Below are 40,891 nucleotides of genomic sequence, written 5' to 3' on the forward strand. Positions count from 1 at the left end.
CCTATATCTTTCTCCAAGTGTTAAAATCATTAAAAAGCTTGGAGGTGATTCTTATTAGTAACAACAATCCTGTAGATGAAATAAGAACTAAATATATCCAAAATCCACCTGAAGGAATGACGGCATCTGACATCAAAGCTATGAGCGATGATGATTTATTAGATATGCACTATTTCCTTGAAGATGATGATTTTGATTCAGAAGATGAAGTAGGTGCAGAAGGTTTTTATATCTTCTAAGTAATACTTCTTGTTTTCATGCCCGCCTCCGCGCGGGCCTTTTTAGTTCAAGATTTCTCCGAAGGAGAAATTTCCTATAAAGTAAAAAAGGACACCTTCCATTTGAGAAAGTGTCCCACATAAATCTTATTCTGTTTTTTAATAATACTCAACATCCACCACTAGTCCGTCAACATCTGGATTTAACTGTTTTACAAGACTTTCTATCGTCGATGTTGCTGATTTTTCAGCACTTTTTAAGAAAGATTCATTTGATAAAAATTCTTTCCGAATAAGCTCCTCCCCTTCTTTCAGTTGCGTTCTAGCTAATGATTCTCCTTCTGAATATGAACCATTTTTCAATAAGGAATCATCTTTAAACAAAAGAATTTCTACATTACTATAATCAATACTTACTCTGCCGAGCACTGGTTCAGGGAGCCTCACTATTACATGGGCTCTCTCATTGTCAATAATATATTCTCCTGCTCGTAAATCAACTGTAAATGTGCCTTCTGCAGGTACCTCTAACCATGCTATTGTTTCAGCATCTCCATACTCCTCATCTATAACATATTCGATATCATTCACCTTTAACACTTCAAGCTTTTGCTCTTCTTTTAACTCGCCAATATATATAGCCACATTATTGCTAACATGATATTTCTTTTCTGCCGAATCAACATATGAATTATATTTCAAATCATATGTTACATCCCTAGCAGTTTTAAAATTATCTTCATAACTACTAGCAAATGTAGAAACACCTGCACTAACAATTCCATTAAATAAATATATTATAACTGCAACCATAATAATCGAAACTGATATACATAAAACTGCCTTTTTATCTTTATTTAGAGCCTTTTTGGGCATTTTGAATTTTTTTATAAACAACCGTTCTTTAGCGACTGCGTCATTGGAATTATCAAACATAATTTATTCCTCCAAAAAATCTACGACAACCTCTTTATCTTTATTTGTTATAAGAGAAGTAGCCAATTGACCTACTTGATTTTTAGCGGCTTCTTCGGCGCTTGAGACCAATGAAGAATAATTAACTATTTCTTCTGGTGATTTTTCATACATAGATTTCATTGAATTAATATGATCTATATATCCAGCCTCAGTCGTTCCATTAAAGAACTTTTTTTGCCATTCTGCTATTTTTTCAGTCTCACTTGGATTAATACTAAAATCCATGTTAGGTTTTGGTATTTTAATTGTTATAGTACTTTCATTTTCATCAACTTTAACCTTGTTTAAATCAACAGAAAAAACCACTTCACCTCTGAGCAAGTACAACGCAGCATATCCTTCGCCAATTTTATTAACATCTTTTAGTTTTACGGTAGCAACCATTACATCTAAATCACCAACTTCTTTGATTTCAGAAGCAATATCTACAGTGATATCATTTGCACTTAACCCTTTCTCTTTTCCTTCAGCATATGCCTCCTGATAATCAGTTAATGCATCAAACGAACCAACTAATTTGCCAACTTTATCACCAGTTTGCCCTCCAAGGGTTGTTGCCATTGTATCAGCGTTAAGCCTTAAAAGTATTACATACACAAAAATACAAGAAATAATAATAAATGGAATAATGTATTTTCCTGACTTTGGAATTTTTGGTAGTTTTATTTTTTTCTTTTGCATATCTACTCTCCTTTCAGTTTAATCCCAAAATCTTTCTTTGTTATTTTCTTACCGTCATAATCCATAGTTATTTCAATTTTTGAAGATGTCTTTTTATCTGAGGCACCAATACCAAAAACGCCCCCAGATGCTTCAGCTAAAGTATGTTTCTTATCTGTTATTTCGTACTCTAATGAAAGCTTTTTCCCAGTTTTTAATGCTACATTTCCTGAAACTGTTTGTCCGTCATATTTATATGTGTACTTTGCAAAATTATCAGATGAATCCAAGGTAATATTGCAGTATTTTTTTGCTCCGTGTTTTTTCAATATATCTGATATTTCCTTTTTATATTTAGAGTACTTTACTGTATCTTTATATTGTGTATTATCCTTATCATTTGCATCCTCGATATAATATCCATCAACCGGGATAATTGTGTATGTTATCTTTGTTTCTGGCTCAATTAAATCTCCAACTGTCATTTTTTTACCATACTCATCTTTGGCAACAATCGATGCATTATCCACTTTTTTAGGACATTCATATTTATCTATATCTACAATACCTATAGAAATCTGTATAGATTCAAATACTCTTGTATCGTTGGCAATATCATTATCGTAAAACGATATTTTATCTATTGAATCAGAAATATCATTAATGTAAAAGTTTTCTATCGTCTCTTTTTTTTGCCCCTTTATTTTTTTTGTGACATTAACTTTTATCGCTTTACCTGATTCAATTGAATAGTTCTTAAAGTCTACAGTTATTGGGTCTTGCGTTCCTATTTTTTTCTCTTCAATCAGGTATTTATCTTTACTAACAATATCTATTCCTACCTTAGAATATTCTTTTTCTTTATCATAATTAAACTCATAATCATCAGCAGTTTTGATTGATATTCCAATATTTTGCCAATCTTCATTTTCCAGAATTACAGTCAAGCTAGGCTTATGATTATCCTGCTCCTTAAATATTTTACTTACTGATTTTCCACAATATGTTGCCGCTTTATTGTCATTTTTAGTAACTTGGTAGGTAACTTCTGTTTCACCATCTAAAGTCCATCCGTTCCATGGTACCATCTTCATATATATAGTTTCACCTATATATAAATCAACAGCATCATCATTTAATCTATTGCCTTCACTATCTTTGTATATAATACTTCCACCCGCTTCTGGTTGGTTTAAAAGAACTGTAACAGTTTCTTTCTTCACGAAACCAATACTATTTAACTCTGACATAGTCGAAGCTTCATCTGAAACTGTAATTAATTCATTTGAATCTGGAAGCCAATAGCCCTCTTCTACACTATTCTTATCAGCTTTATATGAAATCTTTTGACCTTTATATAATTCAATTGGTTTTGTTACTTCACGTCCTGATACTGTATAAACTATTTTTCCATGTTCATCTTGATATTCTGCTGGATCAAAATAGAAGCTGGCATTTTTATCAATAACACGCAATTTATACTCGTACTTATAATCACCATCAGTTAATTCAGAACTATCCTCCAATTCTAACATTCCTGTATCAGCGATATCTGACTTCAAATCCCATTCTTTATCTGTATAAATGCTTATTAAATCTCCATACTTTAAAGACGATAATTCTAGATCATGACCTGCCTTTACGACTATTTTTGCATTATTATTTATTCTCACATCTCTCTTCTCGTCAGATGCTATTTTTAAAGAGAAACATTTTTTTAGCTCTACATTAAAAGGTACTGTTACATCAGTTGCTTCACGTTGCTTGAAAATAACTTCTCCATCTATACCATTGAAATAATAGCACTCTGGATCAGAAGCAACGAAAAAATACTCGTCAGGATTATACTTATAGCTGATAATATAAGATTCTGTTGGATTGATTTCCGCTACTTTAGAATTATCAACAGTTTTCCCATTTACATACCACTGTCCTCCTACAGAAATATGATTATTATTTTCATCTAAATAATAATCTGATACTGATATTTGTCTTTTATTAAAATTTCCAACTGGATTTATAGATATTTCATCACCATTAAAATCCTCTGGAATCATAATTGCATATTTATCCTGTAAAAGTTCAACCTTCAAATTGTCTGCTAAAGTGCAATTCCCAATATGATCGTAATCGTAAATGATAAAATGATCGAAATAGTATTCAGAGCTAGAAATATTATTCGAAGATTTTGGCACCGCATAAATTGTATCTCCAGGCTCCAAGTAACAGTTATTTGTATCAATAGAAACAGAGCATTCCTGATCCTCATAATAATTTACTCTAAGATTATTATTTGTCGAAAATGTCACATGTATTTTTCCTGCTGGTTCATTTTCTTCCATTTCTTTATAGTAACCTTCAGAATCTACGGTTCCATTCTCTTCCTTATTGACATAATTAACATAGTTTTCATCCTGGTTCAGGCCAGATTTCTCTACTAATTTACTTTCAATGTAATCATTAACCGTACCACATCCTGAAAATATAATAGTTATAGCTACTGAAATAAGAAACATTCTCCTTTTCATATAAATACCCCATCCAACTATTTTTTTCTTCCCACTCTATATACTTGTTGTCATCAACTTAAATCTACATAATGTTGAGTATTATTATACTCAGCATAATTGTTTTTATTGTGAATCACATTTATAACAAAAAAATAAGACTGCACACAACGTGCAGTCAAATAATTTGAACATATTATCATAAAATAGCAGCCACCATTAAACGATTAGATAATACAATGATTTACAGCTTATTTTCTCGTCTTCAGGATTAACCCAAGCTTATCCCTCAGAAATCACACTACCACACTGATTACAGAACTTCGCCCCCTTATTAAGCTTTGCTCCGCACTCAGGACATATTCCGGGCTTTATCATTTTGGATACTTTGCTAGCTGTCTCTGAGGATACTTTGCTAGCTGTCTCTGATACGCTCTTGCCCACCTTGCCTGAAAGTTCTTTTACGTTCTTAGTAAGCTCACTATCTTCTACAACAGCTACTTCCTTCTCTGGAAGCCTTTCATTAATAAGTCCATCACTCACATTACGCTCCAAAACACCTAGCAAAAAGTAATGGGGGCAGGCACCAATGTGTGAATGTTTCTTATTTTGCTATAGCATTATTAACAAATGGAAACTTAATTATAAGATCCTTATCTATTTCCATCATGCTCAAAAGTCTACTTGCAGCACCCGAAGGATGATTTGTACCAGCTTCCCACGCTTCAACCGTCTTATCTGATACCCCCATGTAGCTAGCAAATATCTTCTGTGACATTCCTGTCGAAGTTCGTATTTTTTTGACTTCATCAGCCTCAAATACCTTTACTGGTTCAATAGTAACTTTATTTCTTTTGAGTACAGGCTTCTCACTTTGCGCATCTTCTAATGCTTTATTTAAGCCAACCATAATGCTTTCATACACACTACTTTTACCCATCTCAATCAACTCCAAGACTTTTCTTTAGAGCTTCTATAAGCTTTTTGATTTCATTGCGTTCATCTTTTGATAAATTATCTTTTTCATTCTTAGGATATACTGTAATCAAATATACCGTTTCCGCAAACACAAAATCAACGTAGCAAACTCTAGCTCCACCGCTTTTTCCTTTATTATTGTCTAGTGCAATCCTTGCCTTTCTAAGCCCTCCTGTTAACCTTAATATACACCCTATTCAATAGGGTATCAATATTGATTAATATTCAACAATGTAATCTAATTATAATTTTCTCACTACATTGGTGCCCCCTGTATTTGTTTAAGACAGAGGGATACAAGATAATTGCCAATGAAGTTTATAATGTGGTGAAATAAAGAGTTTTCACTTGTAGGAAAATACAGACTACATACTATTGCAGATGTTTGCTGCAATAGTATGTAGTTTTTTTGATATTTATAAGTGCTTAAGGTAGTGAACTACATATATTCTTTGGGCTAATAGAAAAAATATGTAGAAAATACATGGTGTGGCAGAATCCTTGCATGGACTGGGGTTGAAAACTACATATTATCGATGGCTAAATGCTAATAGCATGTAGGATTGGATTGTGCGCAACTCATTTGGTGCCAAAATACTACATATTATTAGTGGTCACAGAATAAATGTATGTGGTATGTAATGGGGGGGGCAGACCAATGTGGTCAACTTAAGCTGAAAGCCAGTAAAGTCATGGTTTTTCAGCTTATTTTTTATTATAAAATCTCTGCATTTTTTTGCAAAAATCCCTTGACATAGCCTCCAAACATAACTGTTTAAATGCTGCCTTTTACATCACATATTTACTTGATTAAAATCGTGCCATCTTTATTCTTCAGAAATCACACTACCACACTGATTACAGAACTTCGCCCCCTTATTAAGCTTTGCTCCGCACTCAGGACATATTCCCGGCTTTATAATTTTGGATACTTTGCTAGCTGTCTCTGATACGCTCTTAACCACCTTGCCTGAAAGTTCTTTTACGTTCTTAGTAAGCTCACTATCTTCTACAACAGCTACTTCCTTCTCTGGAAGCCTTTCATTAATAAGTCCATCACTCACATTACGCTCCAAAACACCTAGCATATCTTTCTTGATAAGCTTATCAGATTTCAGGAAATCATGAGCTGCTTCAAGCTTTTCGTTTAAGCAATTAGCATTCACCTGATTATAATTTTCATCCTTCTTTTCAACCAGCTTAACCTTTAGCATGTCATAAAGAATTCCTACCAATAAAACAGTATTTTTATAAGCCAACTTATCGGTATCAGTAAACCGCCTGTAATCGACTGTCCCCTCTACTTCAACAGTGTATTGCAATCTGGCAAAATGCTTATCATAAATTGTTTTAACTACAGCCAAAGCATTCTTATAGTTTTCTGCTGCTCTATACAGTTCTTGTAAATATAGACAAACTTCATCTACCTCTGTAGTCTCTTTTTCAACATTCTCCTTTGCTTCTTCCATCTTCTGCTTTAACGTATTTCCGGATATATTGAAAACAACACCACCAATCATCAAACCGATACCCAGCGTAGCTGCTCCAAGCACAGTTGAACCAAGCGCTATTCCACCACCGCCAGCAGCAATTGTGCCACCTCCTAGCGCAGCTAAAGTAGCGTTTGTAGCTGCAACTCCAGACAAAGACGCTATTGCAGTTCCTGTTGATGCTGTTCCAACTGCCATCACTGCAGCTGTCGTTGCTCCAGCTGCTGCAAACCCACCAAATGTCCCTAAGGCAGCTCCACCAATTCCACTTACTAAAGCAATTGCGCCTACAGCTGCATTTTGAATATCTTCTTTAGTGTATTCTGGAAGCTTAAAATCTTTATCATTAATTTCACCGAATTTAGGACGGTTTTCTATCTTCTCAATTACATCTGCAAAATCCTTAAATTCAGACATAATCATCATTTCAAACTCACCTAGCTCGTCCATAGCCTTAGTGGTCACCTCAAATGTCTTCTCATAAAACTGAGTATTAACAGCATGCTGTGCCTCAATCATCTTCTTATCTTTATTGGATGCATACATCTTTTGGGCACCTTTCACTCCATTTGCAGCGCCTGCTGTACCAGCTGCTGCAGCCCCCATCAACATTATTATTGGTAATGGCATTTTTTGTCCCCCTATTCAAAAACCAATCTACTGTTTGGATCACTCCAATGTTCTTCAACTGTTTTGTTTCCCCAAGGTAAAGGCTTGCCTGTCTTTTCATAATACTTCATTAGGTAGTCATTAAGTGCTTCCGGCGAATCAATAGCTGACAGTTCTTCTGTCATAGCACTATAGCCATCTATTTCGGTTTTTAATTTTTCGTAATCATACTTTCCTAGTTCAGCTGCAACTTTCTCAAATCTTTCAGCCGATTCCTTTAGTTGTCTAATCTCATATGTAAGGGTTGGAATTTCATTAAATCTTTCTATTAGCTCCTGCAACAGAGGATTATGATCCAAAGAAACCAGGCACGCACAGCATATTGTTGTGCTGACAAGCGCCGGCAACATCGTTACGATTTCATCACCGTACTTTGCTCTCAATTCTTCCAAATCATCTGCAATTGATGACATAATCTTATCACCAACAAGAATACTGCTTCCCGCCATAAAATACCGTAATGCAGAAGCTAGTCTTTCTCCAAATGGTAGATATTCTGGATTGCATATTAAAACTTCAGCACCTTTTACAATGGAAGCATATGTTGTTTTGACCAGGGTGTTCTCATCATATTCCATTTCATTAAAAGTAGTTTTCATTCCACTTAATATATTCATGAATAAATGATTACCTTCTGCATCAACAAGATTATCCCCCTTGGTGAAATCATCGACAGCTTTCACAAATGAATCTACCAATATTCGCAGAGATTCATCTACCAATTTAGACCTATCGAAGTCCTTATCTTCAAGGGCAGCTAATATACCTTGTTTAACCTCAACCCATACATTCGCTATCATCAATCCACATACCTGAGACGTATCCGGCATGCCTTCATGTATTAAATTATTAGTATCTATATCATGGATGTAGTTTAAGAAATTAATATATGAGCCCACTCCTTGTGCTGAATCTGGTTGTGAGTCCACGTTATAGAATTCTAGGCATTTTAAATTTCCAAATACAGTTTCCCAAGTTACATCTTCAAATGGATATAACAGCTCGTCATCTATTCTACCTTCGCTCATCAGCTGCTCGGTCATTTTAGTAAGCTCAAATCCACCAACCAGTTTTCTAGAAATATACTCTTCTGTAATGAATAGCATATTGCCCAATATGCTTCCATTTGGATTAATCATGAAGCGATTATCCTGGTATTCTGAATCTAATCTACTCATAACTCTCTAAAAATCCCCTCGCGCTCTCCTTGACCTTGTCCACCACATCCGCTGGCCCCGTGACCTTCACATCATTCCCTAGGCTGAATATCCACCCAAAGAACTGCATGCTCACCGCCACATCCACGGCTATCATGCTTCTGTCCTCTCCCGCCTTTCTAATCGTGATGTCCTTACCAAATCTATCGATGAAAATCCCCACCTTCTCATTAGGAAATTCAATATGAACACGTCTGATTTCCCCGCCAAACATGGAAAAGTTCTCTAGCGCATAAGTCGTCATATCAAAATTCTTGAAATGCTCCTCGCCTTCGCGTCTATCCTCTGATATAGAAAGCTTCATCATCTTGTCCACACGATAATGCTTTACCTTGCCGGCGGCAGAATCGTATGCTACCAAATAATAGTTCTCATCTGCCCAAGTCAATGCCCATGGACTCACCTTATACTTCTGCCCATTCTTCCTTGGTTCCAATTTCTTATCCAAAGTCCATGAACAATACAGAAACTCTATCTGCTTGTTACTTGAAATTGCAGTATGAATCGCATCCACAGAATAATAGATACTCTCATTCATGGTCTTAATTCTGTCATTGACATATACCTGCCTTTTCAGCTGCTTCGCCTGATGCTCGCTTACAAAGGTATTCATCTTTTTAATCAGCTCATCTGATTTGCTCTTGGAAATAAATTTTGAAGACTGAATCGCATCAATCAGTAGCTTCACTTCAGCAAGTTCAAACGCCCGGCTGCCCACATGATAGAAAGTCTCTCTGCCTATCTGTTCCTTTATCACCTCGATGCCAAGGTTATCTTCCATGCATTTGAAATCATCATACAGGCTCTTTCGCTCTGCAGTGATATCGTATGCCTGCAATTCCTTTATTATCTGCGCCAGTGTCAGGCTATGCTCATCATCGGTTTTCTCCTGCATGATTTTGCATAGGATACTCAGTTTTAGTTTTTGATTAGACCCCTTAGACATAAAAATACCCCCTGAGAATATACTCAATCTAATGTAAGTATATCACAGGAGGGGTATTTATAGGACAGTGTTCATTACAATCCCTTCTCGTTCTAACTTATTTTCCAATACTAATCTACCTTAACAACTCTTGCTCCAAATGGTGCTATAGCAAGCTTCGCTATTTTAAAAAACTGCTTTCCAAATGGGAAGCCAATAATTGTAATGCAAAGTAATATCCCTATTATCGCATTTCCAATGGCCAGCTCCAGTCCAGATACGAAAAACCAAATAATATTTAGTAAACACGATACTGCTCCACCCTCATTTACCACATCTTTTCCAAACGGATTCAATGAAATCGATGAAAGCTTAAAGCACTGCAAACCAACAGGTATTCCAATGATTGTGATACACCACAATACTCCTGCTAACCACCAGCCAATTGCACTGATTAGACCTCCACATATTATCCAAATAAGATTACCTAAAAATTTCATATCTTTTGTCCCTCTATCGTTACTATATACCTAATTCTTTACAGAGTTTTTCGTATCGCCTCTGCTCTTTTCTCTTCATGACATATTACAAAATCTGTGCGTCTATCTTTTTTTTGCTTCATCGGTAAGATATGCTTTCCATAGAATAATTTCCTCTTTCGCTACATTCTTATAAAATGGCAGCATCTTCCTACCTTTTCACCTGACAAAGTACCATTAATAAGCATTCTACAGATATTACCAGAATCTTTACCAGTTAAATTGGAAAATTCATTTACAATATAATAACTTACCATTATCGTCGCCTCTATATTGACTATAGTGCGTTAGCGTTTAATTGTCAAAATCTTGCTGCCATAATACTGAATCAACTGTATTTCAGTCATACAGCCTCTCTAAATCATTTGCTTTTAAACACGTGATAACTGATAACCACATTTGCATTAACACAGATTTTATCTGATTTCTTAAAATCTGTTCTTCCATTAATGGTTATTGCTTCTACTGAATCCTCTTTAACAATCCATCCTTTTTTCAAATCTGGTATTGCCAGCTTTTCAACATTCTCAAAACCTGCAGAAGTGAATTCCCACATTACATCGTCAATATCTCTTCGCTTTGCGCTCTTAGAAGTGATTGGTGGCTTAATTCTTTTTAGAGTATGATACACAATATCTATTTGAGCGTTATACGGAAACTTTGTCTCTTCATCAAACATATCTGTTCCATTAAATGAGATGCTCTTAACCATTCCTTCTTTAACACTTGTTGATGAAACTAAATCCTCAACAGCTCTTGTATTAAAGTTATAAAACTCTTGTTTCCTAAGGTAATCTATAACTTCATCACATCTCATCTTGCAACACCGATTTGAAGAGATTCCTACATTTTGTTTTTTCCCCGTTAGTGTACGCCAAATTCTTTGTCTATGCATTTTTCGTTGTTCCTCTTCTCTTCTTAAGCGTTCCTCATTTACGCTGACTCCAGCCTCTGCTATTCGTCTAGCCATTTCTTTCTGATGATGATTGTACTCTTCGTCATCGTCGTAAGTAAATGAATCAGACTTGATAGACTGATAGTCATCCTCAGACTCATAAATATCATTTTCAGATATTTGATTCTCATACCCACATTCAATACATGTCCATTTGCCATATAAATCATTAAATCCATCCTGCTTATTCAAAAATGCCCCGCATCCGTCACAAAACCAGCCGACACCATCAAATTGTGCGTCAGAATTCACGTCTTCTGGATTAGTCAAAAACTGACCGCATTCAGAGCAAGTCCAACCCCCTGCATCGGGGGCAAATCCAGGTTGATTTTCCAAATCTGCCCCGCAATTTGGACAATAATATTCACTCATAAGAAGCCCTCACAAAAACTTAATTATCAATCTCTGTTATATCTTTGCATCCTTCATCTTTGAATGTATTTACCACTATTACGATTTCAGCATCATATCGAAACACGTCTTTTGCATCAAAATCTTCATTTCCATTTATTCTAATACTCTTGATGGAACCTTCTTCTGTTATCCATCCATTGAGCAAATTGTTAGCTCTAAGCAATTTGATATTAGTGAAGCCTTGAGCCTTAAGTGATGACACTGTATCTGCATACTGGCTGCCTTCAATATCTGAAGCAGAATTTTCAATTTTTATAGTAAGAAAGTAGTACTTTATTTTTATTGAGGCTCCTGTTTGAACAAAGCAATCCCCAGCAACAAACTCATCGTTATTTATTGTCATCTTTGACACAAGAAGATTTTGGGATTTATCTATTGTTGCCACTCCAGAAGTCGTAATATTATTAAATCCTTTTTCCTTCAATGCACTCTGAAGCTTATCATATTTCTGTGTCTGCAAGTCCTCAACTATTGCTGTAATATCTTTTCTATCATCGCTACTGTATTTAACTACTATTTTCACATTCGGATCAAATATTTCATTGCTGCTATAAGTATCTACATTATTAACCGTAACCCCAACGACACTCTTGCCTTTTGCCCATCCTGTAGTGATTTTTTCAGTTCGAACATTAGTGAATCCACTTTCTTTTAAAGAATCTACCACCACCTCACAATCCTGCCCGATGAACTGAGTACTTTCATTACCAATTCCAATCTTAAATGCATAGTATGTAATGTTTATTGGTGCATTTGTAGGTAAATAGCAGTGTTCATTAGTATAAACCTCATTATTCAAGGATATTTTAGCAACTAAATCAGCCTTTTCTTTTTTTGATGTAGCTACTTCTTCAAAAGTGATATTTGTAAAGCCTTCCTCTTCAAGTAATTGCAGCACTGTCTCATAATCTGTATTTTTCCAGTCCTCAAGAATATTAGTAACATACTTTCTTCCTTGGCTACTAATAGTTATGACAACACTAACCTCTGGTTCTACATATTTACCTTTCCTATAACTGTCAGAATTATCGATGGATACACTAATAACTTTTCCACTTTCCAACCATCCGCAACTATCCTGCCTTTCCGTTATATTCGTAAATCCAGCATTTTGAAGTTCATTCTTAATATCCTTCAAGTCCTCTCCAGCAATATAAGTGGAATCAAATGGTATTTGCACCTTACTTTCCCTATATTTCAAAACTCCGAAAACTGAAATGATCAAAATACAAAATGCCGCTATTCCTGCTATGATAAAACGATTTTTCCATTTCTTTGCATTATCTTTTTTACGCTTTTCTACATGAACTGCATTCAGTAATTCTTCTGGGTCTTGAATAGTAAACAGCGGCATCCCCCAACCATTTTTTTTACAAACATCGAAGTTTTCCTTCTGCTTAGTACAATTCGCATAAAAATTCTTATACTGCTTGTTTGTTGAAAGAGAATCACGCTCTGTTGCAAGTGCTTCATCTATTTTTTTCATCTCAATATAATGAGAATACTTCGCAGCTATATCGTCAGGTGATCCACATCTTAGGGTTGGCAATGACCAATTATTCCGCCGGCATTCATTCAATAACTCTTCTATTCTTCTACAAATATCAAGAACCATTAACCACTGCTCTTGAGACGCTACATTATTAGAAATCGTGTTGTAGAGCTTTCCATCTATTTCAAAGAGATTGCGGTGCAATAATTCCTTTTTCTCTGCATTAGCTTTGATATCTTCTAATTTTTTCCTTACTTTTTTAAGATCCTTGTTTTCAGTCTTTTTTACTTTTACTTTCTTTGATTTAGCTAATTCAAGATCCTTTTCTAATGAATCTATCTCTAAGTATGCTAATTCACATAATTTTACACTTAACTCCTCCTGCGCCTGTTTAATCAGTTTGGTAATTTGGTGATCCTCATCAATAATTCTATCTACTAAAGAAGCTGAATCCTGCCTCTTGTGTAATTCATCCATGCAACTTTCGATATTTGTATTAGCAATCTCGGAGAGATTCCATCCCTTGTTATGAAACTTATCGATAAGTTCTTTTTGTCTTGCACACAGAGAAATTGCACGCTCATAATCGTCATAGGATGCACTTACATTTGCAAGTACCTCAGAAATTTTCGCATCTATATGCTTTAAAGAAACTTCATAAACCAGCAATTCGGAATCTTTAAGATTACCAATATTACCGATATTATTAGATAACTCTGCAGAGAAAGCCTCTATAATAGAAGTCTTTTCTTCATCACTAACACTTGTAGATGAAACAATCTCCAAGATTTTCTGCGTACCCTTTTCAAGATATTCACCAAAACTATAATCCATATGATTAACTCCAATCTATAAATTGGGATATTACAGTATTATGTCCTGAGCTCCCACAGTTTTAAACTTTTCGTTTTCGTAAACAACTGCCAGACCATGCTCCATATCAAATTTGTAATTACAGAAAACCGCAAAAACTCTATTATCTTTCTCACGTGTGATTACAAAGCTTTTAGGCATCACATATTTGAATATGTTATCAATAACTGCCCCTTCAATCTCACTACCGTTATACTTCATTATGTATTGCTTAAGTTCTGGCAAAGACTCTGAATAATCCACAGAAGGAATAGCATCCAACGTAAGCTCCTGATTTTCGGTCACTTCTTCATCTGGGAAGTTATCAAAGCTGACATTCAGTTCAAATTCTCTTCCCCAAATATTAGCTTTTACTTTATTCATCAAAATCACCTCCGACATTCTCTTCATCTCTTACTCTGCACTCAGAACATCCGCCGCTATGCTTAAAATAACCATTTATCTCTGAGCGAACAAGAACCATGGTTTCTGTATCACACTTCTCATGCCATGTAAGACCATGTTTCTTTCTATATTCTTCCACTTCTCTGCCTGTCCAATCAGTCCTATTATCGCGTTTTTCTGCATTCCACTTCTTGGCGCACTCGATATCAGCTTGCTTAAAATTACCCAACTTAGGAATATTATTTTTATCAGAATAATTTTCGCGATTGCTTGTCATACCGCTTATCTTTACTACAGCTTCTGAACAAACCTCAAAGTCAGGTTCAGCATTTCGATATTCAATACCATCCAGATTATACTCTTTCAGAATCTCAATAATCTTTATTCCCTCAACAGACCTTCCAGCCGGAATATACTTCGACTCTCCTCTTTCTCCAACATAACTCCCCAAAATAGGATTAACATCAGATGATGTTCTTTCTAGTCTCACATCATAAGGATTATATTTTCCACCAAATGACTTATTGTCGTATGAACAAATCCTGTTATGAGAATCAAATTTTATATTATGCTTTGCTATCTCTTCCGCAGTAATCGTCTTTATCGCATTGTCCCGGTCACCTTCTGAAATATTTTTGTTAATAGTAATATTGATATTAACCACAGCGCCAGTGCCTGATGCCGGTTGATTTACTACAGCTGCATTATCATATTCCATTTTTATTCTTAAATACGCAGCTACAATTTCTTCAATCCTTTTCAGCTTTTCAATGGCATTCATGCCATTCTTAGAGTTAGATGATTTTACTTCTGATAATTCTTCTCTTAGCTTATGGCAACTGTTCTTCTTTTCGTTTAACGCATATATTACACTGTTAAGTTTATCAATCTGTGTCTCAATTTGAGCATCTACAGCATTAGCTCTATTAAGTCTTTCCTGATATGGTGCTTTTTCTGCCTCAACTCCTGCGATTTCTGCTTCAACGGCAACGATTTCCGCTTGCAGAGCCACGTATGCAGGATTAGGTATATCGTTGCTTTCTCCCTCTTCATTGGTGATGGATATCGTTGTTGGAAGACCACTAAGTTCGCTTTCAAGTGATGACAATTTACTCTCAAGCTCATTGATTCTCTCATTGAGCTTAGCTATGACAGTTTCCAATTCCTTTATCTTGACCTGAAGTTTATCCTGAGATTGCTTTAAACGGTTACAACTTTCACGAACCGCAGCAATCTGCTCTGTAATAAACTGAGAAAGTGCATCCAGACAGGAAATCCCTCTTTCAAATTTTGGAGAATAGTCTTTAGCTGCTGACACACCTTGTTCAAAAGTCTTAACAGCAGCAAGACTGACTTTTGCATTTCTTATCATATCGAATCAGCCTCCCTGCATAATCTATCCGAAGCAGTTATCATCTCATTAATTCTTAAACCATCCAGTTCTTTTTCCAATGTCTCAGCCTTACATCTGACAACATGAACTCTACGAGCGTAATCTTGCACCTGCTTCACATATCTTAGAAACGAATCATGCACCTTATCATCCCAAGCGCATTTATAATTCTTCTCTGCAGCTTCAATAGTTTTCCCATATTCAATATCATTATCCTTGAGCGGAGTTAAATCATATTGTTTCATTAGGCCTCTCCATCATAGGAACATCTTCCATATTCATCCATTGTATTTTTCAGCTTCTCTAAATATTCCATAGCATGTTGTATATTATTGCCCGTCCTACTTGAAATCTGCAAACACGCTGCTGTTGTATTTTTAGCTTTCTCAAACTGATTACCAGCCAGGAAATCTTGACTTGAGTTAATAGCCTTAACCATCTGTTCAGTAGAGTTCGATAAATCATACTGAATCTTTTTAAGTTTTTCTTGGACTTCACAAAGAGTGTCATAATCCACACACATATCAAATCCTGTGCTCATACTACTCACCCCCTAAGTTCCCTAACTCTCTGGTCATAAGTTCTAAGATAATCGCCTTCCAATGTAAGTGCCTGCTGAAGATCTTTTGCAAGTTCTGTCATATTCGCTTGAAATGCTTGCATCTGATTATCCTTCCAATCTCCCGGATTTTTTAACACATCAAGTAACGCTCTGGTTTCTTTCTGCATTCCAGAACAGTACTTGTCCATCTGTTGAATGAGTTTTTCAGCTGCTGCCGCATCAAACTTAATCTCCATCTTTTACCCAAGCTCCTTAATCTTATCTTCCAAAACTATAACGTACTCTTCATATACCTTTATAGCTTCTACTACACTGTTAGTAACGTCATCAATAAACGCTGCAAAGTCATCATACTGTGTATCCAGCCAAACACTTGCTATTGCATTTTTCTTTTGATTTATAGTCTTTATATGATGAAATACCATCTCGCTGTAATTTCTCAATGTTGCTGCCAGATCTATCATATCTGACCTATTAAACTGCACTGCAGATGTATCAACACTGACCTGTCTTTTCGTAACCAAATAAGGATTAGGTGTAGGTGCACTTTCTGACATATCCTCATAGCGATAAATCTTATTCTGATATGCAACTATCTGATTCTGCATTTCATTCAACGCTACCGAAGCATCAAACATATCATCTCTAAGCTGTAAAGACGTCTTTACAACCTTTTCATACTGTGCACCCTTATTTGAAGAACTATATTTCGCTAAATAACCAGTCAATTCTTCCGTCTTATCAGCAATATTCTGCAGCGAAATGTCAATTGTACGAACAACCTCTGACAACTCACCGACTCCACCCTTAATATGTATATCTTCAATATTTTGATACAACTTCTTCATTAGCGGACTCCTTTAATAAGCTTTTTAAGTGCGTCTTCCTCATCAGACCGATTCAGCTTGTAAATAATAGGTCTTATCTTGCTAAACTGTCTGCGTCTGGTCCAAACTGCCATTGTTTCATCTTTACCATCATTAGAAATGTTCTTTAACATCTCTTTAAGATAGTAGGAATTATCAACCTGATCTGCATACTCAGTATCGTTAAACATAACTACATTGTTAATCTCAGATGCCATCCTCATACCTCGCCATGCAGAAGGATCACCTTTGATTGCAAGTATAAGATGCATATTATATCTGTATCCATTTTTCAAAAGAGCAGACATTAGCGTTTGTATGCTTTCCCGGAAGTCACCCACCTCTACATCATTCTTTGACTCTTTTGATCCAAAAATATTGTAATCAAAGCTAAAGCCTCGTTTCTTTACCGGCTCCTGACTCACTTCTTCTGGATCATTTTCAATAATGTCATTGCTTACAAAGCTCTCAATGCCAAACAAATCATTTATCAACAGGAATATTGGTTCAAATATCGGATCTACAGCATCAGCCTTCTGTACCATTTCCTGTCTCTTAAGATACTCAGTATATAAATCCTTCAAGACAACCTTTAATTCATCCAGTCTGTGATTTTCTACTAAACCGCTTCTCGTTTCCAAATTCTGGCAGACATACATAAATGGATGTTGTACAGATTCACCGTCTTCCTGAATCTTAGTCCTGTCACCATTAAACATGTGAACTTTAACCTTTTGTCTTGCCAATGATAATGCTGTAGATGCACACAATGAAGAAGCTATACGTTTATCACTTCCCAGAAACAATACCGATGAGTTCTCATCTTGTGAAAACTGTATTCTTAGAGGGCTCATACGATATACATCTTCTCCAATAACAGCATTGTATCCGCTCTTTACATTTTCGATATCATTTACGACATCAAAATAATTACCTGTAATTCCCTGTCTTGACGCATTGATAGAAAGTCGCTTCTTGGCGCCGATTACCAAAGGTCTCAGATTTGCGTATTCAGGATAATTCTTGCAAATATCCGCAAAATACTTATCACTCATTTCCTCTGAGGATGCAAAAGCCATCTTGACCTTCTTTATAGTATCTTTTCCATAACTAACGTATGCTTCTCCAGTTTTTAGTTCTGTGATTTCCTGTCTTCTATCAAAGAAATCATCTTCAAATCCAGAATCTCTTGGAATATCCTGGGCAACTCTAAAGCATATTCTTCCCGTTGCACTAGGAAGAAAGGCTTCCTTCAACATATACGCTTTTCCTTCGCACAGATTCTGTGCTACCATTATAAAATGCATTCCCATAGAACGCATTCTTGAAGCTATAGATGAAATCTGATCTTTTATTACTGCAGCATTATCATCTCTAAATATTTCCTGAATCTCATCAATCGCAATAATAATACGAGGAAAATACTCCAAACCTTCTTCCTTAGCTTTGCGATTGTATTCTACAATGTCATTTGTAAACTGCTTATTAAACGCTTTGCTTCTACGATCCATCTCTTCCAAAACCATTTGGAATAAGCACAAAGCATCATCAATTTTATTATTCTCAGCTATTATCCTGATATGCGGTATTCCACTCTTACTGTATTTAGATGAAGCTCCACCATTTTTGAAATCCAAAAGCCAAAATTGCAGATCCTTTGGAGAGTACTTCATACAGCCGTTCAAAACAACGCTATGGAAGAATGATGATTTACCAGAACCACTCTGTCCAATAGCCATGTAGCCTACACATTGTCCTGCTACAGTTCCATCTTCATCCTTACAACTGAATGGAAGTTCTACTGTTTTCCCAGCTGACTTTCCGACAGGAATATACATGATGTTTCCAACATTCTCATCAACTGATTCTGCAGATACTTCCTCAAGCGAAATATAGCTTTTCTCCAAACCTGTAAGCAGATCTGTAATAGCCTTTGTGCGTTTTTGGATAAACATATCAAGCTCTTCGTTTATGCGAAGAACTTCTGCCTCTCTACCATTTATTGCAAATCTATTATTTTGATAGTCCAGTCTTAACTCACAGTTCTTTTGTATCTGCTCAATTAAATGCTTATTTGCAGGCATAAGGCTCTTCTCAAATGAGCTGCTATTATCAACTACCAGGAATCTCAAACCGCATGTATGACCTGTATCATTTGATTGAGTAAGAGAATTGATGGCATCCAGAGTTTCCGCCTGCGCATAGCCACTTCCATCTACCAAGCCATCCCTGATGATAATCAGGTTAAATGTATCTGATCTATCACTCTCATAAATCGAATATAAATCCGGCTTATCAACAGATGTCTTTTTAAATATGTCATCACATATTACATCTCTAAAGTTGGCAAGTTCACTGATAGACGAATGAAGCTGAATAATTCCTTTTGATAGCTCACCAAAATCCTCTGATTGGAAGCAGTTATTCAATCTTTTGTATAAATAGTTTGTGTTCTGATCAAAAATATGTACGTGAACACTTCCAAGTGGAAACGTCTCAATAAATCTGAGGATGTATGCAACAACAAATCCATCAATCTCCTTATCATCTACATGCTCAAAGCTTGTATTGATTACAACATTTCCATTTTTTCTCAAATCAGTTATTACATTTTTATAATTGCTTCTAACGCCAAGATCTCTTAGTAATTGCTGAGATACTTCCTGTCCTGGTATTCTTGCAACCAACATTTCCTTTGGTAGTTCTTCGTTAGTATGTATAGGGTCCGATAACTTAAGGTCTATGGTATATTCTTTGTTTAATATCTCTCTAGCCTCACCCTTTATTTCCTCTATACTCTTATCTTCGATTGATATTGCATCACGCACCGCTTGTGGAAGAATTTTATTAAGCGATTCAGGCGATTCAACAGTATAATGGTACTTTGCATCAAAGGAATCCTTAGTGCTGCTGAACACTTTCTGCGCAGCTTCCAATTTTGCAATCTCGTTCTGTATGGAGCCACTTTTCAAAGCACTTGTATACTTGCTAATGGCAATCCAGCATTCTTCCAGCTGTTCTCCAACCACTAATGTATCTTCTAAAAGCCCGTAGTTCTCACAGTCTATCTCCTTTTTTAGGTTCTTGAGAAGTCCTAAAGAATCTGAAGCCTTCTCTTTTTCAGTAAGCCCAACACTATTTTGCTCACTCTCAACTTTTCCCAAGTATGTTCTGAGAGTGCCAATGCTATTAAGCTTTCCGACGTATTGCTCATTTAAACTATCAATTGTGCTCATAAGTGTTGAACCTTCCTTTATGCCTTATTCTATTTTTTCTATAACACGTAATATTACACTTCCATTATTCCGCCAATAATTGCCACAAGACCTACAAAAATAAGAATTGGAATTGCCAGATAAATCATTCCTACCATTACCAATCCAATAAGAAAAAATGGCAACAAAAGAACTGTACAAAGTATCTTCGTTAATCCCCATGCCGCCTTTATTCCCAGCACAAGCATTTTCCACGAAACCCAAATCATAGCTACGATAAAAACTAATGTCAGCATAAAAACACCACCTTTCACTGAATCAGTTGTACATCGTCTCCTTGACTTCTTATCCACATATCTATGCCAGAGCCAAATACTTCTGCACTTACCACGTAAGCTCCATTTTCGTCATCCAATATTTGTGCCGTTGGTAATCGATCTAAAATAGCATCGATGTCGGTACCTGTATATCGGAATTTTACTCTCTGTAGTTTACCGCCGTACATAAACTGGATACGTTTTCTAAACTCGCCTTCTTCAAACCTGCTGCTATAAGGAATATGAAATCTCTTATCTAAAACCTGCAACGATTTGATTCTGTCTATGCGATATATAGTCGGAAACGAATCATTCAAAACATCAAAATCCTTTTTTACTTCCTCATCCTCTATGAATGCAGTTAAGTAAAAGTAATACTCAGAAAACATAAGGGCTACAGGTTGAAGTTTCCTATGAACAGTCTTTTTATCCTTTGTTCGGTAGTAATCAATTTCAATGTATCTTGCTTCATTAATAGCCTGGCCTAAATCCCACATGGTATTGATGAATTTTGTCTTATGCCTTGGTTCAACATAATGAAATTCTTCATTACGGATTAAATCTTTAACCCGCTGCTGGTTAATCTTTGGTACACAGCAAGTAATAAGTTTATCCAGCATTTCAACCATTTCATCTTTTGTAAACGCCCTGCTATCTAACAGGATTTTACATAGAGCCAGGACCTCGCTATTTTGTAGCCATATCTTATACAACGTTTCAAGCTTATATCCCTTTGCCATTCTGTCATACACAATTGAATTTACAATTCCAGTACGCTCAGAATCTTCATCAAGGAAGTTGCGGATATGATCTATATCACGCTGTATGCTTCTTTCATTTACTCCGTATCTGGCTGCCTCCTCAGCCTTGTTCACAACATAACCATCGGACAGTTTTGCGTAAAGCTGTAAAACTCTACTAATCTGATCGTTCTTCAAATCTTCATTCATAGCCGCCTCCTATGTTATGAACTAATGATACCAAATTACAAAGACATATTATGTCATTCTATTGTTCTTTAGGATAATTATTCTATTTTTTTTAACGGGAAATAGGAATAGGTGAACACCTATCCCTGAACCCCCAACACTATTTTAATTATATCAAATTTATATTACATTTTTTTCTTTTTATAGATTATTCACGATTTAAAAACTCAGAAGAACTTTCTTTCCTTCTGATGTAAAACCAATTCCAATGTTGACATCGGTTGTCTCTACGTCTTCATGAAGATAATGCCTGCCCCATTACAGAAAATGACATAGCGTATGCGCTCCTTTACATTTATAACAATATTTTAGCCATGCTCAGGTATAGGGTCAAATTATAGCCATTAAAAAATGTCACCAAACCATTTCTGATTTGATGACATTAATTTACAAAACTCTCGTTTCCATTATTTTACAAGAAGCATACTATCTACATTCTTCTTGTACAAATCAAAATCTTTAGGATTAATTTTAAGTAATCTCATTACTTCCTCAATTCCTTGTCCGGTAGTATCCATAAGGTCAATCCTCTCCCCATAGCAAAGTATTTATCGCAACCTCAATGAAAATAGCTGGATGACAGACTTGTTGCGATAAAAAAATGAAGATTTTCACTAGATTTTATCACATGAAGACTCGGAAGCCCCAGGCTGTCGTTGGTTTGCGATAAAAATATCAAAATTTCAACGAATTTATATCGCAAGAAGGTCCGGCCCCCGCATTTCTTCGTTCGCTTGCGATAGGACCTAGTAAAAAAAGCCCCTCTATCTCTTATGTTATAGAGGGGGCGATTCATAAATGGATATCAACTATTGTCAAGTCAATTATTTCGCTATGATAAACATCTATAATAATGAGCATTCTACCAACTCCGTTTTTCAAGCCTCAAACGCTCATGCTCGATTTCTGACATCAGCGCTTTTGCCGGAACTGGCGCTGTGTTTTCGTCATATAGCAAATCAATAAGCTGATTTTGTTTCTCTATCAAATTGCTTTTTATTAAGCTTGTTGGTTCTAATGTCTCCCTTAACTGCTCTTTTCCAGCTTTAATACTAGCGCCCAATTCAGCCTTATTCTTTTCATACTGTTGATTCAACTCATCTAGACGTTTTTCAGCCTCTATGCGAAACTTCTCTGTTTCCAAACGGATTTCTTCCATTCGGGCTTTAACCTTTTCAGTACGATAGATTACGTCAGGATATGCATTGGCAAATCTTCGATAAAAAATAGATTTGTTACTTAATAATAATTTAACATCCTTACTTATAGCTTCTGTATTATCAGCATCACTGGATTCAACTCCAATTTTCACAAGCTTTAATACGAAATGAGAAACGCTATAGTCAGCCACAAAAATAACAGAAAGGAAACTAGCAATAATCTCCCTACTTACTATACTTAGATTTTCAAAAACTCCATATAAAAGTGGATTAACAATATGTATAATTGCCACTCCACCTATCCCAAATAAAATCAGGTTTCCAATCCACACTCTGCCATTTAAATTCATTGGCTTTTGACTATAGTCCCACCATCTGGCATGAAATCTTTTCTCCATAAAATAGCTGGCCATGTACTCAATCAGTCCACATACGATCAGAGATATAGCAAATGTTGTTCCTATACCTTTCTCCATTGGTGTGAGTCCTGCCACCATAAGAGTTATTAGTGTGGCTCCTGCTCCATAAATTGGAAGCCATGGTCCAATTAGAAAACCTCGATTTATAAAACGACCAAACTGACGATATTTCAGCGTTACCTCAATACACCATCCCACAAAAGAAAATACGAAGAATACCAATATCAGATTTATAGCGAAATCCATATATCTCCTCCCAAAGTCAATTTTAGATAAAAAAATAGCGGGTGTCTTTCCCGCTCTTTGGTGGACCTGAATCTTTCGACCAGCCCTGAAGCATTACCGCTTCTTCTTGTTAAGATGTTAACATCAAAAAACTACAATTTCAACATCTTCGTAGCCATGAAGTTAACCACCTGGCTAGAAATGTTTCTTCTGTATTTCTAATCTCATCTCACTCATAAGGTCAATCCTAGCCCCATAGCAAGGTATTTATCGCAACCCCAACGAAAATGGCTAGATGACAGACTTGTTGCGATAAAAAAATGAAGATTTTCACTAGATTTTATCACATGAAGACTCGGAAGCCCCAGGCTGTCGTTGGTTTGCGATAAAAATATCAAAATTTCAACGAATTTATATCGCAAGAAGGCCCGGCCCCCGCATTTCTTCGTTCGCTTGCGATAAGGCACCGCCGTTTTCTGAAATATAAATGCCATAGGCTGCTGTAGAGCTTGCCACAATGCGTATTTCTGAATCTATATTAATGCGTAACCATATAGCGGACAATGGCCGCGCAATTCTTGGCAGATTTTTCTTTAAACTCTTCATAGTTCATCTCTTCGGATTCATTTGCCTTGTCAGAGATTGCGCGGATAATGACATACGGAGTTTCATTCAGATAGCAAGCCTGTGCTATCGCGCCACCCTCCATCTCGCAGCACATGCCTCCGAAATCGGAGATGATCCTATCCCGTTCTTCTTTAGAGGAAATAAACTGGTCCCCCGAACATACCCTGCCTTCAAATACATTTACCCCCGTAGCACATGCGCTAGCAGCCTCTAAAGCTTCTTTACGCATAGCTTCGTCCGCCGGGAAGGCATATAGGCCGGTATATGGAATCTCACCCTTTGCGAAGCCTATGGCTTCCACGGTAAAGTCGTGCTGCACAGCATCTGTCGAAATAACGATATCTCCGATGTCAATCTGATTGTCGAGTGAACCTGCAACACCCGTATTGATGATTTTTGTACAACCGAAATTATTGATAAGCGTATTTGCACAAATCCCAGCATTCACTTTACCCATGCCGCACTGTACAACAACAACATTTTCGCCCTCAAGTTTTCCTTCAATAAAATCCATACCAGCTATGGTAGTTGTTTTTGAATCCGTGAGTGCTTCTTTGAGGGAAGTGACTTCCTCTTCCATAGCACCAATAATACCAACTTTTTCAGATGTGGTTTCTCCAGCGTTTGAACATCCGCCAATTACAAGCACTACAAGCATAGCAGCCATTATCAAACAAATCTTTTTTTTCATTGTGTTCCCTCCTTGTGACATCCTGTTTGATTCGAACTTTCTATATATTAAAAAATCAAGGACATTACCATTATTCTTTTCAAAAGTAGACTTTATAAAACACGGTTTTATTGTCTGAATTTTCTGATATATAAATTGATTCTAAAACTTCAATTTCAAAATGTCTACTTATCAACTCAACGGTCACACTTATTTCACAATATTTTTATTTCTTACATATGTGCCTCCTTTATAAATAAAAAACGCCTAACCATAATGATTAGACGCTACTTAACAACTCTATGGCAATTGAATCTTTTCTATTTCAATTGACTTATCACATTTTTCAATTGTAGTATACTTTTCATCCAAGTACCCCTTGCTTAAAACTGCATATATCTTCTTTTGCGGTTTAGATGATACAGCTCTAAGATGGCACACCGTAAACAAACAATACCTTCTGATCTTCTAAATTTTCATGATAGCATTTTGCTGCTTTAGTAATTATAGAAATAACTCTCTTTTTGTCCATAACACCTATTACCCTTAACATTTAAAATGGGAATGTATATGCCGTAGCAATGTACATTCCCATTTAGTGGTTGATTTTTCCGTTGTCTGCCAACCTCCAGCACCTACGTCTGGAAAATATCAGGTTTTTCCGTTGCCTGCCAACCTCCAGCACCTACGTCTGGAAAACATATCAGATTTTAGGTGTCAACCCACCAAGGCACACGCCTTTCTTACTTACATAATATATCGGATTCCTTCAAAAAAACAATATACATCTTCTACAAAAATATGATAAAGGATTGAAATAAACACTGTCTTCTGTTGGTGCCTTCAGAATCTAGTAAAACTATTATAATATTCTTTTATGTTTTGCAACGCCTAACATCATAGACTCATATCTCTATCTCTTTTCTTCTGCCACTGCCCCCTTTACATTTTTATTACATCCAAATAATTCTGTAATGGGGGCAGGCACCTGTTTTCGCATATGTTGAACGATAGTCACATTTGTGACCCCTGTATTTGCTAATGAAGGATGGCGCTAGATTATTCGCCCCAGTAATCTTCAGATTCTGATGTATGTGAATGTATTCCAAATAGCTGGTACATAAAATCTTCGCGCTCATTGAACATTTCCGCTATGTATACAGTATCATCTTCAATATAATAAAAAATATAGTTTGGAGATACTAAAAAATACTTATAGTCTGTGTCAATGTCAAAGATAGATGAAAGATCCACACCTTTGTTTGGGAATTTCTGTAGTCCTCTAGCCGCATCAGTAATCTTTTTGATTGCTGTCTTAGAAACATCTTCGCCATATTCAGCTTTAAGATAAGCACGTAGAGATTTTAGCTTCCTGCGAACGATTTGAGAATATTCCAATTGATAATTTGCCATTCTTATAGTCCTAGCTCCTTCTCTAAATCGTCAGCTGAAATTGTGCCTTCATCTTTTATTGATATTTTCGCTTCATTTAATTTAGTTAGAAGCTGAAGTTTTGCTTTGAGATTATCCAATTCATCAAGTTCTTTCATATCAACTAGAGCACATGTTCCATGTCCGTTTTTAGTGAAGTAGATTCTGTTACCATAAGATAATTCGTTGACAATACTTGTATAATTTTTCATTTCTGAAATTGGTTTAATGTTTGGCATATAAACACCTTCCTTTATATGGATGAACAATATATTCCTGTTTATATTATACTAGCTTTTAGGGAACAGGACAATATTTAGGGATAAATATAACCCCAAATTTATCACAAGGATAAATAATAATTAGACAAAATAATTGTTCTGCGTTGAACGATAGTCACATTTGTGACCCCTGTATTTGTTTAAGACAGATGGGTACAAGATAATTGCCAATGAAGTTTATAATGTGGTGAAATAGTTGGGTCCGCCTATAGAAAAAATACAAACTACATACTATTGCAGATGTTTGCTGCAATAGTATGTAGTTTGTTTGATATTTTTAAGTGCTTAATGTAGTGAACTACATATATTCTTTGAGCTAATAGAAAAAATATGTAGAAAATACATGGTGTAGCAGAATCCTTGCATGGACTGGGGTTGAAAACTACATATTATCGATGGCTAAATGCTAATAGTATGTAGAATTGGATTGCACGCAACTCATTTGCCGCCAAAAACTACATATTATTGGTGGTCACAGAATAAATGTATGTGGTATGTAATGGGGCAGACACCTGTTTTTTTATATCACCTTAATACTAAGGCTATTCTTTACTATTTTCTTAAGCATAATATGTCCAACCAAGGCTGTTAAAACCTCAGCAATCATAAATGTAAACCAGATGATAGATTTTGAAGCATTCCCAGCAATTACCATATTTGAAAAGACATATGCTACAGGTATTACTAAAACAAACTGCCTTAAAAGAGAAATCACAAACGACTGAGGACCAGCATTAAGAGCCTGATATATTCCTTGGAAAGAAATGTTAAACCCGGCAAATAAAAAACTGATAGACACTATTCTCATGGCCACAACACATATTGCCTCAGTTTCTCCAGACAGCCCAAACATGTTAGCAAATGGGCTTGCGAATACTTCTAAAATTAATGTTCCAAACAACATGATTACTGAAGTGTAAAGTATTCCCCATTTCATTCCTTCTTTAATTCGCTTTTCATCCTTCATTCCATGTGCAAAGGAAATGATAGGCGTAATTGTATCTCTCATACCAAAGGCAGCAAAAAGTATAAACTGCTGAATCTTATAGTAAAGACCATATGCTGTAACCACATTCTCTCCAATACGAACGAAAATTATATTTAATAAATAAGTCATTACAGACATAAGAGCCTGTGCTACGATAGCTGGAAACCCGATTGAATATATTTCTTTAACCATAGAAACACTAATTTTTAAATATTTTCTATCATTTAAAATCTCATTATCGTATTTACGATGAAAATACCATCCTAATCCCATTGATACAAACTGGCCGATTACTGTAGCCAGTGCAGCACCTACTACTTCCATTCTAGGAAGTCCCAATAAACCATATATTAAAATAGGATCTAGTACAATATTCGTGAGTGCTCCAGCGATCTGTGCAATTGTTGAATATTTTGAGCGGCCATGTGCCTGAAGAAGCTTCTCATAAACCGTAAAATATACATTGCCTAGAGAGAACATGCAACATATTCTTAAGTAAACCATGGCCATTTCTGAAATTGTTTGATTTGTTGTTTGGGTTCCTATATAGAACTTAACGCCCAATATACCAAACAGGAAAAACATTACAAAAATAATAAATGCTAACACTTTTGTTGTTCCTGCAGCTCTTGATGCCTTTTCATAATCTTGCTGCCCTAAGCTCCTAGCAACTACCACATTCATACCTACGCCGGTTCCTATTCCTAGCGCAATTAACAGCACCTGCACCGGAAAGGCCAATGTAAGCGCATTAAGTGCCATCTCACCATTTGCGCCCATATTGGATACAAATGCAGAATCTACAATATTATAAAGTGCCTGCATCATCATAGATAAAATAATAGGTGTCCCCATTTTAAGCATCAGTGAATTTACTGGTGCTTCTTTCATAGGATTGTTCATGTCATACCTCCAATAAAAAAAGCGTATGTAACAACCGCTGCCAGACGCTGGACTTACGCTTTCGCTACACACGCTCTATAATCTAGAAGCTAAATTATCAAAAATACTTTTCCTTGTCCAAGGTAATTTTTACCAAAAATTCTATAATTCTTCTCTAAATAAGCTTGCAAATATCATCTTCTACATTTGTGATTCCTGCTATACCAAAATTCTGTACAAGCGCATTGGCAACATTTGGTGAAAGAAATGCAGGAAGTGTTGGGCCTAAGTGTATATTTTTTACCCCAAGATATAATAGAGCAAGTAATACGATTACAGCCTTCTGTTCATACCATGAAATGTTGTAGACAATTGGAAGATCATTCACATCATCAAGCTTAAATACTTCTTTAAGCTTTAATGCAATAAGTGCAAGTGAATATGAGTCATTACACTGTCCTGCATCCAAAACTCTTGGTATTCCATTGATATCACCAAGGTTTAGCTTATTGTATTTGTACTTTGCGCAGCCTGCTGTAAGAATCACTGTATCTTTTGGAAGAGCCTGAGCAAACTCAGTATAGTAACTTCTACTTTTTGCTCTTCCATCGCAACCAGCCATGACAACAAACTTTTTGATTGCTCCAGTTTTAACTGCATCTACTACACTATCTGCAAGAGCAAATACCTGCTCATGAGCAAATCCACCAATGATTTCGCCGCGTTCTATCTCAGTAGGTGCATCACATTTCTTCGCCATTTCAATGATTTCAGAGAAATCCTTTGTTTCACCATATGGCGCATCAATATGCTTACATCCGGGATATCCTGCCGCACCTGTTGTAAACATTCTATCTTTGTAAGAATCTGCCGGTGGTACAATACAATTTGTTGTCATCAGAATTGGGCCATTGAAGCTTGCAAATTCTTCCTTCTGCTTCCACCATGCATTACCATAGTTTCCAGCAAAATTATCATATTTCTTAAAAAATGGATAGTAATGAGCTGGTAACATTTCTGAGTGAGTATATACATCTACTCCTGTGCCCTTAGTCTGCTCTAAAAGCATCTCCAAATCATTCAGGTCATGGCCTGAAATAAGAATACCAGGGTTATTCCTAACGCCTATATCTACTTTTGTGATTTCAGGATTACCATAAGCTGATGTATTGGCTTCATCAAGAAGTGCCATGCCATCCACTCCATATTTGCCTGTCTCAAGAGTTAACGCAACCAAATCATCTACTGAAAGACTATCATCTAAAGTAGCTGCCAGCGCTTTTTGAAGAAATGCATCAACATCCTCATTATCCTTTAAAAGAGCATTTGCATGCTTCGAATAAGCAGCAAGCCCCTTAAGACCATATGTTATCAACTCTCTCAATGAACGAATATCTTCATTTTCTGTTGAAAGAACACCTACAGTCTTTGCCTTCTCATCATACTGTGTTTTATCACCATTCCAGATGACAGCATCTGGAAGATTGCTCTTATCTGTAAGCTTTTCTAATAACTGTTCTTTTACGTTAATAGTATCTTCGATCTTCTGCGCTATTGAATCATAATCAAAATTTGCATTTGTAATCGTTGTAAAAAGATTTACCGAAATCATATGATTAATGTCTTCCGATACCTCTTTGCCCTCTGCTCTAAGCTTTGTTGTTACAAATGAAATTCCCTTGGTAACATATACCAATAAATCCTGAAGATTAGCTACCTCTGGCTTCTTTCCACAAACACCTGACATTGTACAACCAGTGCAGCCTGCTGTTTCCTGACACTGATAACAAAACATCTTATTTTCCATTGTTTACCTCCATTTTCTAACCGGATTTCTTTGATGCTCATAATATACAGCTAGAACGAGAGTCAGTTTGTTGCAATTGCAACAGTTTGATTCTATAATGTGCTTATGAAAGAAATAGATTACAATGATATTCCTCTATTTGAGGGAATTCACCCAGACAATTTGAATAAACTACTGATTTGCATCAACTCCTTTAAAAAAGATTTTGAAAAAGGGGAAACTATCATTATGGAAAAGGACAAAGTCCCTTATATCGGAATTGTTCTTTTTGGAAATGTGCACCTTCTGAAAGAAGATATATGGGGAAACTCATCACTTCTATCCTATGTTGGACCTGGAGAATTATTTGGAGAAAATTTCGCTGTCAGCGTTGAGCAGGAATCTTCTGTTACTTTTGTTGCCGTAGAAAAAACAAGAGTATTATTTCTTGCTGCTTCAAAAATCATCCACACATGTGAAAACGCTTGTAGCTTCCATGCCAGAATTGCAGAAAACATGTTTCATCTGTTAGGACAAAAAAGTATCTCCTATATGAATAAACTGGAAATCATGTCGAAAGAATCCATCCGCGGAAAACTTATGGCATACATTTCAACCATTGCTCAACAACAAAAATCAAAATATATAAAAGCTCCCCTGTCAAGAACACAGCTGGCTGATTACTTATCCATCAACCGTAGCGCCATGACAAGAGAGCTTGGTAAAATGCGTGACGAAGGAATTATCGACTTCGATAGAAATACCTTTGTCATCAAATAATTTTATTTTTCAAAATGCTTTTTTGCTTCATCCATTTTTTGAACGCATTCCATTGTGCCGATATATTGTCCATTGTCATCTCGAACTGCAATGTACTCTACAAGCACTGGGTTGCCTTCTTTTTCCATCCAAACTGACACTTTATCCCTGGTGCCAGATTTGAAGTCCCCAATTATAGACCTAACCATCATCTCAATCTTTGGTGGATGACAACTATACACATCACGTCCTATGGCCATGCCAGCACGTTTAAATAGCTTTGGACCTTCGTTAAAGAAACAGTTAATATCATTTTCATCTATAAATGATATTTCTACTGGAAGAGTATTGAGTACTGCTCTAAGTTGAGCAGGTGTGAAATGTCCACCTGGAAGATTGATTATATCCTCCGCAACCTTACTATTAGCTTTCTTTTTTGACAATACTTCTTCTGCCTCAGGCCATTTTATGAAATCCACCAAACAAGGTGCATAATCCTTTGAATCCTGATAAATCTGGTACCATTCTTCATTAGTGAAAAACCTAGTGCAAATAGGGAATAGAATATTCTGCTCCTTATAAATCATTTCCTCCATTCGGGTAATGGCATGTTCTAATCTATTCACATATTCGATTTTTCTAAAGTCAGAATCTGCTATGAATTTAAGCTCATCCCTAATCTCATCGTCAACCGACCACATGACATCGGAAGGACCTGAAATCTCGTATTTAGCCTTCATGTGAGGGTAAAGCAAATCACCTTTCTTAGCATAGTGGATAGCTACTTTTCTGAGATTATCTATAATTGCGTTTATTCTTCTACTGTTAGCTTCAGATGGTTCGGTTTCCATCTTTATTATCAAGCTCTTCGCATTCTCTATTTCCTCATTCAGAGCTTCATTTTCCTTAGTGAAAAGATGTAGTGGATGACCTACTATTTCAGCCTGCTTTTTTGCAGCTTCTCTTTTTTCTATAGTGATATTGGATGCTGTTACTCTTGCTGCTGATGCTTCAACTTCTTTTTCTGCATTAGCTATTTTTTCTTCCATGGCTAACCTCCAATTCAAACAATCTAAACCTCACACATACAATATATCAATTGTTTATGTTTATAGTTGTTGCAATTGCAACAGGTTAAACATAGGCTGCCTTTTGATTTTCTTCACAGCCCCACATAAATTAACTATGGCCTGCAGTTACCACAAGCCTTATAGCCTTGATTAATCAAGTCATCTCTCGAGCCTTGATAATACTGTTTATTACTTTCTTTCATATCGCTTACAGACTGACAATCAGGATAATGAAATCTCTTAGTATTTGTATTTAAAACATAATCGGCCGCCTGGCTTACTTCACTTGTAGTATCTGTAATTACCTGCTGTTCTTGAACTGAAACAGCATCAGCAGCTAACTCACTTTCTCCAGTTGCATAATCTATTACAATATTTGGCTGCACATTGTAGCAATAGACATTAAACATCACACCTTTGCCTTGGTCTTCTACTGAATAAGCTTACATAAGAACTCCAGAAGCCACAAGATTGTTACCCTCAAATACTGGAGTAACTCTATATAAAACATGATTTCCAGTGCTATCTACATAGTCATCCACTTCATTCTCAAAAGGAAGCATCCCTACAACATTCAAGTATCTTGTGCCAGTAATGAGATTTTTCTCATTATTATTTTCTCCACTAAGTTGATATCCAATCAGATGACATCTGTTGTATAGATAGTTTCCATCTACATATTCATGATAATTAGCTGTATGCCAGCCACTAGGCCTTACGTTTCCTATCTCACCACGTTCTTCTGTTGGCATAAGTTCCTTACAGATATTTGCATAAGCAACTCCACATCTTCCTAGAGAATCAAGATTACTAAATGTCTCAAAAGCATCAGTACGTACCTTATCTGCGCCTGTAAAAAAAGGCACATTATTATTGATTGCTATATATGGTTTGCCAGAATAGGTTCCTACCTGATCAATGGAAAAAGTCGCTGATTCTGTTTCTGCTGCTGTTCCTGATGTTGGTACCTCTTCTGTTTCTTCTATTCGTATTGTCTTTTGTTCAGCTCCTGTGCTGGTTGTGCCATAAAAACAATATCCACCCATAGAAATGACACATGCAGCCAAACAAATTAATAATCTCTTTTTCATTCTAGTCCTCCTTTGATGTCGCTTAAACCTATATAAATATCATACCACGAATTTCATGTTTAAAAGCCATTCAAAACCTTCTAACTATCGGTGTGACTCTATAAAGCTCCATATTTTACCGGTTAAGTTTTCTTTCGCAGTTCCTGTCCACCCCAAGAATATCTCTTCGTGCCAATCATTATAGATAAACCTGACCTTATGCTCGCAATCATCTATTGTCAATCCACAATCAGTTGCATTACGCACAAAATCATATAGTTCAGCAAAGAATTCCTTCATCTCATCCTTTTCTACTGATTCACTATACTTATCAACATGTTTTTTACTTCCTGCAAATGTTCTATATGTTTTGATTCCATCAAGCGACAATTCAATATGGTCAGATCTTATACATTTAAAGTCTGGAAATCGATAAAGGCGCTCTGTCATAACTACTTTTTGAATCTTATTTATTGATTTCATATTGCTACCTCCTCGTCTCGTTCTTTCTAAATATAATGTTTAGTCTTTTCTATAATTACTTTGATGATATTATCCTAGCATCCATTCATGACAATATATAGGACACCTCGATAGTAAGCGGTAAAGAGTAAGCGGTAAATATAAAGCCCTCTACTTGTCGCTTACAAATGAAGTACAAAAAGAAAAGACTCAAATTTGTGACCCCTGTATTTGTTTAAGACAGATGGGGACAAGATAATTGCCAATGAAGTTTATAATGTGGTGAAATAGTTGGGTCCGCCTATAGAAAAAATACAAACTACATACTATTGCAGATGTTTGCTGCAATAGTATGTAGTTTTTTTGATATTTATAAGTGCTTAATGTAGTGAACTACATATTTTCTTTGAGCTAATAGAAAAAATATGTAGAAAATACATGGTGTGGCAGAATCCTTGCATGGACTGGGGTTGAAAACTACATATTATCGATGGCTAAATGCTAATAGCATGCAGAATTGGATTGCACACAACTCATTTGGCACCAAAATACTACATATTATTAGTGGTCACAGAATAAATGTATGTAGTATAAGAATTTACGGTCTTGATTTTTTAACAATAAGATTAATCATAGTTGCTTTCGCTCTTTAGCCTTTTCGATAAGCTCTTTTGCTTCCTCAAATGCTTCTGGCAAAGTATCTGCATACCATTCTTTGCCTTCTTTTTCCTGTTTCTTTATTTCTTCCCAGGCAGCATGCTGTTCTTCCTTTGAATTATATTTTACTCCAGCAAAGACATGAGGATGTCGACGTATCATCTTTTCAGATACAGTCTTTGCTACATCATCAAATGTGAACAGGCCTTCCTCTTCTGCTATTACCGAATGCAACATTACTTGAAGTAAAAGATCACCAAGCTCTTCCTTAAGGTTTTCTGCATCACCTGTCTTGGTGTAATTATTTATTCCATTAATTACTTCAGCAGCTTCTTCTATACATTCAGGCTTTAAGCTTTCATGAGTCTGTACCCTATCCCAAGGACAACCATTTTCACCTCTTAGGGTTTCAACTATTTCTTTTAATCTATCGATTTCTGCCATAGCATCGTCCTCCATTTACAACTTATCGTATTTATCAGCCTTTCCCCTAGCCTTTTCCACCGGATACTTTGCTTCATTCTTATCCATCTTTTTATTTATAATTTCATCAGTGTCTACGCCAAGCTTATCTGCTAAGTTCTGACAGTAGACCATAACATCAGCAAGCTCTTCCTTAACATGCTCCAAGTCATACTTATCATCGTCCCACTGGAAGCACTCAAGCAACTCTGCCGCTTCTATTACAATCGATTTTGCCAAATGTACAGGTGCGTGAAACTGGTCCCAGTCACGGTCTTCTGTAAACTTTCTAATTCTAGCAAGCGTTTGTTCTGTCATTATTCTCAATCCTCCATTAATTCTCTGGCCAGGTGTCACCTATATTTAATCCATTATTTGTAAGCCATTCATCTTCAACTGTTACGTAAGACTCATTACCAGCTTCATCCGTAAGCGTCACTGATACAGTGGGCTTTTGGCTACCTGTTTCTTCACAGCCAAAGTCACCATCAAAAATGTGTTTAATTATTTTCATGATGTCTCCTTAACCTGTTTATTCATTTTTATTTTTAAAATCATAATATCACAAAAAAGCAGACCTTATCACTTACACGGATAAAGATCTGCTTTTTAATTATGGCCTTTTGTATTTAAATCTTCATCGCTGGCCCTAGCTTATCATTCTTAGCCTCTACCTGTTACGATCTGATAAGTGATTACAGTATCATCAACGCAAGTGAAGTAGATGCCAAAACCATCATCATAGATATAATTCATGAAGTGCTCATCGCCCTCATCATATTCACAGTTAGCTTCGCCATATGCAGCTACTACATCATCTACTGAAGAACCAACTGTAATTCCTTTGCTAGTCTTATATCTATCAGATACGCACTTAAACTCTACAAGCTCTTTTCCACCATCCACATCACTGTATGTTACATCGATATCGTCAAATGTAACTGTATGGAATGTGTCATTATCTTCTACATTTGTAGGGTCTCCAAATTCCTCTGTAAGTCTATCAATTACTGTGTCTCCATCATCAAATATCGAAATCTGAATATCGTACACATCGCTTTCAATAGTAGTCTCAGTCTTAGGGTCATCAGCCTTTAAGCCTGTTTCATCTCCCTCTTCATATTCAACACCGCAGCCACTAGTAGTATTGTAAAAATCGTCATTTTTCTTGCCGCAAGCTATCACAGATAGCCCCATAATCATTGTCATCATTACTACTAAAAGTTTCTTTTTCATAATTAAATCTCCTATTATAACTGTATCATTTGTTGTAATACAGTTATAACAGTTTACTATGAGATTGTCAACAAAACTTTATCTAAAATTTCCTTTTCATCAGCCCCATCGATATCAAGCCCCGTTGCTTTAACCAGCTCTACATCTTTTATTCCATAAAAATTCTGCGCAAGAGACTGTATATAACCGAAGCCGAATTCTTCTGGAACATAGGTGCCACCAGCTGTCATGACATAATAAAGCTTCTCCGCTCTACACAATCCTTTTGGGAAACCTTCTTTCGTGTATTCAAAAGTAATCCCCACCACATTGATATGCTCTACATACTGCTTTAGCGCAGCTGGAAACGACAAATCCCAATATGGCGCAGCAATGACAATCGTATCTGCCTTTGCAAACTGGCGAGCCAATTCAAACATCGGATCATCAAAGCTACGAGAAGCAATCAGAGAATCTCTCTTTTTTAGGAATGATTCATCGGTCTTTGGAAAATCAATATCCTCAAGCTTTAGTTCTTCATATTCCCCTAGTTTGGAAAGCAAAGCCTTGGCCAGCTTTTTTGTACGGGATTCTTCTCTTACACATGCATTAATAAATAAAATCATACTCTACCCCCTTATCATATGATGTTCCTAATTCAATCTTTATATTTAACCTCGCAATAGTCAAGATATTTTTCTATCTAGCCTTGTAGCAAACATCTCCCTTAGAAAAAAGACCTCACCTTTGTTTCAAACATCAGTGAGGTCTCTCCTATTCAATTAGAAAATCTGTCCTGGCAGCTTCAGCTTCTCCTTTGGCGGAAATGCTTTATCAAACGCTTCCACATCCTCGTCACTGACATAGTATCCCTGAGGCGTCTGGTATACGCCGGTGATACCATCCAAATAACCCGGGATTAGCTCCTTACAAAGAAAGAATGATGCATCAGCCCCCTCCGGTAAATCATGATATCTGATACCAAATTTGCAGGCATAATCAAAACCACTTTTCCCATAGAAATCGATGTTGCCTTCAAACAAAACTGCTCCAAAACCCATCTTTGTAGCCTTCTCAAGCGAATAATCTAAAATAGCCTTGCCATATCCTTTTCGCTTCAGCTCTGGAGTGATACCAATTGGCCCCATAGTGAGAACATCAACCACTCTGCCATCATCTGCTTCAATGATGGTTTTCATGAACATATTCTGCCCAATCAATACACCATCTTTTTCCATGACAAAATCAAGCTCTGGAATGAACGCCTCATCATCTCTGAGCGTATGAATCACATAATGCTCGCTACACCCTGGACGATACACATTCCAAAATGATTCTCTTACCAGGTTCTCTACTTCTCTGTAATCTTTCTTCTCTTCTAATCGAATGATATAGTCTTTTTTATTCATTTTTTTACCTCCTGAAAACTCATGACCAAAAGTTGCTTTTCAGCGGGAGGTTTGTGTGATTATCTGCAAACCTCCCGGTTAGTCGACAATCTCTCGTGTGTTGTACTTTGTCAAACAGCACTTCTCCTTTAAAATAAAATTTTATAATCAAGCCTTTGCGGCTTAATTTCCAGTTAATCGTCCTATACTAATAATACTATAACAGATTACAGCCTAAAATAAAAAAACATTCTCACTTTTGACGCCCCATGGGAACTATCCATCCAGGCGTCACTAATATCCAAATTCACTGACGCCCCACTGGGAACTATCTATCGCAACCATACGAAAGATAGCGGGCTGCCAGACTTGCTGCGATAAAAAAATGAAGATTTTCACTAAATTCTATCGCATACGCGCTTGGAAGCCGCATGCTGTCGTTGGTTTGCGATAAAAATATGAGAATTTCAACGAATTTATATCGCAAGAAGGCCCGGAACCCGCATGTCTTCGTTCGCTTGTGATAAATCCTAATTCAAATCAGCCAAAATTTATCACAGCCCAACGGAAGTTAGCAGGCTTATAGACATCTTGTGATAAAACAAAAGTGCCGCAGCCTTTGCCGCGACACTTAGCATCACCTAAATCTCTATTTTTCGCTAATCTTATTCCACTCATAAGGTGTGTTCTGGTACACGTAATAACAGCGGACTCTGCATTCTCAAGCCCGCATAAACACTGGCTTTGTGCGGTGGTATAATGACAATTACTCCCTAGTTACCACCGCTAAATGACTGATATTTTATTTCCCGCGGTGGTACACTAATACAACTTTATAGCTTCTAGTTATTTCAATGTTTTATTTTCCATTTCTGGATGCTGCATGTAAAAAATTTCCTTTTGCGCTTCTATTTCTGCGCGCAATTGTTCTTCTGTTGGCAAACAGAGTCGATACTTGCTTGCAAAAAGTTGTTCATTCCCATGTAACACAGAATATCTTGCAATATCTTCATCAGTCTCGGAACACAAAACAATACCAAGTGTAGGATTATCATCAGGTCGTTTTCTTAAATCATCATACATACGTACATACATATCCATCTGGCCTACATCCTGATGCGATATCTTTCCAATTTTCAAATCTATTAAAACAAAACATTTCAAGATGAAATTGTAAAAGACTAAATCTATATAATAGTCTTCCTTTTCAGTATGTATTCGCTGCTGTCGTTCAACAAAAGCAAATCCTTTTCCGAGCTCCATCATAAACTTTTCTAGGTTCTTAATAATATTTTTTTCTAATTCAGATTCAAGATAATCTCTATTTTCTTCCATTCCAAGGAAATCCGCTATAATAGGATTCCTTAAAAATTCATATTTTTTCTGATATGGATTTGTCTTTTCCTTCATTTCCGTCTCAACAGAGCTTTTGTCACTCGATAATAACATTCGATCATAGTACTGAGTACTAATATTACGTCGCAGTGTTCTGACAGACCATGACTGTTCTATTGCCTCTTTCTCGTACCAATTTCTTACGGCTGGGTCCGAAACCTGAAGCAATCGTTCATAGTGAGACCATGTTAGAATTTTTCTATTCTTATCTATTGTTGCGTATTCGCCAGATTGTGGGGTTGCTGTCCCCACAATCTCAGTTTTTAAACTACTATCAGATTGTGGGGTCACCGTCCCCACAATCTCTGGATATGTTTGATAAAATTGTACATAACGATAAAGTGAACGCTTATCAAAACCTTTTCCATACTTACGAGTTAATTCTTCAGATAATTCAGGAATAATATGCTCACCATATCGTTCAGCTCTAGTCCCATCCATGTTTTCAGTTGAAATACGCATGCCAAGAAGCCAGTTTCGAAGAACCAACACAGTATTTACAGTTGCTATCGCAGATTGCTGCGCATTTTCAATGATACAATGTAAATCCTTCTGCAAATCATCTGACATATTATATTCAATTAGTTCATTCATAGCTAGTCTCCTTATCCATCACCCCATTATCATTCAGCACTTCCAAATCAATATCCTCATATAGATTATGCCCAGGTAAACTCTTTTTGTATTTCCAACACTTGATTGCATCATCCAAGCTTCTGCCCTGATTTGCTTCAAAAAAATCTCGAATATAAGTGTTATATTCAAACTGCTTATCTATTTTTGTTTTACCCTTTTTCTTTTCTTCTAGAATCAAATGGTATGCTTCAATTGCATCACTATAAGTCTTACCAGCATTTGCTTTTAGCCATTTCTGAAACTGCACATTAAAAGAAAATGTTTTACCAATTTTTTCCTTGAAAAAAGCTCGATGCTTTTCTGAACAAACTATATTTTACTCTATGATGGTATCTTCAGTGATAAGTCCTACCTCAATAGTGTTTTTCATATTCCTAGTTACCTTCTTAACTGATTCAGTATCAAGGAAATAAGCAATTCTATCAGTAAGTTCTATCTTTCCTCCTGCTGTTGGGATTCCATTATCTCTGCAAAACTCTACTAGTTCTTCCTTCAAATAATAGTAACTTCTGAATGTTTCGCTATCTAAATTTGTGTTAAGTATTGGTCTTTGAGTCATTTTATTCATGACTTTAATTATAACAGACTCGTTATCATAAAAACAGAACAAACTTTCTCTTTTGTGATAATTAAAATGGGAATGCAATCGCCACAGCAATTAGCATTCCCATTTATTGGTTGATTTTTCCGTTGTCTGCCAACCTCCAACACCTACTTCTGGAAAATATCAGGTTTTTCCGTTGCCTGCCAACCTCCAGCACCTATGTCTGGAAAAAGTATCAGATTTTAGGTGTCAACCCACCAAGGCATACGCCTTTCTTAACTGTATATTATATCAATCTAACCTAAAAACAATACATGTATTTCACACAAAAACTAGCTTTATTAGGTTAAAATAGCGGGTGTCTTACCCGCTTTTTGGTGGACCCGGGTCTTTCGACCAGCCCAGAAAATAGACCAGTTAGTGTACTGGCCTAGTAAACCTCTTTTAAATATCAAAAGGACCCTGATTTCTCAGAGCCCTCTGCGTTCTAAAAGATATTTGGCTACCGTCGCCTCTGTAGCATCTCTTTTGACCCATAGGGTGTGTGGTTGCAACGAAATTTACCACCTCAAATATCTCTTATTTGTATGAATATTGTATCAAGCTTTTTCACTAGATTCAATCTTCTATATAAAATCACATTGGCATTCTTGAAATGAAAGTTAAATTCTAAGCATTTCCTGAATCAAGCATTTCAATCAGTCTATTAGCTGGTCCTGTGGGATGTATTCTACCAAGCTCCCATGCTTCGACAGTTTTCTTTAAAACTCCCAAATAATTAGCAAATACTGTCTGAGTCATACCAGCATTATTGCGTACACGCTTTATATCATCGTTTGAATTTTTTTATAAGCTTCCTTTGCATACCACTCACGAATCTCCTTATCATCAACCTGTAATAAACGCTCGTAGTGTGACCATGACAGTAAATGTGCCGACGGTGTCGGCACATTCTCCTTAAAGTAAAAAAGCCAAGCTCAACGCTCGGCTTGGTCCCAAGTGTTATTCGCACCTGGCAACTCTGTTAAGTTAATTGTAACAAATATAATCTCATTTTCAAGTATAGATATCTTGCCTTATAAAGTTCATATAAGATAATTAACCAATAATTCACTGACGCCCC

The 40,891-nt window shown here is 36.3% G+C and carries 42 protein-coding genes and 1 pseudogene; 2 read left to right on the forward strand and 41 right to left on the reverse strand.

What is annotated here, in order from left to right:
* The first annotated feature begins 5 nt into the window (after window positions 1-5).
* Window positions 6-239 (forward strand): hypothetical protein, encoded by a 234-nt coding sequence (locus tag T498_RS0113935; RefSeq protein ID WP_442960127.1) that lies wholly within the window; start codon window positions 6-8, stop codon window positions 237-239.
* A 138-nt stretch (window positions 240-377) separates the two neighbouring features.
* Here T498_RS0113935 and T498_RS0113940 read toward each other — a convergent pair whose 3' ends face one another.
* The 28 genes from T498_RS0113940 to hcp all read right to left on the reverse strand — a co-directional run bounded on the left by T498_RS0113940 (window position 378) and on the right by hcp (window position 30,131).
* Complete coding sequence (locus tag T498_RS0113940; RefSeq protein ID WP_028236454.1) at window positions 378-1,154, reverse strand: DUF4230 domain-containing protein; 777 nt, start codon at window positions 1,152-1,154, stop codon at window positions 378-380.
* Between the two features lie 3 nt (window positions 1,155-1,157).
* Entirely contained in the window at window positions 1,158-1,877 is a 720-nt protein-coding gene (locus tag T498_RS0113945; RefSeq protein ID WP_028236455.1) for a DUF4230 domain-containing protein, read from the reverse strand.
* A gap of 2 nt (window positions 1,878-1,879) precedes the next feature.
* Window positions 1,880-4,384 (reverse strand): hypothetical protein, encoded by a 2,505-nt coding sequence (locus tag T498_RS0113950; RefSeq protein ID WP_155951087.1) that lies wholly within the window; start codon window positions 4,382-4,384, stop codon window positions 1,880-1,882.
* A 261-nt stretch (window positions 4,385-4,645) separates the two neighbouring features.
* The gene (locus tag T498_RS0113955; protein ID WP_028236457.1) at window positions 4,646-4,906 is read right to left on the reverse strand and encodes a zinc ribbon domain-containing protein; all 261 of its coding nucleotides are present in this window, start codon (window positions 4,904-4,906) and stop codon (window positions 4,646-4,648) included.
* A gap of 61 nt (window positions 4,907-4,967) precedes the next feature.
* On the reverse strand, window positions 4,968-5,303 hold the full coding sequence (locus tag T498_RS0113960; protein ID WP_028236458.1) for a helix-turn-helix domain-containing protein: 336 nt from the start codon (window positions 5,301-5,303) through the stop codon (window positions 4,968-4,970).
* Window position 5,304: 1 nt separating this feature from the next.
* Window positions 5,305-5,538 (reverse strand): type II toxin-antitoxin system RelE/ParE family toxin, encoded by a 234-nt coding sequence (locus tag T498_RS17255; protein ID WP_081779778.1) that lies wholly within the window; start codon window positions 5,536-5,538, stop codon window positions 5,305-5,307.
* A gap of 630 nt (window positions 5,539-6,168) precedes the next feature.
* Entirely contained in the window at window positions 6,169-7,461 is a 1,293-nt protein-coding gene (locus tag T498_RS15960; protein ID WP_051524860.1) for a zinc ribbon domain-containing protein, read from the reverse strand.
* Window positions 7,462-7,472: 11 nt separating this feature from the next.
* Window positions 7,473-8,678, reverse strand: coding sequence for a hypothetical protein (locus tag T498_RS0113975; RefSeq protein WP_028236459.1), 1,206 nt, complete (start codon window positions 8,676-8,678; stop codon window positions 7,473-7,475).
* Window positions 8,671-9,663 carry a helix-turn-helix transcriptional regulator gene (locus T498_RS0113980; protein ID WP_028236460.1) on the reverse strand — a complete coding sequence of 331 codons (993 nt, stop codon included), beginning with the start codon at window positions 9,661-9,663 and terminating at the stop codon, window positions 8,671-8,673. Before T498_RS0113980 ends, T498_RS0113975 begins: the two co-directional genes overlap by 8 nt.
* 110 nt (window positions 9,664-9,773) lie before the next feature.
* The gene (locus tag T498_RS0113985) at window positions 9,774-10,142 is read right to left on the reverse strand and encodes a YccF domain-containing protein (protein ID WP_028236461.1); all 369 of its coding nucleotides are present in this window, start codon (window positions 10,140-10,142) and stop codon (window positions 9,774-9,776) included.
* 161 nt (window positions 10,143-10,303) lie between these two features.
* Window positions 10,304-10,438, reverse strand: coding sequence for a hypothetical protein (locus T498_RS17135; protein WP_256380498.1), 135 nt, complete (start codon window positions 10,436-10,438; stop codon window positions 10,304-10,306).
* Window positions 10,439-10,542: 104 nt separating this feature from the next.
* Window positions 10,543-11,508: a hypothetical protein gene (locus T498_RS16980; protein WP_036978685.1), complete on the reverse strand. Its 966-nt coding sequence runs from the start codon at window positions 11,506-11,508 to the stop codon at window positions 10,543-10,545.
* A 19-nt stretch (window positions 11,509-11,527) separates the two neighbouring features.
* Window positions 11,528-13,876: a hypothetical protein gene (locus tag T498_RS0114000; protein ID WP_028236462.1), complete on the reverse strand. Its 2,349-nt coding sequence runs from the start codon at window positions 13,874-13,876 to the stop codon at window positions 11,528-11,530.
* Window positions 13,877-13,906: 30 nt separating this feature from the next.
* Window positions 13,907-14,278, reverse strand: a complete 372-nt coding sequence (locus tag T498_RS0114005) for a DUF6985 domain-containing protein (protein WP_028236463.1) — start codon at window positions 14,276-14,278, stop codon at window positions 13,907-13,909.
* Entirely contained in the window at window positions 14,271-15,671 is a 1,401-nt protein-coding gene (locus tag T498_RS0114010) for an HNH endonuclease (protein WP_028236464.1), read from the reverse strand. The genes T498_RS0114005 and T498_RS0114010 overlap by 8 nt, the downstream gene beginning before the upstream one ends.
* Window positions 15,668-15,937 carry a hypothetical protein gene (locus T498_RS0114015; RefSeq protein ID WP_028236465.1) on the reverse strand — a complete coding sequence of 90 codons (270 nt, stop codon included), beginning with the start codon at window positions 15,935-15,937 and terminating at the stop codon, window positions 15,668-15,670. Before T498_RS0114015 ends, T498_RS0114010 begins: the two co-directional genes overlap by 4 nt.
* The gene (locus tag T498_RS0114020) at window positions 15,937-16,233 is read right to left on the reverse strand and encodes a hypothetical protein (protein WP_028236466.1); all 297 of its coding nucleotides are present in this window, start codon (window positions 16,231-16,233) and stop codon (window positions 15,937-15,939) included. Before T498_RS0114020 ends, T498_RS0114015 begins: the two co-directional genes overlap by 1 nt.
* 5 nt (window positions 16,234-16,238) lie before the next feature.
* On the reverse strand, window positions 16,239-16,490 hold the full coding sequence (locus T498_RS0114025; RefSeq protein WP_028236467.1) for a hypothetical protein: 252 nt from the start codon (window positions 16,488-16,490) through the stop codon (window positions 16,239-16,241).
* A 3-nt stretch (window positions 16,491-16,493) separates the two neighbouring features.
* On the reverse strand, window positions 16,494-17,102 hold the full coding sequence (locus T498_RS0114030) for a hypothetical protein (RefSeq protein WP_028236468.1): 609 nt from the start codon (window positions 17,100-17,102) through the stop codon (window positions 16,494-16,496).
* Complete coding sequence (locus T498_RS0114035) at window positions 17,102-20,356, reverse strand: FtsK/SpoIIIE domain-containing protein (protein WP_028236469.1); 3,255 nt, start codon at window positions 20,354-20,356, stop codon at window positions 17,102-17,104. Before T498_RS0114035 ends, T498_RS0114030 begins: the two co-directional genes overlap by 1 nt.
* 53 nt (window positions 20,357-20,409) lie before the next feature.
* Window positions 20,410-20,631 carry a hypothetical protein gene (locus tag T498_RS0114040; RefSeq protein ID WP_028236470.1) on the reverse strand — a complete coding sequence of 74 codons (222 nt, stop codon included), beginning with the start codon at window positions 20,629-20,631 and terminating at the stop codon, window positions 20,410-20,412.
* Between the two features lie 14 nt (window positions 20,632-20,645).
* Window positions 20,646-21,602: a helix-turn-helix transcriptional regulator gene (locus tag T498_RS0114045; RefSeq protein ID WP_028236471.1), complete on the reverse strand. Its 957-nt coding sequence runs from the start codon at window positions 21,600-21,602 to the stop codon at window positions 20,646-20,648.
* 901 nt (window positions 21,603-22,503) lie between these two features.
* Window positions 22,504-23,466 carry a putative ABC transporter permease gene (locus tag T498_RS0114055; RefSeq protein WP_028236472.1) on the reverse strand — a complete coding sequence of 321 codons (963 nt, stop codon included), beginning with the start codon at window positions 23,464-23,466 and terminating at the stop codon, window positions 22,504-22,506.
* A 517-nt stretch (window positions 23,467-23,983) separates the two neighbouring features.
* On the reverse strand, window positions 23,984-24,763 hold the full coding sequence (locus tag T498_RS0114060; RefSeq protein ID WP_242839240.1) for a 5'-methylthioadenosine/adenosylhomocysteine nucleosidase: 780 nt from the start codon (window positions 24,761-24,763) through the stop codon (window positions 23,984-23,986).
* Window positions 24,764-25,801: 1,038 nt separating this feature from the next.
* Window positions 25,802-26,155 (reverse strand): type II toxin-antitoxin system RelE/ParE family toxin, encoded by a 354-nt coding sequence (locus T498_RS15970; protein ID WP_036978688.1) that lies wholly within the window; start codon window positions 26,153-26,155, stop codon window positions 25,802-25,804.
* A 2-nt stretch (window positions 26,156-26,157) separates the two neighbouring features.
* On the reverse strand, window positions 26,158-26,412 hold the full coding sequence (locus T498_RS0114080; RefSeq protein WP_028236474.1) for a prevent-host-death protein: 255 nt from the start codon (window positions 26,410-26,412) through the stop codon (window positions 26,158-26,160).
* 562 nt (window positions 26,413-26,974) lie between these two features.
* Window positions 26,975-28,345 (reverse strand): MATE family efflux transporter, encoded by a 1,371-nt coding sequence (locus T498_RS0114085; RefSeq protein ID WP_028236475.1) that lies wholly within the window; start codon window positions 28,343-28,345, stop codon window positions 26,975-26,977.
* Between the two features lie 154 nt (window positions 28,346-28,499).
* Entirely contained in the window at window positions 28,500-30,131 is a 1,632-nt protein-coding gene (hcp, locus tag T498_RS0114090) for a hydroxylamine reductase (RefSeq protein ID WP_028236476.1), read from the reverse strand.
* A gap of 105 nt (window positions 30,132-30,236) precedes the next feature.
* On the opposite strand from hcp, the gene T498_RS0114095 reads away from it, so the two are divergent.
* A complete protein-coding gene (locus T498_RS0114095) occupies window positions 30,237-30,890 on the forward strand; it encodes a Crp/Fnr family transcriptional regulator (RefSeq protein ID WP_028236477.1) in 654 nt (217 codons plus the stop codon).
* Window positions 30,891-30,892: 2 nt separating this feature from the next.
* Here T498_RS0114095 and T498_RS15975 read toward each other — a convergent pair whose 3' ends face one another.
* The 13 genes and pseudogenes from T498_RS15975 to T498_RS17140 form a co-directional block, all read right to left on the reverse strand.
* Window positions 30,893-31,918, reverse strand: a complete 1,026-nt coding sequence (locus tag T498_RS15975; RefSeq protein ID WP_051524863.1) for a PAS domain-containing protein — start codon at window positions 31,916-31,918, stop codon at window positions 30,893-30,895.
* A 134-nt stretch (window positions 31,919-32,052) separates the two neighbouring features.
* Window positions 32,053-33,030 (reverse strand): annotated as a pseudogene (locus T498_RS17190) (DNA/RNA non-specific endonuclease).
* A gap of 84 nt (window positions 33,031-33,114) precedes the next feature.
* A complete protein-coding gene (locus tag T498_RS0114110; protein ID WP_028236478.1) occupies window positions 33,115-33,492 on the reverse strand; it encodes a hypothetical protein in 378 nt (125 codons plus the stop codon).
* A gap of 609 nt (window positions 33,493-34,101) precedes the next feature.
* Window positions 34,102-34,572, reverse strand: coding sequence for a MazG nucleotide pyrophosphohydrolase domain-containing protein (locus T498_RS0114115; RefSeq protein ID WP_028236479.1), 471 nt, complete (start codon window positions 34,570-34,572; stop codon window positions 34,102-34,104).
* 15 nt (window positions 34,573-34,587) lie between these two features.
* Window positions 34,588-34,908: a nucleotide pyrophosphohydrolase gene (locus T498_RS0114120; RefSeq protein WP_028236480.1), complete on the reverse strand. Its 321-nt coding sequence runs from the start codon at window positions 34,906-34,908 to the stop codon at window positions 34,588-34,590.
* A 16-nt stretch (window positions 34,909-34,924) separates the two neighbouring features.
* A complete protein-coding gene (locus tag T498_RS0114125; RefSeq protein ID WP_028236481.1) occupies window positions 34,925-35,104 on the reverse strand; it encodes a hypothetical protein in 180 nt (59 codons plus the stop codon).
* 149 nt (window positions 35,105-35,253) lie between these two features.
* Window positions 35,254-35,826 carry a hypothetical protein gene (locus tag T498_RS0114130; protein ID WP_028236482.1) on the reverse strand — a complete coding sequence of 191 codons (573 nt, stop codon included), beginning with the start codon at window positions 35,824-35,826 and terminating at the stop codon, window positions 35,254-35,256.
* A gap of 56 nt (window positions 35,827-35,882) precedes the next feature.
* Entirely contained in the window at window positions 35,883-36,431 is a 549-nt protein-coding gene (locus T498_RS0114135; RefSeq protein WP_028236483.1) for an NAD(P)H-dependent oxidoreductase, read from the reverse strand.
* Between the two features lie 156 nt (window positions 36,432-36,587).
* Window positions 36,588-37,214 carry a GNAT family N-acetyltransferase gene (locus tag T498_RS0114140; RefSeq protein WP_028236484.1) on the reverse strand — a complete coding sequence of 209 codons (627 nt, stop codon included), beginning with the start codon at window positions 37,212-37,214 and terminating at the stop codon, window positions 36,588-36,590.
* A gap of 825 nt (window positions 37,215-38,039) precedes the next feature.
* Window positions 38,040-39,182 carry a PDDEXK nuclease domain-containing protein gene (locus T498_RS0114145; protein WP_028236485.1) on the reverse strand — a complete coding sequence of 381 codons (1,143 nt, stop codon included), beginning with the start codon at window positions 39,180-39,182 and terminating at the stop codon, window positions 38,040-38,042.
* The gene (locus T498_RS17195) at window positions 39,175-39,537 is read right to left on the reverse strand and encodes a DUF6434 domain-containing protein (protein ID WP_330372377.1); all 363 of its coding nucleotides are present in this window, start codon (window positions 39,535-39,537) and stop codon (window positions 39,175-39,177) included. Before T498_RS17195 ends, T498_RS0114145 begins: the two co-directional genes overlap by 8 nt.
* A 3-nt stretch (window positions 39,538-39,540) precedes the next feature.
* On the reverse strand, window positions 39,541-39,834 hold the full coding sequence (locus T498_RS17200) for an SAP domain-containing protein (RefSeq protein WP_330372375.1): 294 nt from the start codon (window positions 39,832-39,834) through the stop codon (window positions 39,541-39,543).
* Window positions 39,835-40,437: 603 nt separating this feature from the next.
* Complete coding sequence (locus tag T498_RS17140; protein ID WP_256380501.1) at window positions 40,438-40,596, reverse strand: helix-turn-helix domain-containing protein; 159 nt, start codon at window positions 40,594-40,596, stop codon at window positions 40,438-40,440.
* Window positions 40,597-40,891: the final 295 nt, after the last annotated feature.

Origin of the sequence: Pseudobutyrivibrio sp. MD2005 (genome assembly GCF_000621865.1) — a bacterium.
GTDB lineage: Bacteria > Bacillota > Clostridia > Lachnospirales > Lachnospiraceae > Pseudobutyrivibrio.

Coding starts and splice junctions, on each gene's coding strand:
- T498_RS0113940 (WP_028236454.1), bottom strand. CDS start 1,154: ATGTTTGATAATTCCAATGACGCAGTCGCTAAAGAACGGTTGTTTATA.
- T498_RS0113945 (WP_028236455.1), bottom strand. CDS start 1,877: ATGCAAAAGAAAAAAATAAAACTACCAAAAATTCCAAAGTCAGGAAAA.
- T498_RS0113950 (WP_155951087.1), bottom strand. CDS start 4,384: ATGAAAAGGAGAATGTTTCTTATTTCAGTAGCTATAACTATTATATTT.
- T498_RS0113960 (WP_028236458.1), bottom strand. CDS start 5,303: ATGGGTAAAAGTAGTGTGTATGAAAGCATTATGGTTGGCTTAAATAAA.
- T498_RS15960 (WP_051524860.1), bottom strand. CDS start 7,461: ATGCCATTACCAATAATAATGTTGATGGGGGCTGCAGCAGCTGGTACA.
- T498_RS0113975 (WP_028236459.1), bottom strand. CDS start 8,678: ATGAGTAGATTAGATTCAGAATACCAGGATAATCGCTTCATGATTAAT.
- T498_RS0113980 (WP_028236460.1), bottom strand. CDS start 9,663: ATGTCTAAGGGGTCTAATCAAAAACTAAAACTGAGTATCCTATGCAAA.
- T498_RS0113985 (WP_028236461.1), bottom strand. CDS start 10,142: ATGAAATTTTTAGGTAATCTTATTTGGATAATATGTGGAGGTCTAATC.
- T498_RS17135 (WP_256380498.1), bottom strand. CDS start 10,438: ATGGTAAGTTATTATATTGTAAATGAATTTTCCAATTTAACTGGTAAA.
- T498_RS16980 (WP_036978685.1), bottom strand. CDS start 11,508: ATGAGTGAATATTATTGTCCAAATTGCGGGGCAGATTTGGAAAATCAA.
- T498_RS0114000 (WP_028236462.1), bottom strand. CDS start 13,876: ATGGATTATAGTTTTGGTGAATATCTTGAAAAGGGTACGCAGAAAATC.
- T498_RS0114005 (WP_028236463.1), bottom strand. CDS start 14,278: ATGAATAAAGTAAAAGCTAATATTTGGGGAAGAGAATTTGAACTGAAT.
- T498_RS0114010 (WP_028236464.1), bottom strand. CDS start 15,671: ATGATAAGAAATGCAAAAGTCAGTCTTGCTGCTGTTAAGACTTTTGAA.
- T498_RS0114015 (WP_028236465.1), bottom strand. CDS start 15,937: ATGAAACAATATGATTTAACTCCGCTCAAGGATAATGATATTGAATAT.
- T498_RS0114020 (WP_028236466.1), bottom strand. CDS start 16,233: ATGAGCACAGGATTTGATATGTGTGTGGATTATGACACTCTTTGTGAA.
- T498_RS0114025 (WP_028236467.1), bottom strand. CDS start 16,490: ATGGAGATTAAGTTTGATGCGGCAGCAGCTGAAAAACTCATTCAACAG.
- T498_RS0114030 (WP_028236468.1), bottom strand. CDS start 17,102: ATGAAGAAGTTGTATCAAAATATTGAAGATATACATATTAAGGGTGGA.
- T498_RS0114035 (WP_028236469.1), bottom strand. CDS start 20,356: ATGAGCACAATTGATAGTTTAAATGAGCAATACGTCGGAAAGCTTAAT.
- T498_RS0114040 (WP_028236470.1), bottom strand. CDS start 20,631: ATGCTGACATTAGTTTTTATCGTAGCTATGATTTGGGTTTCGTGGAAA.
- T498_RS0114045 (WP_028236471.1), bottom strand. CDS start 21,602: ATGAATGAAGATTTGAAGAACGATCAGATTAGTAGAGTTTTACAGCTT.
- T498_RS0114055 (WP_028236472.1), bottom strand. CDS start 23,466: ATGGATTTCGCTATAAATCTGATATTGGTATTCTTCGTATTTTCTTTT.
- T498_RS0114060 (WP_242839240.1), bottom strand. CDS start 24,763: ATGAAAAAAAAGATTTGTTTGATAATGGCTGCTATGCTTGTAGTGCTT.
- T498_RS15970 (WP_036978688.1), bottom strand. CDS start 26,155: ATGGCAAATTATCAATTGGAATATTCTCAAATCGTTCGCAGGAAGCTA.
- T498_RS0114080 (WP_028236474.1), bottom strand. CDS start 26,412: ATGCCAAACATTAAACCAATTTCAGAAATGAAAAATTATACAAGTATT.
- T498_RS0114085 (WP_028236475.1), bottom strand. CDS start 28,345: ATGAACAATCCTATGAAAGAAGCACCAGTAAATTCACTGATGCTTAAA.
- hcp (WP_028236476.1), bottom strand. CDS start 30,131: ATGGAAAATAAGATGTTTTGTTATCAGTGTCAGGAAACAGCAGGCTGC.
- T498_RS0114095 (WP_028236477.1), top strand. CDS start 30,237: ATGAAAGAAATAGATTACAATGATATTCCTCTATTTGAGGGAATTCAC.
- T498_RS15975 (WP_051524863.1), bottom strand. CDS start 31,918: ATGGAAGAAAAAATAGCTAATGCAGAAAAAGAAGTTGAAGCATCAGCA.
- T498_RS0114110 (WP_028236478.1), bottom strand. CDS start 33,492: ATGAAATCAATAAATAAGATTCAAAAAGTAGTTATGACAGAGCGCCTT.
- T498_RS0114115 (WP_028236479.1), bottom strand. CDS start 34,572: ATGGCAGAAATCGATAGATTAAAAGAAATAGTTGAAACCCTAAGAGGT.
- T498_RS0114120 (WP_028236480.1), bottom strand. CDS start 34,908: ATGACAGAACAAACGCTTGCTAGAATTAGAAAGTTTACAGAAGACCGT.
- T498_RS0114125 (WP_028236481.1), bottom strand. CDS start 35,104: ATGAAAATAATTAAACACATTTTTGATGGTGACTTTGGCTGTGAAGAA.
- T498_RS0114130 (WP_028236482.1), bottom strand. CDS start 35,826: ATGAAAAAGAAACTTTTAGTAGTAATGATGACAATGATTATGGGGCTA.
- T498_RS0114135 (WP_028236483.1), bottom strand. CDS start 36,431: ATGATTTTATTTATTAATGCATGTGTAAGAGAAGAATCCCGTACAAAA.
- T498_RS0114140 (WP_028236484.1), bottom strand. CDS start 37,214: ATGAATAAAAAAGACTATATCATTCGATTAGAAGAGAAGAAAGATTAC.
- T498_RS0114145 (WP_028236485.1), bottom strand. CDS start 39,182: ATGAATGAACTAATTGAATATAATATGTCAGATGATTTGCAGAAGGAT.